The following is a 53,391-nucleotide window of genomic DNA, read 5'->3' on the forward strand; positions in this document are numbered from 1 at the left end:
CCGAAAAATCCATAAGCTCTGCTTCTACCTTATTTTTACTGATCTTTTTACTGATCTTTTTACTGATCTTTTTACTGATCTTTTACTGCTCTGAACTTGATTTTTAACGCAACTTCAAAGAAGACAAACCTATCAACACCAGCAACATCGTGATGATCCAGAAACGCACGACGACCTGGGTTTCTTTCCAACCTTTTTTCTCAAAATGGTGATGCAAGGGCGCCATCAGCAACAGACGACGACCTTCGCCATATTTTTTCTTTGTATATTTGAAGTAGCCGACCTGCAGCATCACAGACAAGGTCTCGGCCACGAAAATACCGCCCATGATGAACAGGACAATTTCCTGTCTGACGATGACAGCTACCGTACCCAACGCACCACCGAGGGCCAGCGCGCCGACATCGCCCATGAACACCTGAGCCGGATGCGCATTGAACCAGAGGAAAGCCAGGCCCGCACCCGCCATCGCACCACAGAAGATCAGTAACTCGCCAGCACCAGGGATATGCGGTATCAACAGGTACTTGGCATAGCCGACGTTACCGGTCAGGTAGGCAAACAGGCCCAGTGCCGAACCGACCATGATGGTTGGCATGATTGCCAGGCCGTCCAGACCATCTGTAAAATTGACGGCATTGCTGGTGCCGACGATGACGCAATACGTCAATGCGATAAAACCCCAAACGCCAAGCGGGTAACTGACCGTCTTGAAGAAAGGCACGATCAAATCAGCCTTGGGCGGCAAATCCATGCTGAAGCCCGATTGTACCCAGGCGATGAACAATTCCAGCACCTTGGAATTGCTTGGAGCAGAAACCGAGAACGCCAGGTAAAAAGCAGCAACCAGACCGACCAGTGATTGCCAGAAATACTTCTCGCGCGAACGCATGCCTTCAGGGTCTTTATAGACCACCTTGCGGTAATCATCGACCCAGCCGACTGCACCATAACCAAGAGTGACGATCATCACCACCCAGACAAAACGATTGCTGAGGTCAGCCCACAGCAAAGTGGAAATACCGATAGAGATCAGTACCAAAACGCCGCCCATGGTCGGAGTGCCGGATTTGACCAGATGGGTTTCCATGCCGTACGTACGCACAGCCTGCCCTACCTTCAGTCTGGTCAACATGCGAATCACCGCAGGACCAGCAAAAATACCAATTGAGATGGCCGTCATCGTGGCAAATACTGCGCGAAAGGTAATAAACCCGAAGACGCGCAGCCAGCCAATATCTTGCTTGAAAAGTTCAGCCAACCAGAGCAACATGCTAGTGATTCCCTATTATTTTTTGTTGTAATGTATTTGTACCGCCCGGTGTGACCAGGTGAGCAACGGCTCTTTCCATCTTCATGAAGCGGGAACCCTTGACCAGCACCGTTGTCTCAGCCTGAACACAACTGTCCAGGGCGTTAAGCAAACTATCAATGTCAGCAAAGTGCCGGGCACCCTCGCCATAACCCAGCGCTGTGTGAGTAACCAGATCACCCAGCAGCAACAATTGTTTGATGCCACGCTGACGTGCATATTCACCAATCTCTTGATGGAATTGTGCACCGTTATCGCCAACCTCCCCCATATCGCCCAACACCAAGATGGTGTCACCGGCTATCTGCGCCAGGACGTCAATCGCGGCACGGACAGAATCAGGGTTGGCGTTGTAACTGTCGTCTATCACCGTAGCACCACATGCCGCCTGCTTGCGCTGCAGCCGGCCGTTGACCGGTGCAAAATTTTCCAGGCCACTGACGATGGCTTCATGGCTGACACCAATTGCGTGACAGCATGCCGCAGCAGCCAGCGCATTCAAGACATTGTGCTGACCCGCCGCCTGCAGGCGAATGGCCAAGTCCCGCCCTGCCAGTTTCACTTGCAAGTCGCTGCCAAACACGCTGGGCTGATAAGTGGCATGCACATCGGCATCGTCAGTCAAACCAAAAGTCAGGGTTTTACGCTGGCCATGCTCAGACGCAAAGGATTGCCACAAGGCGCTGTACTCGTCACCAGCAGGAAATACCGCCACGCCATCGTCAGGCAGGCTTTGTATGGCGACACCATTTTCTCTTGCTACCGCTTCCACGGTCTGCATGAATTCCTGGTGTTCACGCTGGGCATTGTTGACCAGCGCCACAGTCGGCCTGGCGGCAGATGCCAGCAAGGCAATTTCGCCTGGATGGTTCATGCCCATTTCGATGACTGCTGCCTGATGGCCTGAATGCAATTGCATGATGGTCAGCGGTACGCCGATTTCATTATTCAGATTGCCGGTAGTCGCCAGACGGCCATCTGCACCGAATGCTGCTGCCAGGATGGATGCAATCATTTCCTTGACGGTGGTCTTGCCATTGCTGCCAGTCACGCCAATGACAGGCAAGGTAAACTTCTGACGCCAGAAACGTGCAACTTCAGCCAGGGCCATCTTGCTATCCGGCACCAGCAAGGCTGGCAATGTGAACCCTGCCGGAAGCTTTTCTGCAATAACGGCAGCAGCACCGGCAGCGGCTACCTGGGGCAAAAAGTCATGCGCATCAAATTGTTCACCACGCAGGGCGACAAATACATCGCCAGCACCAGCTTTGCGACTGTCGGTAGTTAAGCCGCGCACCTCGGCATTCGCCGTCATTTGTGCGTTGTTGACTGTACCCAGCAAGTCTTGAAGAGTGAATTGCATGGCTCGCATCAGCTGCCCCTCTTCATATTGCCGCTGGTTGCCACGGTGGCCAGCGCCAGGGCCGCATGCTCTTCATCAGAGAAGGGCCATTTCTTGCTCTTGATATCCTGATAGGTCTCGTGACCTTTACCGGCCAGCAGAACCACATCATGATTATCTGCATGCTTGATTGCATACAGGATGGCATTGGCGCGGTCTTCGATGACCTGTGGCGCACCGGTCATTCCAGCCAGAATGTCCTGGATAATCTGTGTCGGGTCTTCAGTACGCGGGTTGTCGCTGGTGACGACCACATGCTGCGCCTGCTCGGCGATCTTGCCCATTTGCGGGCGTTTGCCCGGATCACGGTCACCACCACAGCCAAACACACACCACAACTTGCCGTTGCGCTCTGTCGCCACCTGTTGCAGGGCTTCCAGGGTTTTTTCCAGCGCATCCGGTGTATGGGCATAATCAATGACAACCATCACATGGCCAGCAGTACCCAGTAATTGCATGCGGCCAGGTACGGGCGTCAGTTTTTCTATGATGGACAAGGCTTTGCTCAGCGCGATACCCTTGCTCAGCAACACGGCGAGTACCGCCAAAATATTGCTGACATTGAACTTGCCTATGAGCTGGGTCTTGACCAGGCCGGAACCGAATGGTGAATCAAGATGGAAGCTGGTACCGGCATGATTGGTTTTCAGGTTGCTGGCGACCAGCACATCCAGCCCGGGGAAATCTTTCTTGTCCAGGCTGTAGCCCAGGATTCTTGTGGCTGACTGTTTTACCTGCATGTGCGCGACCAGTTCCAGCCCGTAAGCGTCATCAAGATTGATGACAGCCGTACCCAGATCCTGCCATTCAAACAGTCTGGTCTTGGCAGCAGCATAGTTTGCCATATCGCCATGATAGTCGAGATGATCGCGCGTCAGATTCGTCAACACCGCCACATCAAAATGCAAGCCATTCAAGCGTCCCTGGTGCAGACCTATCGATGAAGCCTCGATCGCCAATGCCTGGGCGCCATCACGATTCAATTCTGCGATTTTCTGCTGCAGGGCGATAGCGTCCGGTGTGGTGTAACCGGTCTCTGCCAGCTGACCTATGACGCCATTGCGGTACTGGCCTATGCCAAGAGTACCGACCACGGCAGATGGCGTGCCATTCAAAGACAGGGCCTTGGCTATCCATTGTGAACAAGATGTCTTGCCATTGGTGCCGGTAATGGCGACATTGAACCAGGCCTGTTCAGCCTGCCCATACCAGGCGTGGGCAACGTGGCCAGCAACTTCCTGCAAATCTGCCACCGCCAGATGAGGCGTACGGAGTGCCTCATCCCAAACAAAATGATCAGCCTCATAGACGACAGCAACTGCGCCATTGACAATTGCATGGGCGATATGTGCACGACCATCGGTATTGGAGGTGCGCAGTGCGAAGAAGACATCTCCGGTTTGTATGGAGCGGGAATCTGAGCGCAGTTGCGCATTCGGCGCATGCTGCTTCAGCCAGTCCAGTATTGCTACTATCATTGTATTTTTCTGTTTCATTACATGCTTTCCTGTACACCTTCTTCAGGAATAATGCTGGTGACGTTGGAATCCGGCGGCACATTGAGTGAGCGCAAAACATTCGCCATAATTGCCGCAAATACCGGTGCTGCTACAGGGCCTGCGAAGTGTCCACCAACCGTTGGTTCGTCCACCATCACCGCCACAATGACACGCGGATTTGAAACGGGAGCAAAACCAATGAAATCAAGCAGATATTTATTCACGTAACGGCCACCCTCATTCTTGTGGGCAGTACCTGTTTTGCCTGCAACACGGTAACCGGCAATACGCGCTTGTGGCGCAGTACCACCAGGCTCGGTCACCGTTTCCATCATCTGGCGCACTTGTTTTGACGTCTTTTCAGAAATCACACGTGAACCATGTGGCATTTCAGCCGACTTTTGGAAAGTCAGCGGAATCATGTCACCATCCCTGGCAAAGATCATATAAGAACGCGCCATCTGTATCAGCGATACCGAGATACCATGGCCATAGCTCATCGTGGCTTGCTCAATCGGACGCCAATTTTTGTAATTACGCAGGCGCCCGGCAACCGCACCAGGGAAACCGAATTTGGGTTGCTGACCAAAGCCCAGGGTAGTGAACATTTCCCACATTTCTTGTGGTGGCATTTGCAAGGCTATTTTTGCAGTGCCGATGTTCGAAGATTTTTGTATGATCTGCGCGACTGTCAGTGAGCCTTGTTTGTGGGCATCATGTATCAGGTTCGGACCTATGGCCATGACGCCGGGCGCGGTCTGGAAAACGGTATCAGGTGTGACGCGGCCAGTTTCCAGTGCCAGGGCTATTGTCACTGGCTTCATGGTGGAACCAGGCTCAAAGGTATCGGTCATGACACGGTTACGCAATTGCGCACCAGTCAGCACCGACCTGTCATTCGGGTTATAGGTAGGCAAATTCACCAGCGCCAGCACTTCACCGGTTTGCACATCCAGCACCACCGCACCGCCGGCCTTGGCCTTGTGTTTTTCCAGCGCTTCTTTCAAGTGAGTGTAGGCGATATACTGGATTTTGCTATCTATCGACAGTGTCAGGTCCTTGCCGTCATGCGGTTCGCGCACGGCCTGTATATCCTCGACGATATGGCCAAGCCTGTCCTTGATGACACGGCGACTCCCGGTCTTGCCCGCCAGGTTTTTTTCCGATGCCAGCTCTATACCTTCCTGTCCTACGTCTTCCACATTGGTGAAGCCAACCACATGGGCCATGACTTCTCCTTCAGGATAGAAACGTTTGTATTCCTTGCGGGTTTCTATGCCTGGTATGGCCAGCGCCACAATTTTGTCAGACACATCGGCTTCAACCTGGCGTTTCAGGTAAACAAACTGACGGTCAGAATCAAGCTTCTTGCGTAACTCCGCTTCACTCATATCCAGCAACCTGGCTAATTGCTGGATTTTTTCTTTTGGCGCTTCCAGCACATCCTCTGGTATCGCCCAGATAGCTTTGACAGGCACAGATGAAGCCAGCACCTGGCCATTGCGGTCAGTGATCTTGCCACGCGTGGCCGGCAGTTCCAGCGTACGTGCGTAACGGTTTTCACCTTGCTTCTTCAGGAAAGGTGTACTAAAGCCTTGCAAATACAGTGCTTTGGCGATCAAGGCCAGGAAAGCGGCAAACAGCAAAAACAGGATGAAGCGGGAACGCCAGGTCGGCAGCTTGACATCGAGTATGGGGTTCGATGAAAAGGCGACGCCGCGTGCAGCGGCTGTACGTGAGGTAGTGGCTGACCTGCTCATTTTGCCTCCACTGCTTTCAGATACTGTGTACGTTCAGGGGTAACGGCGACCATGTTCAATTCACGTGTCGCAGTTGCTTCTATCCTTGCATGCTTGCCATAGGTGGATTGATCAAGTTTCAGCTGTGTCCACTGCAAGTCATACTGCTTGCTCAAACTTTGTTCACGCTCCAGCTCGATGAACAGGCGACGGGCCTGGTACTGCGAATTGATCAGCGACAACGCACAGGCAATCAGCGCCGTCGCCAGGATGATGTTCAGCCGTGTGCTCATGCCGCCACCTCGGGTAAACGTTCTGCCACACGCAAGATGGCTGACCTGGCACGCGGATTGGCATTCACTTCAGCCTCCGAAGGCTTGATGCGATCAAGCAAACGCATTTTTGGCTGCGGCAGGTCAAGATGCCGTATCGGCAAACGCCGGTCGGGCTGCGCCACCTTCACTTTTGAGGCAAAAAACTGTTTGACGATACGGTCTTCCAGCGAATGGAAGCTGATGACCGACATCCGTCCATATGGCGCCAGCGCGTCGTAAGCAGCCGCCAGACCTATTTCGAGATCTTCAAGCTCCTGATTGATGAAAATCCGTATAGCCTGAAAGGTGCGAGTTGCCGGGTCTTTACCCTTCTCGCGAGTTTTGACGGCGTGTGCGACGATTTCTGCGAGCTGTCGTGTTCCACGAATGGCGTCTGTCTTCCTGCGAGCAACAATCGCCTTTGCAATCTGAAAAGCAAACCGTTCTTCCCCATAATCTCTTATAACCTCCGTAATTTGCTCTTCATCGGCAGTCGCCAGCCAGTCGGCCGCCGATATGCCACGCGTGGTATCCATACGCATGTCAAGCGGACCATCAGCCCTGAAGCTAAAGCCCCTGCTGGCATCATCCACTTGTGGTGAAGAAATGCCCAGATCCATCAAAATACCGTCAACCCTGTTCACGCCACAGTCAGGCAGGGCTGCTGCCATCGTTGCAAAGCTGTCATGCACGATATGAAAACGCGGATCACTGATTTCAGCTGCGCTGGCTATCGCCTGCGTGTCCTTGTCAAACGCAATCAGGCGGCCATTGGCAGCCAGTTGCGACAGGATCAGGCGGCTGTGGCCACCGCGTCCAAAGGTACCATCCACATATATCCCGCCAGCACGCTGGCCAGCGATGCCGAGAGCATCTACAGCCTCATGCAACAGCACTGTCTGGTGCGTAAAATCTGCCGCTTGCTGAATACTCATTGCCCGCGATCAGAAAGAAAAATTGTTTAAGACATCAGGAGCGCCGCCAGCAATGGCTTTCGCTTCGTTTTCAGCCAGTTTGGTCGCATCCCAGATTTCGAAATGACTGCCCATGCCCAGCAGCATCACATCGCGCTGCATGCCGACAGCATTGCGCAACTCAGGTGCAACCAGAATGCGGCCGGCACTATCCATGTCAACATCGAAGGCATTGCCAAGAAAGATACGTTTCCAGTCACGTGCCTGAATGGGCCAGGCGGCGATTTGTTCGCGATGGGATTCCCAGGTCGGGCGTGGGAACAGCAAGAGGCAACCATCCGGATGGCGGGTCAGGGTAATCCGGCCTTCGCACTGGACATTGAGCGCGTCACGATGCCGGGCAGGGATGGACATCCTGCCTTTTGCATCGAGATTGAGTGAGGACGCCCCCTGGAACACGCTGTCTACCTTTTTTCCTGAAATTCTGTCTGACTGGCCAAGTATGAAATGTAAGCGAATACTGTTGATTTATTCCACAAAATTACACTTTTTCACACTATTGCCCACTTTAGAGGATGACTTGACCGTGGTCAAGCGTATTCGATGAGTAAATTTGGAAATTATCTAATGAAGTCAATGACTTAGCGCAACTACTTGAGGTTAGTCGCAGACAAATTACCCTGATAAATTAGGCACTTACAGAACTTAGTGAAAGTAGCGTCTCACGTATAACCATGTGTTTGACCAAAAACGATTTGTTGTTGGCGTGGAGACTTGAGGGAAATGCCTGCAGGAAAGAGGAATTTGCTGCTTTTTAACTACTGTAGTGTCAATTGATAAACTATGATGGTCAGACGGTGATGAATCAGGGGCCAGATTATCGCTGAAAATCTGGTAGACGGGGCGGTTTTTCCCTGCCTGCAATCAAATATTGGCTCGCAATATTGACTTCAGATAAAGGCAATACAAGCGAAATTGGCAAGTTTTGCAAGATGTTGACTGTATCTCATCGATACCGGTATTGACGCCGCAACAACTGCTGGAACTCCTTATCGGCGACTGCCCTGCTGAAGTAAAAGCCCTGGAATTCATCGCAGTCGCAATCTCGCAGGGTTTCCAGCTGCACTGCCGAATCCACTCCTTCCGCAATCACCTTGATACCCAGGGTATGGGCCATGGCTACAATAGCCAGCACAATGGCAGTGTCATTCGGATCATCCGGTATATCCTTGATGAAGGAACGGTCGACCTTGACGCTGTCGACAGGGAAGCGCTTCAGGTAAGCAAGCGAAGAATAGCCAGTCCCGAAGTCATCAATGGACAGGGTAAAACCCGCCTCTTTCAGGCCATCCATCAGCAGTATCGCCTGCTCACGGTTGTGCATGACCATGCTCTCCGTGATTTCGAATTCTATGGAGTTGGCAGGAACGCGCCAGAAATCAACCACGCTCTTGACTTCATCAAGCATGTGCGCGTCATTGAACTGTGCGCCGGACAGATTGATGGCAACCCTGCCAAAATCCTTGTCGACATGACGGAAACTGAGAATATCACGGCAAGCAATATCAAGCACCAGCATGCCCAGGCGGGCAATCAGGCCGGCTTCTTCTGCAAGGCCAATGAATTCTACCGGGTAAAGCAAGCCACGTTCGGGATGATTCCAGCGCACCAGTGCTTCGGCACCGACGATACGCTCGGTCATGACATCGAGCTTGGGCTGGTAATGGACGACGAATTCCCGCCTTTCAAGCGCCTTGCGCAGCCTTGCCTCAAAGGCCAGGCGCTCTACGGTGTGGACATTCATTTCCGATGCGTAGAACTGGTAATTGTCCTTGCCCTTGTTCTTGGCCCGGTACATGGCAATATCAGCGTTCTTTAGCAGGGTCTGTGCATCCTTGCCATCAACAGGGAAAGTGGCGATACCGATGCTGGCGCTGAGCTGGCATTCCTGCCCGTCAATTTCAAAAGGCTGGGCCGCAGCAAACAGGAGTTTGTCGGCCACGTCGCCAAGATCACGCGGCTCGTCAAACTGATCAATCAGGAGTATGAATTCATCACCACCTATCCTGGCGATGATGTCAGATTCACGCAGGCAATGGCGAAAACTGCGGGCCACCGTGCGCAAGACATTGTCACCTTCATCATGACCAAAGGTGTCGTTGATATTCTTGAATCTGTCCAGGTCCAGGAAAAGCACGGCCAGCTGGCTGCGGTTGCGCTCTGCCACTGCCAGTGCACGTGCCAGATGCTGGTTATACAGGAAACGGTTTGGCAAACCCGTGAGTTCGTCATAATGCGCCAGTTGCAGGATTTTCTTTTCCGAACGGCGGCCTTCTATGGCTATCCCGGCAATGTCGACTGTTATGCGGATCAGGCCAAGGTCCTTTTCGCTCAACGCCATCCCGCTCCGTGAAAACAGGCAAAAACTGCCGAGCAACTGCCCATTGCGGCCAACAATCGGCCAGGCCCCGCATGAACTGTAGCTTGCCAGAGTCTCAACCCCATTCACGAACTGCATCGCCGGTGCCTGCAAGAACTCGGTCAGCCACACCTGTTGCGCGCTCAGGACTGCCTCAGACCAGATGCCGTTACCATGCGTGACAATCATACCGGGGATTTGCGTACCCAAGACTTCAGGGAAGCGTTCGCCGGCGGCCTGGGCAAAACTGCGCCGGTCTTCTGCCAGTAACTGTATGCCGCAAAACCAGTGCGGACAGAGTTTTTCTGCAAACTGACAGATTGCCTCCAGGATGGACGTCAATTCTTCATCACTGCCAATCAATTTCAACAGACGGTTTTGGCCCGCCATCAGCAGCTCTGTATATTTGCGGGCATTAATGTCGCGCTCCACGCAAAACAGCAGCATTTCACCTTCGACTTCGACACGAACCAGGGAAATTTCGTTGTATTGTATCTGCCCGTTGCGCAGCGTCGCCCATTCGAAGCGCTGTGGCTGGCCCTGAAACGCCTGATCTATCAGGGTGGCCACCAGCACATCCCTGTCCTGGCTTGCATGACCGGCGACCGATTGCACACTGGGGGAGAAACTGCCTACCTTGCGTCCTATCACTTCATCCGCGAACTTGGCGCCATATAAGGCAACGGCTGCAGGATTACAATCGACGTAGGTGTAGTTACGTCCTATCAGCAAAATGGCATCTTGCGCCCCCTGATATAACAGGCGATAGCGGCTCTCGCTGGCCTCCAGCCGGTTTCTGGAATCGCGCAAGTGGCGAATTTGCCATAACAACAATATCGCCAGTATCAATATGAAAGTTGCCGTCATGGCCGTCACCATGATTTTTTGCGTCACCCTGGCATTCCAGTCTGCCAGTATGACGCTGGTCTCTCTCGAATACACCAGTGTCAGGGGGAAGTCGCTGATTCTACGGTAGCTGATCAACCAGTTGCTGCCATTTCTGGGTTCGTCACGAACAACACCCTCGCTGGATTTGCTATGGACCATGGATCCCACCACGGTCGCTGAAAAATCGGCATCACCGGCATCCGTCGCGGCACGGGCGCCGGCCAGTTTTTTACCAGACTCATCATATAAGGCGATGCTTGCGCCGCTGCCGAGTGCAACACGCTCATAGAAATCGTACAGATACCGAAGTTGAATATCGGCCTGGATCAGCGCAACACGCTTGCCATCCTTGTCAAGAATGCTTTTGGCGATGGGTAAAACCCAGCCGCCATTCTCACTGGTCTGGAAAGTTTTCCCAAGCACAAGCTTGTTGTCGGCAGGCTGGTCTAACAGGTATTTGATGTGATTCAGGTCTTGCGCCAAGACATCGGCACTACCAAGCTGACTATACGCCAGCCGCCTGCCTTGCAGATCAAAGATGGAAATGGCGTAAATCGATGCCGATTCCTGTCTCTGCATGCTGAGAATGCGTTCTATTCCCCTGGCCTCGGATGGCAATAGTCGTGTTTCCGAAACGACCTCTTCGGAGGCCACACTCATCACCTGCACGGCACTGCGCATGACTTCGCTGACGTGCTCTTCCAGTATACGTACAGCGAGAAAGTTCTGCTCCTGGGCGGCATTGATGGTCAGTGCCTTGTCCTGTGCAATCGACCACCAACTCTGCCCTATAATCGCCGCTGCGATCAGGCAGATACAAAACACGAATGCCACAATAGGCACATCATGCTCTTTTCTCAAGCCGCCATTCTCCATGCATTTGCACTAGTTAGATAAAGCGTCGGTTTTTTTACCATACGGTACGACATCAGTGTACCACTGGTATTTTCAGAGCAATGACTTGCTTGCGAGGAATGATGCTTGATGGAGACAAATTTGCCAGATGCAACATACACCGGCAGCAGGCCATGCCTTTTTGACAGTGACAAATTATATAAAAATACAAGAAAAATAAAGCAGGCCGGTAGGCCGGATTCTGTTACGGCATAATGCATTGCTGCCGTCTGCTATGACAATCATTCCTCTAGGCGACGGATTGCTCCGCCGCTCAAGCTTTCTACCCGCACGCTCCGCGAGCCACATCAACGCGTGCCTATTTGAAATTGCTCCGGGTGGAGGTTACCGCGTTTCACCGTAACTGAATACGCTCGTCTCTGTGGCCCTATTCCTCGCCTTATACCAAAGCTTGCGCCCTGGCTTTCAACGTACGGCCGTTAGCCGTCACCCTGCTCTATGGAGTCCGGACCTTCCTCCCGTCACCTTGATTGCTCAAGGCAACCAGCGATTGTCTGGCCTGCTTCGGGCGCTATTTTACCCTATCTACCTCCCCCTTAATGATAATTCCGTGCACAAGCCTCAAATACGATGCAAATTAAGCAGGCTTTCTGGTAGCGTACTGCTTTTACTTTTTTATCATTGTCTATCATGCTGAAATCACGTTCTGGCGGCCAGTTGATTGTGGATGCCCTGCAGGTCCACGGTGTCGATACCATCTTTGGTGTACCCGGCGAGAGTTACCTGCCCGTGCTGGACGCCCTGCATGACAGCCCCATACGCTTCATCATCAACCGCCAGGAAGGCGGCGCTGCCTTCATGGCTGACGCCTATGGCAAGATGACCGGCAAACCTGGTATCTGCTTTGTCACCCGCGGGCCGGGGGCCACCAATGCCTCCATCGGTGTACATACGGCTTACCAGGATTCAACGCCCATGATTTTGTTCATCGGCCAGGTAGGCAATGATTTTGTCGAGCGCGAAGCCTTTCAGGAAATAGACTACCGCCGCATGTTTGGCCAGATGGCAAAATGGGTAGCCCAGATAGACCGCGCTGACCGCGTGCCCGAGTACATTGCCCGCGCCTTCCAGGTAGCCACCAGTGGACGCCCTGGCCCGGTCGTGCTGGCCCTGCCGGAAGACATGCTGGCCCAGGTGGCCGAAGTGGCTGACACCCGTCATTACACACCAGTACAGGCGTCAGCCTCACCACAGCAACTGGCGCAACTGCGCAATATGCTGGCTGCATCGCAACGCCCTGTGCTCTTGCTCGGTGGCAGCGGCTGGGACAAGGCCGCCTGCCAGCACATCAGCGAATTTGCTACCAGTAACCACCTGCCAGTGGCTTGCGCCTTCCGCTTCCAGGATTTGATGGACAATGCCCATCCCAATTACGTAGGCGATGTGGGTATAGGCATCAACCCCAAACTGGCGCAAAGACTGAAAGATGCTGACCTGATTATCGCCATAGGTCCACGCCTGGGTGAAATGACCACCAGCGGTTACAGCGTACTGGAAGCCCCCATCCCCAAACAAAAACTGATCCACATCCACAGCGATGCACTGGAACTGGGCCGCGTCTACCAGGCTGACCTGATGATTAATAGCGGCATGAAGGAAATTGCCGAAGCCCTGGCCGAGATGGCAGGCCTGGATGCCGCCACCAAGTGGAAGGCAACAGTCAGTGAAGCACGCGCCGACCTGTTGGCATGGCAAACCGAGCCAGCGATTTTCGCCAGGGAAAACGCCCCGCTGAACCTATGGCAAGTAGTACAGGACATCAAACGCCTGGCCCCCAAAGACACCATCATCACCAATGGCGCAGGTAATTATGCCACCTGGGCACATCGCTATTTCCCTTACGGCGGTATGCGCACGCAGCTGGCCCCGACCTCTGGGGCTATGGGCTATAGCGTGCCGTCTGGTGTCGCTGCCAAAATCATCGACCCGCAACGCACCGTGATCACCTTTGCCGGTGATGGCGAATACCTGATGAACGGCCAGGAACTGGCCACTGCCGTGCAATACAAGGCGGGTGTAGTCATCATTGTTTTCAATAACGGCATGTATGGCACCATACGCATGCATCAGGAAAGAGAGTTCCCGGCGCGCGTATCCGGTACAGAATTGCACAACCCTGATTTTGCCGCACTGGCCCGCGCCTTTGGCGGCAGTGGTGAAGCGGTCAACACGACGGCAGAATTCGCCCCTGCACTCGAGCGTGCACTGGCCTACAGCCGTCAGCACAATCTGCCCGCCCTGATAGAACTACGTTACGATGGCAATCTGATTACGCCGGGTGCAACGCTGGAAAACTTGCGCAAGACAGCGCAGGACGCAGGCAAATAAGGCCTGCACTTCCCTGAACCGGCTTTGGCCTACCCAGAGCCGGTTTGCGCAGCAACAAGCAAGGCAGCATTCCCACAATCCATAAATTAAGGCACACTCCCGTTATTACCTTCCTGGGAAGCTGCCTACATGAGCAAACCTCCACTGCCCAAAAGTATCTGGATACTCGGCTTTGTCAGCATGCTCATGGACATTTCCTCTGAAATGATACATAGCCTGCTGCCCATGTTCATGGTCGGCACACTGGGCATCAGCGTATTTGCTGTTGGCCTGATCGATGGTATCGCCGAATCAACTACCCTGATCGTCAAGGTATTTTCAGGCGCGCTGAGCGACCGCCTCGGCAAACGCAAGGCCCTGGCGGTGTTTGGCTATGGCATGAGTGCCTTCACCAAACCCCTGTTTGCCATCGCGCAAGGCATGGGCACGCTGTTGACAGCACGTATGATGGACAGGATAGGCAAAGGCATACGCGGTGCACCACGTGACGCCCTGATCACCGACATTACCCCGGCAGAGATACGCGGTGCGGCTTTCGGTTTGCGGCAATCGCTCGATACCATCGGTGCGGTGGTTGGCCCCTTGCTGGCTACCGCACTGATGCTGCTATGGATGAATGACTACAGGCGCATCTTCTGGCTGGCCGTCATCCCCGGTCTGGCTGCCATGGTCTTGCTCTTCGTCGGCGTGAAGGAGCCGGACAACAAAACTGCACTGAGACCAGGCAACCCCATCAGCATGCACAATCTGCGCCGCATGGGCGCGGCTTACTGGTGGGTGGTGGCACTGGGCAGCATATTTACCCTGGCCCGCTTCAGCGAAGCGTTTTTGATACTGCGCGCCCAACAAATGCAGATACCCGTGGCTTATGTCCCCCTCATCATGGTCGCCATGAATCTGGTGTATGCGGCAACAGCCTACCCTTTCGGCAAATTGTCTGACCGGGTATCACACCCTCAGTTGCTGGCCTGGGGCTTGCTGGTGCTGGTGGCATCAGATGTGGTACTCGGCTATAGCCAGCACTGGTATGGGCTGGCAACTGGCATCGCCTTATGGGGCATACACATGGGCATGACCCAGGGCTTATTATCCAGCATGGTCGCCGCCAGCGCCCCGGCTGATTTACGGGGCACGGCCTTTGGCTTTTTCAATCTCGCCAGTGGCGTCAGCCTGTTACTGGCAAGTCTTGTTGCCGGACTGCTATGGGAGAAATTTGGATCTGCATTTACTTTTTATGCAGGTGCCATTTTCGCGTGCATCAGCTTGCTGGGACTTATAGTGCATTCATCGACCAGAAAACAAAAAGTACTGCCTTAGGTCGTGCCTGGTGTAGTCACTGCTTGCCGTTTGCGCGCCAACCACAGTTTGGTCAGTCCCCACATCAAAGCCAAAGCAAACAACCAGGCAAGATAGCAAACCACTAGTGAAGCCTCATACGCTGGTGTCGCCTCGGGCTTGCGGAAATCAACGATCTGACCGTAACGCAACTCCATATAAATCCAGCCCAGCGCATGGATGAGTGCAATATGCACCAGATAAAAGAACATCGGTGTCTTGCCAAACAGCATCAGTAGCGGCAGAGGTTTTTGCACATATTTATCCATCAGGGCCAGCGCGCCCAGACCGATACTGAGGGTAACGCAAAGGTATAACAAGGAAGGCGGATATTTATGCACCTTGATGAAAGACATCAAGTCATAGAACCAGCCTTTGCCCTGTGCTGACCAGAAATCAGGGTCTCCATAATAATTGCCGCTGCGCAAAATCACGAAACTCACAAACAAAGCAGCCGCTGCCGAGAACAGAAAACGCTGGCGCTTGTCAGCCTCCCACAACATCACCGGCCCCAGCACATAACCGGCGGCCATCAAACCTATCCAGGGCATGAGCGGATAGGCAAAGACGATGCCCAGATGATCAGTCAGAGGATAAAAGCCACCCTGGTGCCAGGCCATGAACAAGACATGGTTGCCTTTGGCATGCATGCCATCGAGCAGGTTATGCGGCAATATTAAGGCAGCGGCGACCAGGGCAATCGCCCAGCGCGGCAACCAGATCAGCACACCCAGCGCCATCATCGCCATGCCTATCGCCCAGATGACTTGCAGAATAAAGACATTGAAATCAAATTGCCAACTGAAGCTGACCCAGGTCCATTCCAGCAAAACCAGCAAGGCACCACGGCTTAACAGATAGCGTGTCATGTCTTTTTTATCTCGCTGCTGCGATCGCAAAAAAGCCGACATGCCAGCCAGGGTGACAAAAATGGGAGCGCATAAATGGGTAATCCAGCGCGTCCAGAACCAGCCTGGCGAACCTTGTTGCAAATCCAGAGGATCGAATGGAGTGACAGCAAAAAAGTCGCGGGTATGATCAAGTGCCATCAGCACGATGACCAGGCCACGCAAAAGGTCTATTGCCTGTAACCGGTTTTGCCGCATCATGGTTTGTCCCTCATCTGCGATCAGGCGCAGTGTTGTATTTTTATATGCAGCAATTCTATCCAGCAGTAGCGGCCAGCAGCAAATTATTTCCAATCGGCGAAAGAAAAAAACGCCCATTTGTTGCCAAATGAGCGCCCTGATTTAAATAAACTCAACCAAGTTAAAACAAACTGGCTGCTTACTCTTCTTCCTTCAGCCGCCCGCTCTTGAGTTGTTGCAGGCGCTGTTTCTCCTGCCTGCGTTCGGTACGCTTGGGATTGAGTGCACCATGGACACCGGCATTACGCTGTTTTGCAGCAACCGCCAGCGGATTGCGTGGTTTGGGTAATTTGACCGTGATCTTCATGACGTATCCCCTATCCTTTTATACAAACTACCTGCCGCAGGGTATGCACGATCTCAACCAGGTCATGCTGATGCGCCATGACTGCATCGATATCCTTATACGCTGCCGGTATCTCATCAACGACTCCCTTGTCCTTGCGACATTCTATACCTTCAGTCTGTGCGGCCAGATCATCAGCGTTAAAGGTGTCCCTGGCCTCACCACGGCTCATCCTGCGCCCCGCCCCATGCGAACATGAACAGAAAGATTCAGGATTACCCTTGCCCCTGACGATATAACTACGCGCCCCCATGCTGCCTGGAATAATCCCCATTTCACCCAAGCGGGCAGAAATTGCCCCCTTACGGGTAACGAAGAGATTTTCATTATGATGCGTTTCTTTCGACACATAATTGTGATGACAATTGATGGCTTCACCATCAAGCTTGAAGCTGGTGACTTCTCTCGCCAGCACTTCCAGTGCCCTGCGCATCATTTCGCTGCGGTTAGCCAGCGCATAGTCCTGCGCCCACTGTACTGCCTCGACATAGTCATCAAACAATTCCGAGCCCTCAGTGAAATAAGACAAGTCCTTGTCCGGCAAATGTATCTGATGCCGCCACATTTCCTTGCGGGCAGCCCAGATAAAATGCCGTCCTATGACATTGCCCACGCCACGCGAACCAGAATGCAGCATGATCCAGACACGCTGCTCTTCATCAATACACACTTCAATAAAATGATTGCCACCACCGAGCGTACCCAACTGGCATATCCAGGTCTGGTAAAACTTCGGCAGCATTTTCATGATGTTCTTGTGCTTGGCAACGATCTTGTCCAATCTGTCATTCAGAGGCTTGCCTACCCTGACCAGGGCGGACCCGCGCATCCTGTTCCAGGCATGCTGGCGAAAACCGACAGGTATCTCAGCTTCGAGAGCACTGCGCAATTTCGCCAGATTGTCCGGTAACTGGCTGGCCGTCAAGGTCGTGCGCACGGCATTCATGCCACAACCTATATCGACCCCAACCGCACCCGGGATGATGGCAGCGCGTGTAGGTATCACACTACCTACCGTGGCCCCCACACCCGCATGCACATCAGGCATGGCAGCGACGTGAGGATGGACGATGTTTAAATTAGCGATATTGAGCAACTGCTGTATCGCAGTGTGATCAACATCATCGGTAAATATATGCACAGGCACTTTAGCCTTGTGCAAACTTTGAGCTATAGGCATACAATTTTCCTTCTTGTAGTGCCGGTGTTTTTCCAGTCAGTTGCGCACATCACAGCAGCAAATGAAGCTGTAGTAACGATGCATGTCTGTCTGCTTTTTCTTCACCAATCAGGCTGCGCATTTTTTGGCGAACACCATCCCTGCTTGCATGGCGCAAGGCTATGCAAGTTCTGGCGTTCCAACAAAATCAGCGTTTTGAAAAGTAAAAACCCCGACGAGTTTCCTCACCGGGGTTTTCAAAAAACGACCGGCTCGGGTTGGCTGTGCCTTAACCCCGAGCGTCGCGCACGGAGCTAAGTATTTTCTTGATTATTATTAGCCGTATTCCGTGGCATGGCCGTTCCTTTCTTGAATTGGGTGTTGATAAAAAAATCGGAAAAATCTGAAAAATCGAATTGCGGTGAATAATTAATTTACTGCATATCGAAGAGACTCGATTCTGCACGAGAATAAATTACTGTGTCAACAAAATTATTCTTCCAGTTTTATATTTTTTGAGTACATCTCAAAAGACAGGGCTAAAACCAACTGCGGTTAAGTTGCAGCAGTTTCAATTGGCCTTACAGATCATGCCAAATTTTTGAGTAACCAATGCTCATTACTTGACCATCCCAGGAAACGCTTTGCCCCGGTATGTAAACAAATTTCTTCGTTAAGTTCCCGCCCCTCGGCAAGCAAGTGCAGACCAAGCATTGCTGGCATAAACGCTTTCAGCAGCATCGCATCTTGCTTACGAATATGCTCATTTGCCCATGAAGAAAATTGTGACTGATCGCTGATATCAGATAAAGATAAGAAAAACAGCATCTGCCTCCATGCATAAGCAGCGTTCTTTATCTTGATCAATTTGGAATGTCTGTCTGTCGTCTTGACACCCAAACGCTGACATACCCAGGAAAAACACTGCTGCGCCAGCACGAAAGCCTGTTTTTTGAATTCTGCATCAATACCAATCTGCAAACACAGGCTTGCGAGGTTTTGCGTTGTCAATATTTGCTGTTGCTCTATGATCATGCCATTGGCTGCGACACTCCGGCCATAGCTCACCCCAGCCATGGCCTCGCATAGTTCAGCAAATACGTCGCGTTGTGCCACAAATACTCTTTTTCTTCTTGCAGGCAGTGCTTCCTGGTTGGAAATCTCCATTACATCAGCGTAGTTGATGCCATAATATCTGGCATAAGCACTGCCTTGCAAAAGACCTCCTGCCAGCTTTGCCGCCTGCAAAAACTTGCCAGAAAACCTGCCCATAAAAATATCGGATGCCACCTCTTCAACCAGAGGAATGTCCAGTCCAGCAAGCCTGGCCAGAGCCTTAAATTCTTGTAAAAGCTTGTTGGGGACAATCACATGAGGGAAAGCATTGAAATTCAGGCGCGCCATTTCTGCCAAGGCTTGCCCAGCGACGAATCTGTCATTAGCCCGGACTTTCTGCAAACCTGTAAGCGTTTTTATCCAGGGCAATTCATCGAACTGTACCTGTTTTTCCAGGTTGAGCAACAATAAAGAACGACGCCGCCTGAAAGCAATATACGCAGCAGAAAGCAAACCTTGAGATTCCTGATCAGCACTACCTGCAGAGATCATGTCTGCCGTTAACTGCGACAACACTCTGGCCAGCACTTCTCCCGATCCTATGATGCGATGTTGAATGAGCGTGGGTACATTTGCTTCCAGGGCATAGTTAATTTTCCGACGCAAACAAAATGGGAAGCCAACTTCCGCAGCGATTCCCCATTGATTAGCTTCTGCGGCAGAAACCGGGGACAATACCTGTTCCACATTTGCGATGCCACCTGTTGCTGGAAAGGCTTGCAGACGCTCGCACAATAATTTGGCAAGCACATCAAATGCTGGTGACCTTACCTGCAACTCTTGAGCTGCGCGCACTTGTCTGTGCTGAAGTGACCCTGGAGCGCCACGCTTGGTGATGTACCTGGCCAGCAACAAGCGTATGCGGCCGACATCACGACCAACTAAAGACTCAGGCGCAGCGCAACACTTTTCCAGATAATGCCGTAACTGGTAGAAACTATCATCTTTGCGATCAGGCCAGGTGCTTGACCTGTGCGACTTGCGTTTTTCCACCAGATTACGCAGTAACTCACTAGCGCGTTTATACCAGGTTTCCGGGAAGTGCTGACATGGCCAACCACCCGCAATATTAAAGCTGCCTGTATGCTTATTTATCCAGGAACCATCCTCATCAATTTGTATGAATGGCATGTCGCCCTCTACTGTTTCCAGAAAGAGTTTAACCATGTCGTCATAAACAGGACGCCAGATAGCAATGGTTTCTTTTTGAACCATCAATGCCTGGTTAGGCTGAATCGAAAGCAGTTTTTCTTTTGTTATTGCTACATCCTGCACACAAACATTACCCTGGACTCGACCTGCCTGCTGCTTGAACTCAGGATAAAAACGCAAACGAGAAAACCAGGGTGTAATCACATCAAGTAACTCAATCGCCTGCTCCACATATCCATGCTGAATCAACCAGGCTACGACAGGAAGTGCTGCTTCTTCTGGCGTGTCCATTGTATATGACCCAGCATACATTGCGCCCAGCAAGCGGGACATACCCTGCTCGGAAAGAAAGTAATTGTTCAATGCGCTTCTAGCATCACCAACGCTGTCGGCGGCTGCATCAGCGACTTCAGTCAGCAAAAGCTTCTCAAATTCATGCAAGGCTCCGGCTGCTTTGAATTCACCCGTTGCAAATCCACCTGTAATGACATCCAGGGTCACCCAGGCCGGGACCTCGGCAAGAGGCGTTCTGCTGCCCGCGCTAAATACACCATCGAGTGTATTGCGTATCACCGATTTCCATTTTTCTGTTTTTTTGTTTGCGTTTTCACGCACGGCGGCATCGGCATGTGTTTGGCCGGCCCATGCTGCTTTAGCCATCTGGAATTCGGCATAGCCATGAACGTTGACTAGCATCAGGCCTATCTCTCTTTTTTGAATGTCGTCCATGGTCTCGACTGGTTGTATCACGGGGTCCGGAGGCTGGATTTGAACCAGCGCCCTCTCGGTAACAAGCCGAGCATTCCACCACAGAACTTCTCCGGATCAGTCAGGCATGCCAGCAATAAAATGCTGGCAGCTATACTACAATATAAAACAGGAACATAGCCAGCGTGTGGTAGTTAAGTTTGCAGCGTGCAATTTCAACAGTGCGATGTGATGGGCTGAGTTGTCATTTGTTGGCGCTGCCCATCGCGCTCGGTCAGCGATCCCAGTATGTTTTCCACCCCCTGTCATCGGGCCGGGGTTCCACGCTCACCCTATGTTCCAAAAACTTTACAAATATGACTTACGAAAAATTGCCCCAGCAAGGCGCGGCGACGAAGGCAGTACTTTAGTACGGCTAGGCGCTGCAACGCAGCTGGGGCAGTTTTGCGTAAGTCATAACAACACTACCTGCCAGTTGCTTTCCTGGATTTTTGCATTCAATTCGCGCATTTTTTTTGCCAGGTCTTCTGACTGTCTTTGCAATTTTTTCACATCAAATACGGACACCCATTTTATTTCACGTGCGCTATAACGATCAGGCTCTTTATGTGTTGATTCTATCGCTGCCTGCAACAAGGCATGGCGCTGTATCAAGCTATCGCGTTCAGCAATAGCGGCTGTCAGGCTACGGCCATCTGGCAGTTTGTTTGTCATGTTCGCCGCATTAATCGCCAGCACCAGCTTTTCCAGTTCAGTAGTTACCGCATAGGCTTCCAGCAACAAGGCTTCTGGATCCTCCTGTGGCACATTACCTTCCTGCACCAGGCCGTTATGCACTATACGTTCACGCATGGATGCCAGTTTTTTCTGTAAATCGCCTCGCAATAACAAGGCTTCTGCAAGTTTCATCTTGCTCTCCTTTCTAATTTTGTTTCATCGTACAGATAAAGCGTTTATCCTGCAGTTTGAATTCTGTGCTGACTGGCAAAAACCTTGCAATTACATCCGCATTTGTCTTCGCGTGCTGCGACACGACGCTGCACGTAAAACTGCCACCACCCGCCAGTGCAAATGGCAACATGACCTGGTCTGCGAGGTGCTCGCCAAGTGCCGCACCTGATGCAACATAGTCGCGTAATTCCTGCACTGTTCTTTTGGCGACGTTTTCTGCCTTGACGGCTTTTTCACCAAAGCCGCAAAACACTTCAGTGACCTGCTCATGTTCCAGCGTAATCAGTAGTACATTGCCCGGCCCCTGGTCATTACTGAGGCCACGTACCAGCAATTGATCGGCAGTCCAGCCCATGCCAGCACCTACGCATTCAAGCTCACGTTTGGCAACATCAACGGGTACGCCAGCGACAAAGCTTTCTGCATAGCCTTTGAGTCTTTCGCCGCGTTCCAGCAAATCGATCTTCTTCAATTGCTTGCAAGGCTGTACCTGAGCGATGATTTCACCGCCGCCTGCTGGTACAAAGCCATAGCGTTTCAATTCAAAGCTGACATCTGCCCCCATTTGCTGCAATACCCGGCCATAGGCCTTTTGTAAAAACTGTGCTGGCGGTGCCATGTCATTATGCGTGCCGCCTGTAATCTTGACCGTTGATGGTTTGTCGGCATATAGCAAGGCCGGTATCAGGGTCTGCAACACCAGGGTACAACTGCCTGCACTACCTATGGCGAACTGGTAAGTGCCACCATAGATACCAGATGGAATAAATTCCAGTGTGGTCGAGCCCAGTTCTGCACCGGTCACCCGCGCACCGCTGACAGCCGCAGCCGATTGCACGGCCACCAGATGCTGGCGCAACAAACCGGGCTTGGCGCGGCCAGCACGGATATTAATGATGCGAAAAGGCTGACCAGTAATCATGGACAGGCTCAAGGAGCTACGCAATATCTGCCCACCACCCTCACCTACCGAACCATCCAATTCTATAAATTTCTTATTCATTATTCTTATTTTCAATTCAAATCAAGTTCAAGACCTCTGATTACAGAGGTCTTGAACTCGCAAAATCAACCCTTAACACATACTACCTGCTTCAATACGTGCACCACATCTACCAGTGCACTCTGGGCCAGCATCACGGCGTCGATGTCTTTATATGCCATAGGGATTTCATCAATCACGTTGGCATCTTTACGGCATTCCACACCCTCGGTTGCGGCGATCTGATCGGCAACGGTGTACAGCTTCTTGGCTGCGGTACGGCTCATGGTACGGCCTGCGCCGTGGCTGCAGCTATGGAAACTTTCTTCGTTTCCTTTACCACGGACGATGAAGCTTTTCGCCCCCATGGAACCAGGAATAATCCCCAATTCACCGGCACGCGCAGATACTGCACCTTTACGGGTTACCAATACATCCTTACCGAAGTGGTGCTCTTTCTGCACATAGTTATGGTGGCAGTTTACCGCCTCAACGTGTGTCTCAAACGGTTTGCTGATCACGGTACGTACAGCAGCGATCAGGTTTTGCATCATCACTTCACGGTTCAAGCGGGCAAACTTCTGCGCCCAACCCACGGCCTGAATATAGTCCTTGTAATGCTCGGTTCCTTCTGGCAGATAAGACAAGTCCTGATCTGGCAGGTTGATGAAATGGGTACGCATATCCTGCTTGGCCAGTTCGATGAAATGGCTACCGATCGCATTACCTACACCACGTGAACCGGAATGCAGCATGAACCAAACGGCATTAGCTTCATCCAGGCATACTTCGACGAAGTGGTTACCTGTACCAAGAGTCCCCAGGTGACGATAGTTATTGGTGGTTTTCAAACGCGGCGTTTTCAAACAGATTTCATCGAAACCGTCTTTCAATTGCGCCCAGGCAGTATCCACCGCAGATGGAGGGGTTTCCCATGAGCCTTTATCACGACCTTTGAAGCTACGGGTCTTGGGTGACATACCATGCGGTATGGCTTTTTCTATCGCAGCACGCAAAGGGCCGAGGTTATCTGGCAGATCATGAGCGAACAAAGTAGTCTTGGCAGCCATCATCCCGCAACCGATATCTACCCCAACTGCTGCCGGGATCACAGCGCCAAGAGTAGGTATCACGCTACCGATAGTGGAACCTTTACCCAGATGCACGTCCGGCATCACGGCAATATGTTTGTAGATGAAAGGCATACGCGCCGTATTGGCCAGCTGTTTTTTTGCTTCGTCTTCAACAGGAACACCTTTGGTCCACATCTTGATAGGACGACCACCTTCGTGTTGCACTACATCATAATCTTCGTGTTTCATATTTTTCTATTCTCTTTTTTAAATTCAGGGTGGCGACAAGGGGCGATGAAATAAAGTGCTCTGCCACTGAGCTACACGCTGCCAATTGGCCACGTGATGGGGATCGAACCCACGACCACTTCGTACCTAACGATGTAATTTCATCTGTATTCGCCTAAACTTTTTCTACTGTAACTTTACTGACTTCTGCCTTACTTTTATTAATTTACAAGCTGCCATTTTTTGATGGCGACAATAATCGGTGAAATATATGTGGTTACCCACAGGTGCTCTACCAACTGAGCTACACGAAAACCGAAATTTCGTGACGGGATTCGAACCCGCGACAGCCTCATTAACAGTGATGTAATTTCACCAGCATTCGCCTAAACTTTTACTTACCACACAAACTCTTTCATTTCCAATTACTTGCGGCGACAAGGGGCTGTGAAACCGACGGCCGGGAGACTCAATGAAGAGTCAGTACCCAGGCTACACCAGACCATACTCCATCTGTTCACCACCTTAGGACCGTTATGCATGTTCACTGGCATTCGCCTGAAAAATCTATTGCTTGTGCTTTGCCGCCAGGCCATTCAAATGAGCTTCCCTGGCTAATTTCTTTCTTTGCTGCTCTGCTTTCCTGCAAGGGCGGCATCGAATGGCTACACTATTGATATTCCCTTGCATGATTTCATACCACCACTTCTGCTGCTTGCCTGTCCATATCTGCGCACATCCACAATCTCTACAGTTGAAGGCGTAGTCAACATAAAACAAGGGCAACAGGCCATACGTATTGTTGTTTCTAGCTAATGCATCGCGATCAGTTAACACTGCACCTACCGGAACTGGCAAGGAATAAACATCAAAACTTTCTTTCACAGGTATGCGGGCGCGCCGCTTTTCCATGATTTCGGTCCGTCTTTGTTTTCCGCTTTTCATTACGTCTCTGCTTTAAAATCAAACCCCGACAAGTGTTACCAGGATTTCTGCTTCACCCTTGCGGAATGAAGCAGATTGGAGTCGAACCAATTTAACCGATGTAATCCTGATGGCATTCGGGTAAAACCAGATTGAACAAGCCAGGACAAATATTTGAAGTGAAGCTCATTTTCGCAAAATGTAATCACATCAGCATTCCCGACTTATTCAAAACCTTTACAAATCTATTTCCTGAAGCACCCTATGACAAATATTACTGTGAACATTGCAAATGTAGTCACATGAGCATTCATAGGATATTCAAGAAAACTGCAACAATGATATTTATTGAATACGGCATGACAAGAATAGAGGGTGATATTACGTTTCAAATGTAATCACGTCAGCATTCATGCCATATTCAAAACCTGTACTGCGACATCTGATTGCGGCATTGAGAAACACAGTACGACAAGGGTTGCCTGCGATTTTTTCTTGGGATGTAATCGCCCGCGCATTCGTACTGCATTCCAAACTCAAGACCACACTCACATGGTCTTTGAAGCACGGTATGACAAGGTTTAAAGGTGATTTGACAGTTTTCAGTTGTAATCACATTTGCATTCATGCCGCATTCAAAAACTTTTACTACCTGGACTGGAGAAGCAGTTACTGCACTTGCCCCGCCAGCGGTTCTTTAAATATCAATTGCCTTTACTTCACCTACCCAGTGCTCTGCACTTAGCTGACCAGCAGCAAAGGCAGCGATGATTTTAAATACAGCATCAGAAAAACCACCGACATTCAAAATATCATCTCTTTCTGCTGCCTGTGTCGTGCCATAAGGTGCAATATCTATGCATACCAATCTGGCTTGCGGATTGCGTTGTTTGAACACATTCCATTCTGCCATCGTTGCAGTAGTACGGCTACGACCTGCATCCATCCATGATTCATTGTCAGAGACAAAGATCACCAGGTCAGCCTGCGCTTTCTCTTTGTTCAGCTTCACCAGTGGTGCGCTGCAATTGGTACCACCACCGCCTATCGCCGCCAGTTTATGCGCATTAGTCATCACGCTGTCACGTGGGTTCAATTCACATTTGACGACATTATTTTCAAATGGCAGTACCTGTGTTGACGGATTCTTGCGCAACATAGCCGCAGCCACCAGAGCAGCAATATCGATGCAACGTACCGCTGTCGTCGCAGAACCACGGTAGCCTGTGACTGCGGAAGACATGGAACCTGACACGTCAGCACACACCACAACTTTGCCAAATATCTCTGGCACATTGCTCAATGCGATTTCCATCGCATCCTGCAAGGCATTTTTGATCGGCAATGGCACTTCTTCATTTGCAGCCTTGTAAGCAGCCATCAACTGGTAAGGAAACACCTTGGCTTTGGCAATTGCCTCTGCATTACTCAATTTAGCGGCAATCAACTCCACCATGCCCGGCAAGGCATACACACCATGTCGTGCAAAAGTGTTCAGGTTCATACGCAACATCTGCCAACCAGCCTGACGGGCGATTTGTGCCCAGTCTTCGGTCGTCAAGTCCATCGCAGTCAGCATCTGGAAAGGCACGTCCGGCAAGGCCAGGCTACGGTCTTTCTTGTATGCTTCAAACGCTGCAACGATAGGTGGCAAGGCTTCTGTCTTGAATGGCTTGCCTATCAACCAGGCAAAAAAAGCTTCACGCCATGCTTCGACTGGCTTTGGATGAACCATCTTGACGACATCGGCCAGCGATGGCGTAGTACCCACTGCTGCAGCCAGCAATTCTTTCTCACTAGCCGTATTCAGCCATGCCTGCACCAGTTTTTTAGGGCGGCTACCCAGGGACTTACGGCCTATCGCACCTGAACGCAGAATCTGCACAAAGTTACGCAACATCTTGCCATTGTTCATCACGCGCTTGAAAGTACGTGGCAACTCGACCGCATTACGCATAGTCAGCGCTGCCACCAGCAAGGCTGGCATGTCTTTCATATAGCCACGCTCACGGCAGTAGATCGCTGTTTGCGCGACGAACAGAGGTGTGACCTCTTTGGTCAAATCCAGCACTGTTGCCAGTTGCGCTTCTGCGCTGGCATAGTAGGTCGCGTTCAGGCAACCGGTGGCGGCATATTGCGCCAGCTTGTGCTCGGCACCGAACTTGTATGCGGCTACGCCAGAAAAATTTGTTGTATCGGTGACTGGCAAAAATTTGTTTGTCAGTGAGTTTTTTAAACTCTGGAACAATTGCGTATTAACCATTTCATTTCCCTTCTTCTTTTTATTCAGACCCTTTCAGGCATCTTTTACCTGGTGGACACGACGGGATTCGAACCCGCACAATGCAACAACCAGAGCATTACTTCTGGCCACTGCCATGATTGGAAACACGCGCCAGTTGACACCCTTACGGGGAGCGGCAACCTGCATCTGCAACCTTGCTCATGACAATGCTTAGACTGCATCTGGTTTTATCCAGCCCACCCAGTCATCAATCGTTTTCGGTGGTGGCACTCCCTTCCTGCCTGCATGCCCTACGCCATCTCTATTGCAATGGCCGTGCCAGGTCCGTGCCAGCACCTCAAATTAAAAATAAGTAATTGATTTAAAAAGAATAATTTCAATATCAAAGGAAAATAACGATAATCCTTTAAAAATTCATTTCAGATATAATTATCCAAATAGATAAATTTTTATCCAAATATGAAAAACAAACGCAAAGTTGTCATCGGCTTTATAGGTACCCAACTGGATAGCGGCCGCGGCAGTGGTCGCTGGGAAAAATGGCGCCCTACGGTGGCGATCACCCAGCATGAAGATATTGCGATTGACCGCATAGACCTGCTTTACAGCGGCCAGCATGAGCAACTGCTTGATCAGCTACAGAAAGACATCGCCTCCACCTCGCCGGACACCGAGGTATGCCCACATCAACTGCCTATCCAAGATCCATGGGATTTTGAAGATGTCTATGGCTGCCTGTTTGACTTTGCCAGGTCTTATGCCTTCGATACGGATCACGAAGAGTATTGGGTTCATATCACCACTGGCACGCATGTAGCACAAATCTGCCTGTTCCTGATGACCGAGGCCAATTACCTGCCGGGCAAACTCTTGCAGACCTCACCACCAAGACGCCAGATCAAGGGCAACCACGGCGAGATGGCACTGATTGACCTGGACCTGTCACGCTATGACCAGATCGCCCAGCGCTTCAGTCGTGAGCAGGAAGAAGGTGTAGCCTTCCTCAAGTCTGGCATTGCCACGCGCAATGCGCGCTTCAATACCATGATCGATGAAATAGAGCGTGTCGCCATCAAGTCCAAGGCAGCGATTCTGTTGATGGGGCCGACGGGCGCGGGCAAGTCATTCCTGGCGCGGCGTATTTTTGAATTAAAAAAAGCCAGGCACAGGCTGGAGGGCAAATTTGTCGAAGTCAACTGTGCGACTCTGCGCGGTGATGGTTCGGGTTCTACCCTGTTTGGCCATATCAAGGGATCGTTCACCGGTGCCATGTCTGACCGCCCCGGTTTGCTGAGGACGGCGCACAAGGGTTTGCTGTTTCTCGATGAAATTGGTGAGCTGGGTCTGGATGAGCAGGCCATGTTGCTCAAGGCTGTGGAAGAAAAACGCTTCTTCCCGGTTGGTGGCGATCATGAAGTACAAAGCGATTTCCAGCTGGTTGCGGGTACCAATCGTGATCTGGGCAAGGAAGTGGCGGCAGGTCGCTTCCGCGAAGACTTGTATGCACGTATCAATCTATGGTCGTATGAATTGCCTGGCCTGAGTGGCCGGGTAGAGGACATTGCGCCGAATATCGATTACCTGTTGTCGCAATACAGTGCCGAGAATGGACAGATGGTGCGCTTTAACAAAGAAGCGAAAGACAGTTACATGGAGTTTGCCACCTCTGCCCAGGCGGTGTGGGCAGGCAATTTCCGCGATTTATCAGCCTCAGTCACGCGCATGGCCACATTGGCAGACGCTGGGCGCATCAATGACCAGAATGCAAGTGATGAAATCACGCGCCTGCAACGCCTGTGGTCACATGCGCATGAGAGCAGCGGAACACATGACGTAGATTTGCATGACTACTTCGATGCAGAACAAGTAGCGCAACTGGATCTGTTTGATGAAGTACAACTGCGTGCTGTACTGGCAGTTTGCCTGCGCTCCAAAAACCTGTCAGAGGCAGGCCGCAAACTGTTTGCAGTCTCACGCAGCAGCAAGACCAATCCCAATGATGCAGACAGACTCAAAAAATACCTGGGCAGGTTTGGTCTGAGCTGGGATAGCTTAAGCAGAAACCAGTAAAGCTTCAATTATGCCGCTCTATGATGACATATTCATTTTCTGTCACACAAAAGTGACTGAAGCCGCGACGTGTCAGCATCTTCATCATGGTCGAACCGGTCTTGCATGCTGCAAACAGACGACGGTTTTTAAAGTGCATGCAAAAGAAATCCGCCATGGCAGCACCAATCCCCAGGCCACGGTATTCGTCAGCGACCACCATGGCATGCAGCTCACGTTCTGAACCCTGCTGATTGTCGACACCATACAGCATGAAAAATCCGGCCATACGATCATTGATGATGGAAACCCAGAATTCGACCGGCACTTTTTGCTGACCACCGGCCCAGATGTGCCTGACGGTCTGCCCTTCAACGATGCCCTGCCTGAATGCGGTAGCGAGTGTGCGCTGCAAAACTGCATTGGTGATATCTTCAGACAAGTCACCATTCTGTGCACCGCTGACAGCCAGTCGCACAATGTCATCGGCGTCATCCGGCAAAGCCCGGCGTATGCTGGCCCTGTTGCGTCTTTGCTGGCGCAGTTGCCGGATGTTGGCCCGCAGATATTCTGAGTATCTGAGCAAACGGTTATGCATGCTCTGGACTGCCATCACCAGCACGGCTATCGAGCCATACAGCAGCATGCTCTGAGCAATATCAAATGCCAGCAGCACCAGATTGCCAGCCTGAAAAACCTGGCTGAATACCTGTGCCCTGGCCAGGCTGGATAACAGAACAAAGAAAAAAGTCAGGTACCGTGGCAGCAATGCCGCACTCAGGGCGACAGGGAAAATATAGAAAGGTGCATAGAAACTATAAGGCCCTGTAAATTCGTCGAGACAATAGAGCAACGCCTCTACCATAAGCAGGCTCGTCAGCACCCAACGCTTTTCCAGCTTGAGCAATCTGTTTCTGGCGGCAATAAGAGTGGCTGGAGACAGCATCAGGGACTATATTCATTTTTCAAACCAGCCGCATAGTCTGCCAGACGGGCAAAATATGCAAGTATATTATTGTCAAAATAGTCTCCATTTGTTACTGACCTGATACAGGTAAATACAAGCATTTATTTACCATCAAAATGCATTTGGGAAATTCATATAGAATCGCGTGCTTTCGATAGTGATGCCCTGCATTTGACCAGCACCACATCCATGATGAGCATGACAAAGCATTTTTCATCTCGTGTTGATGTTCTGCTGGCCGGTTCCTGACCCATCATGTTCATCTGCCATCCTCATGCTAAAAAAACTCACCAGACTTAGCCCAGTACTTGTTATTGCAGTCCTTAGTCTTTCGTTTGTAGATTTATCGTTTTTTGATTTCCCCGCCTTCAACTTCCCGGTCAGGAATACTGGTGACTTTGCCGGTTGCCGTCAATTCTTCGCAGAGCAAAAGATACCCGTCCTGCAGCATTCCACTGACATGCGTCCACGCGCCCTGTGCTTTTCTGCATTTGCCGTACTGCATTCAGGCAGGAGCCACACTCCCATTTATGTTGCTGAGAGATTGAATCGCAAGATCATCAATCAGGCAAAAGAGAATGAACGCAGCAATCAGTTCTATGCAGATACACGGCTGCCGCGCGCAGAGCGGGCCGAACTTGATGACTACAAGGGTTCAGGCTATGACCGTGGCCATATGGCGCCTGCTGCCGACATGGCGGACAGTTCTGCCATGGCACAAAGTTTTTCACTGGCAAACATGGTGCCGCAAGCCCCGATCAATAACAGGAAAATCTGGGCCAACATAGAGAAGGCAACACGTCAGTATGTATTGCACGCGCAAGGGGATATCTATGTCATTACCGGCCCGGTTTATGACCTGCACCCGACAACAGTAGGAAACAATAAGGTTTGGGTCCCCAAATTCCTGTTCAAGCTGGTGTATGACCCTGGCAATGGCCGCACCTGGGCATATTGGGTAGAAAATTCAGATAATCCACATGTCAGCAAATCCATAAGCTACAAGGAGTTGGTCCGCAAAACGGGGATACGCTTCCTGTCCTTGCCTGAAAGTGATGATATGTAGCAAGGCAGGCGATTCATTGCGTGAAAAACTGCCAGAAACCGTTTAATTTTGTCCCACTTGCAAGAATCTGTAATAAACTTTGCCAGTTAGTGAATAGCTAAGTAGCCTGTTTTCTCGTTTTTCTGTTTTTTTGGCCGCAGATGCGGCCTTACCCTTTGCTGAAGGAAAAACCTATGAATCTCGTTGAACGTGCGAAAAATATTACCTTGAGCCCTAAAACCGAGTGGCCAGTCATTGCTGAAGAAAGCACCAATACGGCCGATCTGTTCAAGAATTATGTCGCGCCACTGGCTGCCATTCCCGCCATTGCAGGTTTTGTCGGCATGAGCCTCATTGGTTTCAGCGTAGCCATGCTGGGCACCATACGCCTGCCCATAGGTGTAGGTATCACCGCCATGGTGATGAACTTCGTATTTGCCCTGGCAGGGGTATACCTGATATCGCTGATTATCGATGCCCTGGCGCCACAATTCGGTGCGCAAAAGAATTCCATGCAGGCATTGAAGCTGGCCGCTTATTCGTTCACGCCGGCATGGCTGGCAGGCATTCTGTCCCTGCTACCGTCACTGAGCATGCTGAGTCTGCTCGCGGGTCTCTACAGTATCTACGTGCTCTACCTCGGCGTGCCTGTACTGATGAAAGCGCCTGAAGAAAAAGCCGGCGCATATACAGCGGCTTCTGTTGTCTGCTCTATAGTGATCATGGTTGTGTTTGGACTGGTCATCGGTGCTATCACTGGCAGCTCCATGCACGGTATAAGCGGCTTACATGGCGCACACAATTCCTCTGAAGTCAGCGGCGCCCTTGGAGACCTCGAAAAAATGGGCAAGAAGATGGAAGAGGTGAACAAGAAAATGGAGGCTGCCAAGCAGTCCGGCGATCCACAGGCAGAAATGCAGGCAGCCACGGCAGCCCTGGGCACAGTATTGGGTGCAGGCGGCACTGCAGAAGTTGTCGACAAAGACAAATTGAAAGCCCTGTTGCCTGAGACCATCGCCAACCTGAAACGTACCAGCATCGAAGGCGAAAAATCTGCCATGGGAGAATTCAAGATATCCAAGGCTGATGCCCGTTATAGTGATGAAAATGGCCATCAGATCCATGTCACTATCACCGATACCGGCGGCAGCAAAATGTTTGCTTCCATGTTTGCCTGGGGAATGATGGAACAGGACAAGGAAACAGATAGTGGCTACGAAAAAATGGGCAAAGTAAATGGCCGCCCCACGATGGAACGCTTCCAGAAGAATGGCCCTTCCGGTGAATACAGCCTGCTGGTTGGTGGCCGTTTTCTCGTGGAGACCAAGGGTGACAATGTAGACATGACCACCATCAAGACTGCCTCGGCTGCCGTTGGCTACGACAAGCTTGAAGGCATGAAGAATGAAGGCGTCAAACAGTAACAAAGAGTTAATAACCCTCGGCATCATTCCCTACTGTTGACACATCTCATGCCGGGGCCAGGTTCGCGATTAAGCTTCCTCTCCATCCTGGCAACAGACTCAGGCACATTCCTCCTGGCAATGCCAGTCTGGTGCCATCAGCAAGGCCAACTCCTGCGAATTGAAGGCCCTGTCTTGCCACCCCCATGTCTGTTGCCTGATGCAAATATGTTCGTTAAAACACACTATTTTGTTTCCAAATGTGTTTTCTGTTGCAAAGTTTATCCATCGACAAGCAATGCAGGCAAACAAGACAAAACCATCAATTGCCAGGTGATCTCCAGCACTTTCCACTCTAGATAGCCTGCTTGACTACATACAGCCTGAAATTACATAAATGATAATTTAATTGCAATTATATATAAGTTTCCTCATATAAATTATCCAAAAATAAAGTTGTGCATTTGCACAATTACTTTACAATATTTGGTAATCCCCCTCTTATCAATCATTTTTTGGGTTACCAGAAATGTTACTCCTGCGTGTTTCAATCTTGGCTTTTTTTATGCTTCTGGCACAGGCATGTGGTGCACAGGAATTTGTGCTGGCTGTCAATGAAGGTGTGACCTATCAAGACGGCAGCTCTATGTCTGAGCGTTACAAGGCACTGGCAGATTTGCTGGAGAAAGAACTCAAGCACCCCATCAAAGTACAGGGCGTTGATCGTTACAGCAACTTTGAGACTGGCCTCGATGCCGAGCGCTATGACCTGGTGTTTATCCATCCGGCGCATATTGGTTTGCGAGCCGTAAAAAGTGGCAAATATTTTGGACTGGTCAGCGCCAAAGACTTTACCGAATACCGTGCGCGCGTATTCGTCAAGAAAGATTCGGCAGTCAAAACCATCGCTGACCTGCGTGACAAAAAAATTGGTGTGCCATCGATGGAATCCATTACCACCGTCATGTTTGCCGCCAGCCTCAACGAACTGGGCTTTCGCGATCCGGCAACACGCTTCACTGCGACACGTTACCAGGATGCCGTACCCTTTATGGTAGAAAATGGCTTTGTTGAAGCCGGTGTTACCGGTTCTGCTGCTGTTGCGAAAGACTGGGTAGCCAAAGGCGGGCGCGTGATAGGTGAAACCAAACCTGTCCCGGTCAAGCAGTTTCTGGTTTCCCGAAAACTGAGTCCGGAACAACGTGATAAGGTACAAAACCTGCTGATCAAACTCAGTGAAAATGAAGCTGGCAAGACAGCATTGAAAGGCATCAACATGAAGGGCTTTGTCCCCTGGGATGCAGCAGTCATGGCAGATGCAACCAAACGACTGGGCATCTGACTAGTCAGAAAGCGGTGTAGATATAGAAGAATGGGCGCAGATCAGTCTGCGCCCATTTTTGTTTTGTCAGCTTACCAGGGCGATTGCCCTGTCTGCCTTTGATTTACAAACCCAGCTTCGCCGCCAATCCTATGCGCTGCAGTTTCCCGGTAGCTCCCTTGGGTATCTCTTCCAGGAACAGTATCTTGCGCGGTATCTTGAAATCGGCCAGACGTATTGCGGCAAACTCACGCAATTCTTTCTCTGTTGCCGTCACGCCTTCGCGCAATACCACGGCTGCGCCAACTTCCTCCCCCAGCTTGTCATGGGGAATGCCGAAGGTAACCACCTGCTGCACAGCCGGATGATCCATCAGGATTTCATCCACCTCACGCGGCGAAATTTTCTCACCGCCACGGCTGATGATTTCTTTCAGGCGACCTGTGATGCTCAGGTAACCATCTGCATCCATCACCCCCTGGTCGCCGGTACGAAACCAGCCGTTGGTGTAGGCTTCTGCATTGGCTTTGGGATTGCTCTCATAACCGGCTGTCACGTTCGGGCCGCGGATGACGATCTCGCCTGTCATGCCACGCTCCAGCAACTTGCCATCGACATCCATGATCGCTACTTCAGGGCCGGCAGCAATGCCAACCGTGCCAGGTATGCGTTTGGCTGGCGGCAATGGATTGCTGGCCATCTGGTGTGCCGCCTCGGTCATGCCATAGGCTTCAATCAGGGGGGTGTTAAACGTCGCTTCCAGCTCGGCGATGACCTGTGGCGGCATGGAAGAAGACGATGAACGTATGAAGCGCAAAGGGTTTGCGGCAATCACATCCTGGTTTTGTGCAGCGCGCGCAACGATGGTCTGGTGCATGGTAGGTACGGCGGTATACCAGCTCGGTCTGGCTTCAGCCATCCAGGCAAAGAATTTCAGTGCATTAAAACCTGGCGTGCAAAAGATGGCGCTGCCGGCAGACAAGGGGGCCAGCAAACCCGCAACCAATCCATGGATGTGGAACAGCGGCATGATATTGAGGCCACGGTCACTTGCAGTCAACTGCAGGTTGTCGCGCACATTACATGCGGAAGCGCAGATATTGATATTGGATAGCGGCACAATCTTGGGGCGTGAGGTGGTGCCCGAGGTATGCAGGATCAGACCGATATCTTCCGGCGCTGCCATGCCGGCCATCGCTGGCGCACTGGTCGGCTGTGGACTCGCCTGTGTCAACGTAAAAGCACCTGCCCCTTCTTCACCTGGTGTTAATTCCAGTACCTGTATCTTGAGCTTGTCAGCAATTGCCAGCGCTGGCGAAGTACTGCCCTTTTCCACAACCAGCGCCTTGGCCTGCAGGTCGGATAGATAAAATTCAAACTCATCGGCACGATACACCGGATTAAGCGGCGCAGCTGTCGCGCCGGCCGCGATACAGACAAAAGCGCTGGCCATGTCAGGACCATTCGGTAAAACGATGGCGACCCTGTCCTGGCGACCGATGCCAAAGCTGTTCAGTGTGGCCACCGTTTTTTGCTGGTTGGTGCGCAGGTCACGATAAGTCAGCGGCCTGGCGCCCGGCGCTTGCAGTGCGATGGCATCGTCAGCACCAACAGAGAGTAATTCAACGAGCGAAGAATATCTTTGCATGATAGCTTTCCAAGGTAAAAATGAATTCTTTACTTCCTCTAAATCCATACAAGCAAGCACCGTTGCATGAGCAACAATGTCGCTTATGCCTGTATGCGCAGCTTGCCGTGCTGTTCTTGCACGGTGCGTGCGAGCAAGGCAGCCAGTGCGTACACAGCCTCTATATTTGGCGTAGGCGTATCGGTGATCCTGCCCATTTCGATAACTGTACCAACCAGGGCCTCAAGCTCTATCGGCCTGCCAGCTTCGATGTCCTGCAACATCGATGTCTTGTGTTTGCCGACTGCGGCCGCACCGGCAATGCGTCGGTCCAGTGTCACCTTGAAATTGACACCAAGTTTTTCGCCTATGGTCTGGCCTTCACGCATCATGCGCGCCACCAGTTCACGTGTCGGTGAAAATTCGCAGATATCGACCAGGGTTGCATGAGTCAGCGCGCTGATGGGATTAAAACTCAGGTTACCCCAAAGCTTGACCCAGAGTTCTGAACGGATGTCAGAAGAAACCGGCGCCTTGAATCCCGCCTGGCGCAAGACGTCGGCCAGCATGTGTATGCGCGGCGTATCACTGCCGTCAATCTCACCCAGTGAAAAACGGTTACCCTCTATATGCTGTATCACGCCGGGAGCAACAATCTCACAAGCCGGGTACACAATGCAACCAATAACCCTGGCAACGTCTATATGCGCCGATATAGCACCGCCAGGGTCCACCGCTTCCACACGGCGCCCTTCGTATGCACCACCATGTTTGTGAAAATACCACCAGGGCACGCCGTTTTGCGCTGTCACGACGATGGACTCTGGTCCCAGCAGAGCAGGTATGTCGGCAGCCACTGCGGCGACCTGATGTGCTTTCATGCCGAGGATGACGATATCCTGTACAGGCAAATCCGCGACACGGTCAGTGGCGTATAGTTGCGCGACATGTTCGCTGCCATCGTCCATGATCAGCTTCATGCCGTTTTCGCGCACGGCCTGTAAATTGGCGCCACGTATGACAACGCTGACCTCGTGCCCTATCTGGGCCAGCTTGACTGCCAGATAACCACCAATCGCGCCTGCACCTACTACCGCTATTTTCATCATGTCCCTTCCTCAAAAGTATTACGCAGGCTGCCTATGCCTTCTATCACAACTTCGACCACCTGGCCGTTACGCATGGGGCCGGCGCCCAGCGAGGTGCCGCAGGCAATCACATCGCCAGGGTATAAAGTCATCTCGCGTGAAATTATGCTGACTATCTGCGCCGGAGCAAAGATCATATCGCGACAGGCATAATTTTGTCGCTCCCTGCCGTTTAAAAAAGTTTTCACCGTCAAGGTTTGCGGGTCCAGCCCGGTAGTGATTACCGGACCGAATACACCAAAGCTGTCACAGCTCTTGGCTCTGGTCCATTGAGCGAATGAAGCATCACGTTGCAGCAACTCCAATGCTGTCACATCGTTGACACAGGTATAGCCGAAAATGCAGTCCGTCGCAGCAGCAACGTCAACATGATGACAAGTCTTGCCGATCACGATACCCAGTTCACCTTCATACAGGATTTTGCCGTCGTAAGCAGGCGGGCGTTTGATGATGCCGTCGTGCGGCAGGTAAGAATTGGATGTCTTGACGAAATACAGAGGTTCAGCGGGAATTGCCTGTCCAAGCTTTTCAGCGAGTTCATGATAGTTGTTCCACAGACCTATCATTTTTGAAGCCTGGCTGGGTAGCAACAAGCTCACTTCACTCAGGGTCAGCGTATGTCCCGCCGGTTTGGGATTGTTAAAAATATCACCTTCAAAAACAGTGATGATGTCTGCATCCAGTCGGCCAAAGCCGACTTGTTTGTCATGTTCAAAGCGTAACCAATGTGTCATATATACAAGCAAATACGAGCAGTTATGTGGAGTTGTAGAAACAACAACAACGGCACTCTGTCGAGTAAATAAACATATGCCAAATGCAAAATTGTTAAATTACATTAAATGAATTATTATAGTCTGGCCAGTTCGGCATGCAAATTCGGCAAAGGAACTTACACCAATATTCGCATAGATTTGACAAGTATTGCCACAAATTAATACCGCTGCACTATTTCCATTCAACCTAAAGATTTTGATAAAAAGGACAGGCGCATGACAACGGAAATATCACTCACGCCAGAACTTCCCGCCGTAAAAACTGCCTCGCAGTATCGCTGGTTGCAACTGTTGCTTGGCATAATTTGTATGGCGATGATCGCCAATCTTCAATATGGCTGGACCTTGTTTGTCGATCCCCTCGATCAAAAATATCACTGGGGCCGCAAGGCCATTCAAGTTGCCTTTTTTATTTTCGTTTTTACTGAAACCTGGCTAGTACCTGTAGAAGGCTACCTGGTTGACCGCTTCGGTCCCAGGCCTGTGGTGCTGGTTGGCGGCCTGCTGATCGGTCTGGCCTGGTTCATGAATGCCCATGCAGATTCACTGACCATGCTGTACATCGCCGCAGCGATTGGCGGTATCGGTGCTGGCGCCGTATACGGCACCTGTGTGGGTAATGCGCTTAAATGGTTTCCGGATCGCCGCGGCCTGGCGGCAGGCCTGACAGCTGCCGGATTTGGCATGGGGTCGGCACTGACCATCATCCCGATATCAGCCATGATCAAGAGCAGCGGCTATGAAACGGCTTTCCTGTATTTTGGTCTGGGCCAGGGACTGGTCGTGTTTTTACTGTCATTCTTGCTGAGCACACCAAAGAATGCGCCGGCTGCGCCAGCGCCACGCATCAGTCAGACCAAGGTGGACTTTACATGGAAACAGATGATCAAGACACCCGTGTTCTGGGTCATGTACCTGATGTTTGTCATGATGGCAGCCGGTGGTCTGGTCGCCACAGCACAACTGGCCCCTATCGCCAAGGATTTCAAGATTGCTGAAATCCCTGTATCGCTGATCGGTTTCACCTTGCCAGCGCTGACGTTTGCGCTGTCACTGGACCGCATTTTCAATGGCATTACCCGCCCCTTCTTTGGCTGGGTGTCTGACAATATAGGCCGTGAAAACACCATGTTCATCGCCTTCAGCATGGAAGCCGTGGGCATACTGGCGCTGAGCATCTTTGGCAAAGACCCTGTCTATTTCGTCTTGTTGACCGGCCTGGTATTTTTTGGCTGGGGTGAAATCTACAGCCTTTTCCCATCCACTTGCGGTGACACCTTCGGCAGCAAGTTTGCCACGACCAATGCCGGTTTGCTGTATACCGCCAAAGGCACGGCATCCCTGCTGGTACCGCTGTCAGTCTATGTTGTGGAAGCCTATAAAGGCTGGCATGAAGTGTTCTACATCGCTGCTGGCATGAATGCCCTGGCTGCCATCATGGCATTGGCCGTTCTCAAACCCATGCGCGCACGCATGCGTAATTTGCAGTGAAGCAGCGCAAAGCTGCCTGAAACAAAGCAACCAAGCAAAACGCAGTAAACAGTGGTGAAAGCAAGCCACTTTTACTGCGTTTATTATTGGATGATTTCAGATAATCCGTTGCAACGTGCCAGCCTCTGATTAGAAGTGAGGCGGGCTTCCTTCAGCTACCATGCTGCATCTCGGCCATGACTGCATTTTGTATGCCTTCAATGGTTTTTTCCCTCTGCATTTTTTGCAAAATCTCAGTAAGGGCAGGCACCAATGCTGCATGCTTCTTGTTGAGATAATGAAATACAGGGAAAGTTGCCAACGGCGGTGTCAGTACCGAAATGTTGGTCTGCTTCATTTCGTCCAGCGCAGCCTGACCAGAGATACGGTTTGAGACAACCACATCAGAACGCCCGAGCAGCATTTTCTGAAACGCCTGGCGCACAGTGGGAGCAGACTCCAACTTCATCCCTACGGTGTTTTGTTCAATGATTTTGATGCCTTTGACAAAACCTATGGTGTACGGACGCAAGCTCTCCCAGCCATTGACGACAAAATTGGTACCATTCGTAAAAATAACGATTTCATAAGTAAGCAAGGGCACGGGAACAATAACCAGATTGGGATAATCCCTGTCCATGCCCAGCCTGCGGTAGAGCTCGCCATCCATTTCGCCGTTGTTCGAACTGCGCAGAGAACGCTCACCGGGCAAATAATTGATATTGATGCTCCACCCCAGCTTGCGGTAGGCGATTTCCATGATTTTTTCCGCTATTTTTGTCGCTGGGTCTTTTTCTATCAAGGTAGAAATTTGCAGCACCTTGCTTTCCTGCGAGAGGACAACAGACGGTGCCAATCCTGACAGGCAGGCAAGCTTTAATAAAGTTCTTCGTTGCATGGCCTACTCCCTGTACACAAGCGAATATGACTTTCACATGCACAGGATAGAACGAATTCTGATTAAAAAATACAGCTCGCCTGAGTGATTTATCGTCATGAAACAGAAAATGACAAATGTTTGCAAACAAGCCTTATTGAAAATTCAACTCGTTCATGCCCCCATAACGATAAATAAAAAAGCCTGCCTGCAAGCAAGACTGAAATTTTGAAAGGATTTTAACAACCAGGCGTGTCAGAAAAATTCAGAATACTTCATTCACCTTTCTGGTCAACTTGCACTTTTTTCTCGAAGCGATGCTTCAATATCGACATGCAGAGCCACAGCATTTTCGACACCAATAATCATCGGCGGTCCGAAGCGTTTGATAACAAGACCTGCGCGGCGCAGCATGCGCTCGATTGCTGTCGTAGTGACGGTGACATAGTATTTTATTCCAACGCGATGCCCGTAACGGATAATCTCTTCTATCGAATGTAAGGCAACGTGTGAGAATCCAAAAGAATGCTGGCCTTCGGTTTCGATTGCGAAGCGACTCAGTTCCCATACTTCTGCGTCGTCAGGTGCATCGGCCCCATGGAGCAGTTGGGGAAACGTATCTTTCAACATGTAAGGGCCGACTGTCGGCAAGAGACGCCAGCAGCCACGAATGATGCCGTTGGGTTCGCGCATCAGCATGTAGTAGGGATCAACCGCATCGTATCCGTCGATTTCCATACCGCTGATTATTGGTACATCCCATCCCATTCGATCGTGAAATACTTTGGCTCGCAATTTATGCATGGCACAAAGATCTCCATGTTTGAATTCTCTTCTGGCACCAATCTCGATCAATAGTGACATTTCTGCTCCAAAATGAAAGGGTGGGATTCCATGTTTAAGCAGATTACATAATTTGGTAACTAGCAGAGTTGCTAGGTTTCCTGTTTTGTCTCTTTATAAAAAATTTCAGGCTGATATGTCATCCCAATGCTGCAAGGAGCGACGTGCAATTGCGTCACTCTAAAACTTCGGTGAGGGTATTTTTCATGCAATCTGTGACCATGACGAACCATCCGCTCAAAGACTGAGCAAGCCTTGCTGAATGGCTTTCACAACAGCCTGCTGGCGCGTCATGACTTTGAATTTTTTCTTCGAATTTTCGATATGAAAATTAATCGTAGCTTCTGAGCATGAGAGTATCTGTCCAACCTCCCAGGAAGATTTTCCGCACATGACCCATTTCAGACATTCCAGTTCACGTCTGGTCAGGTTCACTTTTGGCAAATCCTCTGTCTTTTCCTGATTCTGAAAGCGGCGTGATGATTCCAAAGCATAATCCCGAATAAGAGAGATGGCAGCAAGCAGCTCTCCTGAAGTACGCAAGGCATCCGCATTTTTTTCACTGCTGGCAAAACTGAGAACACCAAATTCACCTGTAGCGCCATGCACAGGTAAGCTGATGCCATTCTGGAGTCCATAGTATTTTGCTTCTTCGTAAAACTCATTTTGCTCTTTGCTTCTGAATGTATTGCCATCCCATACAATTGGTAGAGCACTTCCCAGACAATGAGTGACGACCGGATCTACAGTATGCAATTGCAGGATATCGTACTTGCTCCGCCATTCTTTGGAATAATTACTTTGAAGAAAAGCCTGTTCGAAAGGGATTTTTTTTTCAGGGACAACGCCAAAAAGTGCATGATCATAGCCGCAAATTTCGGCAATGGCACAGAGCGCTGCCCCCCATTTTTCTGATGTGTCGCATTCCAGCAATTTCATGAGTTGTTCCAGTCGAACCATGTTCTCCCACCTCGTCCAAATATATTTGTTCGAATTGATATGACATACGTTTCATTTATGAGCTCCGACACCGCTTTGAAATGTGCTGTGTCTTTTCAATACATTGATACTTCTCGAGCAGACATAAAAATGCTCTGCTGTCCGCGCCGGGCAGGAATTGGAAAATGGAGGAATATCGACGATTCCGTTTGATGCTTATTTCTGTTCTTTTCCAAATACACCAAGCTATTGAGGCAATCAGCAAGTAGTTGACAAAAACATTTTTACAATAACCAAAACAAGCAATAAAACACTGCATTTATTACATATAGGCAATTTTCAGCTTCATCTGTTCACTTTTCTGGGAATTAACACTATTTACTCTTATAGGATTGGGTTCCACTGTAGCAAAAAAAATGTTAAATTAGTTAAAATACTTGCAAAAATATATTTATTTGGCATCAATATAGTATTTTCACTAAATCAGTGCATTCTGGTATTGCAGAGTTGCGTGTAAATTTTTCTTCATGGCAATGATGTGGGGTGACTGTTCTGTATCAGGATTGCGATCACTGTCGCAAAGGGAAAACCACGGAGTGAAATATCAGTATCTGGCAATAATCTGCAGACCACGTAACACTGGTTGCATGTCTACAAGATGGTGGCGAGAGTTTGGCAGGGCATGTCTGGAGAATTCGCCTTGAGACATACTGGAATGTGCCGTCAGTGCAGCATAGGAGGTGTTACGTAGGGTCAGCCAACTTGCATAGAGCTCCGTTATCGACGGATAAATTTGCGCAAGTTCTGGAACAGCTCCATTGGGCGAGTCAAAGGGAAATGCGGCTTGTATGTACTCGTCCTGCGTAATATCGCACAGCCGTTCTGATTCAATTTATGCGGCTCTTCAAGAATAAGCACTTCAAGATCCCCATGAACTTGACGTTGTGCCTTCATCCAAGTGATGGCATCGTACAAGTCGCGTTCACCGGTCACATTGTGAAATACCATAATGCCACCGGAGGGATTGAGATGCTCCCAGAATTCCTGGAAGAACTCACGGTATCTGTCGTCATCATTCCAGCACCAGTCAATGGGAACCGCACTTTTTGGCAAGGCAGCACGGCTAAAGCTCTGACCGCAGAGATGCGTGAAAATGGATTCATGCCCGATCGCCGAGACTGCACCTTTCATCCGCTTGGTGTAATCATGCTCAGCCCCCAGTTTTTCGAAACTGTAGAGATGCGCATGATAGGGAAAAAGGTAAAAGTGTGGATTGACCTGGCAAGCCTTTTCTCCGGCATCATACCAAGTCAGAAGATGCTGGTTCAGCGCTTTGTCGATGCGAATATCATCTTGCTCATGCAATTTGCCGTACAAGCCGGAAGAATGTGTCTTGGCAGTAAGCCCCAATGTCTCTTCACGCACGTCTTCGATATTATCTGCCAGAGCTCGAAGTACGAACAATGTACTATAGCCCGAACCATATTCGACCACAGTTTTCGGGCGTGTCATCCGGATCAGAGAATACAGCAAATGTGCAATATGCTCCGTTCCTGAACCTGGCCGGAATGGACTGAAATGCGATTGTGCCGTAGCGAAGAAATGAGCGTCGAGTGACATAATGAATCACAGGAAATAGCAAGAGTATGTCTATCAATGACGCGCAGACTATCAGCTATGGGTCATGCGCGACATCAAGACAGTGTATCAGCAGCGAGATTTCCTGCGGCCATAAAAAATACGCATTCAGGCTTCGCTTGATGCAGTACTCATTGCAGCGATCAGACTCTTGGGACGCATGTCAGTCCAGTTGTCCTCCACATATTTCAGGCAAGCCTGGCGTAATGCAGGGCCAAAACTGAGTGCCCATCCTGCTGGTACCTCACCAAAATGCGGCCACAGCGAATGCTGACCTTCTGCATTCACGAGGACGCGATACTCGAGTTCGTCATGTTCAAATGGATTGCTCATCATGAATCTCCTGATTATGTTGAAAAGGTATGCGCTCGTTGCTCGAGCATTTTTTGTAAAACGTCACTTTCAATTGGGTGCTGCGCCAAGGCGCGCAACCGTCACCGAGCCCGTCGATGAGTTACCTATTTGGGGGTCGCCATAGTAACTGACACTTCCGGAGCCTGCCAGGCTCATGCGCAGCATGTCTTTTGCCCAGACAACGGCATTGCCGGAACCACCAAGACTCAAGCTGACCTCGCGGGCATCAAGCCGACCTATTTTCAAAGCCCCATCGCCACCAATTGCGGCAGAGACTGAATTGGTGACACCGGCGGCCTCAAATGTACCGCTGCCCCCCAGTTGCACGCGGAGCATGCTGCTCTTTAATGAACTGATCCTGACGGCGCCGCCTCCACCGAGGCTGACATTGAGATCCGGGCTATTGAGCTGGTTTGCCCAGATGTGTCCCGAGTCGCTGATGGTAAGGGCATCTATTTGCCTGGCTTCGACGATGATCTTCAAAGAAGTCGGCTTCAAGCGGTAAGATTTCTTTTTTGACTTGATTGTCAGTGTGCCCCTATCGACCGATGCATCTATCAGTCCGATCAGGTTATCGTCACCGTCAATCGTAACGCGTTCAACGTTACCTATGCGCAGCTCCAGCTCTGCTGGAACGCCAAGGTTAATGGCGTTGTAAGCTGTTACGGGTCTGATCTGGTGTTCAATCTTGCCAGATCCGACGACGTCTTCACCCAGAAACCAGCCAAAGGTGGATGCCAGGGAAGAACTGGTCATGAAAGCAAGGCTAAGCGCTCCCAGCGTTTTGACAGTGAAGCGACGTGGTGCAATTTTAAGGGTCATGGACATCGGAATTCTCCTGGGTACTTCATATTGGTCAGTGCCAGCGAACGCGCCACCTTATCCCATCCTGGGGCAATTCGAAGCTGAGCATAAAAGTACTGCGATAGTACGGTCAAGCTATCAGATTTACTAGGTTGACGGTGCCAGTCCGGGTGCGCACACTTTGCTCCAGTTTCACTGTACTGCATCAATGTACTGCGTCAATGCAATGCGTTAAAAGTCATGGAACCAGCGTTTGCGTGTAACGGGTTTCTAATTCACTTCCTGGATAAGAATGCACTCAGCCAAATCGTCATTTCAAATAGAAGTTCCCTTGTCATTGCGGCAAAGAGAAATCTATCTGGAGCACAGTCTTGAACCAGATGCACCCATCCATAACATCGGCGGGTACTACTGGTTCAATGGTCCATTTATTCAGGATGCATTTGAACAGGCAGTTCGCGACCTGATCAGTTGCAACGATGCACTACGTCTTGTGCTGCGGGAACAGGCTAATGATCCGTTCCCGCAACAATGCATACTCCCGGAGGTCGATTCGAATCTGACAGTATCGCAGGCAGACTCTGATGCAGATGCCCTCTTCCAGATGCAGCAGAATCTGCAGTCGCCATTTGCCATGTTTGACCAACCTTTGTACCGGTTTGGCGTGATTGTCGTATCAGAACACCGGTGGGTTTTCTTCATGGCATTCCACCATCTGATCATGGACTCTGCAGGCATCACTCTCACCATGGCAAGGTTAGCGGAAATCTATCAACTTGGTTCGCCTTCCGGTGCGGGGTATCCGCAATTTCGTGATCTGCTGGAGGACGACAAAAATTATACTGATAGCGCAGCTTATCTTCGGGCTGGAGCCTATTGGAAAGGACGTGAGGGAAAACTGACTCCGTCCTTATTCGATAGAAGCAGGTCGACGCAGCATGGCAAAAATGCGGCATTTGTCCACGAATTCGATTTATCACAAGAGCTTCATGACTCTCTGAGTAAAACGGCAGATGATATTGGAACCCAGCGTTTTCACCTGCTTGTCGGAGCAATATCCGGATATTTTTCACGTCTGCAGGGGCGTGACGAAATCACACTCGGCATATCATTGCTCAATCGTGGAAATGCGCAACGCAAGAATACGATAGGCCTGGCTGCAAGCGTGGCGCCTATTCAAATAACCTGTGACCCGGACGCGACTTTATTGTCAGCAACATCGATCGTTTCAACACAATTAAAGCAGGCATACCGGTTTCATCGCTATCCGCTTAGTTCCATCAATCGTGATATCGGCTTGCACCGGTCTGGCCGGACCAGGCTGTTTGACTTGACGATCAGCTATCTGGTGAGTGACTTTGATCATGTCATGATCGGTGATGCGACGTCAGAGGGTTTTCTGCAGATTCCGCTACCCTTCGAATCAAAACCGCTTCAGATATATATCAATGACATGGACCTGACACGCCCGCTAAGAATCAGCATGGTTTGTAACGGGACGTATTTCAACCGCTCATCAGCTGCGACCATCAGCGAGGGGCTGATCGCCTTCCTTGAACATGCAGTTCGTCATCCGACCTCTTCTCTTTTTAATATACCGTCAGCAACTATCCAGGCAAAGCAAATTGCAGCTGATGTCAATAATGTTTCCATTCCAGAAGTGGGGGCACATGGTGCGCACGAAATCATTGAGCAGGTAGCACATACCTGCCCAGACAATACAGCTGTCGAGTGCGATGGCACTACCTTGAGCTATCAAGCCTTGATTACAAGAGCAAACCAGTTGGCGCATTTCCTGCAAAGTAATGGTGTCGAGAGCAACGCCGTTGTTGCCATATTCTCTGAACGTTCAATCGACATGGTGGTGGCAATTCTGGGAATCTGGAAAGCCGGCGCCGCTTACCTGCCGCTTGATCCGGCAGCACCAGCCTATCGACTGGAAGGCGTGTTGCAAGATGCACAGGCTGATCTCGTTCTGACAGGAACAGTGAGTGACGTTGCACTGGAAAAAATACCTGCCAGCGTAACAAAGTTATCGATTTCTGGCGCTGATGTCGATGCAATGCCTGCTTTTCCCCTTGATAAACCATGTCATGCGGACCAGCTTGCTTACATCATCCATACATCTGGCTCCAGCGGAAAACCTAAAGGTGTCATGGTAAGCCACCGTGGTTTGAGCAGTTTGATCAGTGCTCAAAAACACCTGTTCGGGTTGAGTTCAGGAGAAAGCATTCTTCAATTTGCACGCCTGAGTTTTGATGCATCGATCTGGGAAATAGTCATGGCGCTTAGCGTGGGCGCCCGTCTCGTGCTGACAGCAAGTGAGCAACTGATGCCAGGAGCAGCCTTGGCCAAAACGCTCAAGGACAATTACATCAACGTCGCGACCTTGCCACCGTCGTCCCTGCCATTTTTGAACGAATATGACTTGCCTTCGCTCCGTACTGTGATTTCAGCCGGAGAAGCATGTCCACTACCAGTGGCCAAACACTGGTCAGAACACACTGCCTTCTTCAATGCCTATGGCCCGACAGAAACCACGGTCTGCGCCAGTGCAGGCAGATACCATGGCGAAGACCGGGTCAGCATAGGACGTGCGCTCTCGAATTCCAGGCTATATGTACTTGATCAACGCCTGATGCCAGTTCCGGCAGGTGTGGCGGGTGAACTCTATATCGCCGGTCCGGGCCTGGCTCGCGGATATATCAAGCAACAGGCGACGACGTCCGAACGCTTTGTCGCCAACCCGTTTGAAGTTGGCACCCGTATGTATCGTTCCGGCGACTTTGTTCGCATGCAGGAAGATGGCAGCCTCGAATTCATCGGGCGAGTTGATCATCAGGTAAAACGGAATGGATTTCGTATTGAACCAGGTGAAATTGAAAATGCCTTGTTGTCACACCCTGGTATCCAGCAAGCGACCGTGATTGCCCGGGACGGCGCAGACCAAAGTTGCGAACTGGTCGCCTATCTTGTTCCATTCGAAACTGCGACGCCAGATACCTTAGCGCGAATCGACACTAGTCAGATCAGGGCACATCTGTCGAGACATCTGCCGGACTACATGCTGCCAAACCACATCGTCTTTCTGACGCATATGCCATTGAATGCAAACGGGAAAGTCGAGAGATCAGATCTGCCTTTACCACCAATCAAGGTCGGAACAATGGTAGGCAGTGAAATCGCCTACGGATCAAATGAAGAAATCATAGCGAAAATCTGGTCCGAAGTACTGGCTATTCCCCATATTGACCGCCGTGCAAATTTCTTCGATCTGGGTGGTGATTCTTTGCGGCTGGCCCGTGTTTTGCAATTACTCAATGCAAAGCTCTCGCTCAAACTCGCCTTTGTCGATCTTTTGCGAAATCCGACCATCAGCAGCCTTAATGATTACATCCTTTTGAATTCATCGCTGGTCAAAACCGGATCTGGCTCCGGTACGAAGAAATCGGGTGTATTGCGCAATGTACTCAATCGCCTGACAGGTCAGTCCAGAAACAACGGAAGGGACTTGCAATGATACGTTCACCAGAGAACAGGATCGCCATTATCGGTATGGCCGGGCGCTTTCCCGGTGCTGAAAACATAGATCAGTTATGGCATCTATTAAAAGATGGAAAAGAAGGAATCAGCCATTTCTCTGAGCACGACCTTCTGGCTGCTGGCGTACCCCAAAGTCTGCTGCAAGACGAAAATTATGTCCGCGCTTCAGGTTCTTTAAAGAATGTCGACCAGTTCGATGCTGGTTTCTTTGGCTTCACAAACAAGCAGGCAGCCGATCTTGATCCACAGCAACGGCTATTTCTTGAATGTGCTTGGGAAGCACTGGAAGATGCCGGTTGTGATCCTGAAAGTGAAGCTGGTGCAATTGGTGTTTTCGCCGGCGCCGGGGCAAATCGATATGGCTTGCAAAATTTGCTTGATGAAATTCGCCAGCATCGTGTTATCGAGGTCATGCAACGCACTTTGGCCAGCGATAAGGATTTTTTGTCCACCCGCACCTCATACAAACTGAATCTGCGCGGACCTAGTGCGACATATCAAACTGCCTGTTCTACAGCTCTGTATGCAGTTCATGCAGCTTGCCAGAGTCTGATGAATGGTGAGTCAGATATTGCCATTGCAGGTGGTGTCAACGTCCACCTGCCTCAAGGTACAGGTTATCTTTACACAAACGGTGGAATTCTCTCGCGAGACGGGCACTGCCGGGCGTTCGACGCCCACGCAAGCGGCACAGTCCCGGCTAGCGGCGCAGGCATAGTCGTATTACGTCGACTTGATCATGCTCTTGCCCATGGTAACCGCATTGATGCGACTATCCTGAATTCTGCTGTCAATAACGATGGATCATCGAAAGTTGGTTATACCGCTCCTAGCGTTGATGGGCAGCGCAGAGTCATTGAAGCAGCATTGAACGGTATAGACCCTGGCAGTATCGCTATGCTGGAAGCCCACGGCACTGGCACGGTACTGGGTGATGCTGTTGAATTGACGGCACTGTCTGAGGCATATGGAGTGCGCGCACCCGGACAGGCTGCATGTTCGATAGGTTCGATCAAGTCAAATCTGGGGCATCTGGATGCAGCAGCAGGCATTGCCGGATTGATCAAGACAGTCCTATGCCTCAAGCATCGTCAGTTTGTACCGACTCTTCATGTAGAGAATGTCCATGAACTGCTTGCCGAGAATTCAGGCGCATTTGTGCCGGATACCCGCTTGCGCCATTGGCCCCTTGGCTTGAGCGCACGCCGTGCCGGCGTGAGTTCTTTTGGCATGGGTGGCACCAATGTCCATATGATCCTGGAAGAGGCTCCTGTTACCAAAGCGCAACCGGAAAAAATCAGTGACGAACATCTCTTCGTCCTGTCGGCAAAAACGCCAACGGCTTTAGGTCTGGTCCGCGAACGTCTTGCAAAGCACCTCAGAGAACAGCCGGATGCTGCACTCAATGATGTTGCGCATACCTTGACGGCCGGGCGCAGTCGATTTGCATATCGCCAGGCAATTATTTCATCTAATCGTGACAAGCTGCTGGAGACCCTGGAGCGTGATATTGCACCATGGGCAGGCAAGGGTTCAGATATCTCCGTGGTGTTTTCGCTTGAGCATGCCGGGCATGAAGATGTGGCAGTTCTGGAAAGCCTCTACTATCGGGACAGAGACTGGCAAGACAGATTCAATGACTGCACCGCCTTGATACGCAGGCTTACAGAAATAAATATCGACATACACGTGTTAACCGGGGCCAGCAATCTTGCGAATGACCCGGTGTTGACAATGTGGCTGAGTTTCATTTCACAGTATTGCTCCGTAAGCATTTTGAAAATGAAAGGTGTATTGCCTGGCGTATTGGCTGGCGTTGGCATAGGGGAACTGGTTGCGGCAAATGTCGCAGGCGTATTTTCACTGGAAGATTGCATACGTATGCTGGACGCCGGTTTGCGCGAAGATGTCAGTGCATTGACAAAGGTACTTGCATCGTCGATCGCTTCCCAGGCAGATATTCCATTGGTTTCTTTGACGACAGGACTTGAGCCTGCTCAGGCAGATCTTTCAGATGCCAGTTATTGGAGCAAGCGTCTTCAATATACACGGCCTCATTGCAGAACCAACGATCTGCAGGAAGATGAGGGCATCATCATTGTTCCTTGCGGGAGTAAGGACCTGGCTGATTTCTGCTCAAACATGCAAGACAGTCTGAGTGTCGACGGCGATCACAATCTGTTGCTTGCAGTCACAGGCTTACTATGGCTGCATGGCGCCAGGCTGGCATATGGCAAATCGCCTGCCAAAGGCGGTGTCTTGATTTCTTTGCCAACTTATCCGTTCGAGCGTGAGACCTGTTGGTTGACGGACGTAGCGCCATCGATGTCACATGCAAGCACGCCACAAATATATTTTCCGGTCTGGCAGCATTCCCCCATCTCTTCGTCTGTTTCGACTACGGGTACCTGGCTCATTCTCGGTCTGAACGAGACAATCGGTGACACGCTGGCTGATCAGTTGCTGCAAAATGGCTGCACAGTTATCCGCGCATCGTGGGGAAGAGAAAATGCACAACTGGCCACGGACAGGTTTTCCATAGCACCAGATGAAACCTGCGGCTTCGATTCTCTGATGCGCACTCTGGCATCAAGGGACATTGAATTTATCACGCTGTCCCCCCCCTCCTTCATCGGAAGTACTCGGACAACAGAAAAAACACCGTCCGCAGAAATGGATGCTGCTTATCTCGCTATCGTACGGCTTGTCAGTGCATTGATGCGTGACAAGTCTCAGACATCACTACACATGGCAGTCGTCGGCAAGAATTTTTCCCCTGATTTGCAATCAATGAGTAATATTGATCATGCAGCAATCCATGTGTTACCGCGCTTGCTTGTACAAGAATGGCCAGGGCTGAGCAGCAAAGTCATCGACTTGCCACCATTGGACATCGATACCGACAATGCGGATGAAGCACAGAAATATGCGAAGTGGATCAGCGCCGAACTGGCAGGCACGACATCCGATCTATCCATTGCCTACAGGAGTAACCTGCGCCTGGTACGCAGGTTTATTGCCAGCACTGACGAGGAAGAAGTTGCTTCCGCCATCCGTCACTCTGGTGTCTACCTGATTACGGGTGGTCTGGGTGACATTGGTACAGAACTGGCACTTTTCCTGGCTCGCCACTATCAGGCACGTCTTATATTGTTGTCCAGACATGGCTTACCCTCAAGACATGAATGGGATGCCGCCCTCACTGACAATCGATTGACAGATTCCGTCAGACGCCGCATAGAAACCATACGTGAGATTGAGACATTGGGCGGGAAAGCTTGCGTGGTAGCAGCAGATACGGCTGACACGAAGACACTGGCAGCCGCCCTGGTAAAAGGGGAGCAAGAGTTGGGCGCAATTTCCGGCGTGTTCCATCTTGCGGCTGATCTGGACGACGCATCGGTACAAACACCGCTTGCAACTTTAAAACACGAACACCTGGAACGCCAATATCACCCGAAAGTACTTGGTGCACTGGCTCTGGAACAGGTTCTAAAAGGACGCTTACTGGATTTCGCCGTTCTCTTCTCTTCTACTTCAGCAATACTGGGCGGTACCGGTTTTGGTGCATACGCTGCAGCCAATGCCACGCTGGATGCACTTGCATATGCACAGCGACTATGCGGGGACAAGCCATGGCTCACCATCAATTGGGACGGATGGAATACGCATGGCCTTGGTGTTGCTGCGTCAACAGCGATAGGCGTCGAGGAAGGAATGAAAATTTTGCTGCGCGCACTGAGTTGTGTGGGTATACCACAATTAATTGTATCCAAATCCGACTTTCCGGCACTTGCAGCAAAGGCACTTCTACGTGCGACAACGCAGGCTTCCACGGCTAACTCGGTCAAGACAACTGATTCAGCAAGCATTGCCCCTCAGGTAAGCGAGCTGGAACGCCTGATTATCGACATTTGGGAAAAAAATCTCGGGATTGCCGGTATTGGCTTGCACGATGATTTCTTCGCAGTCGGCGGCGACTCCCTGGCCTTGCTGGGAGTGACTTCAGGTATCACCCAGGTGTTGCATGTTGACGTACCGATGCGTGATTACTCTCGTCATGGCATGACGGTAGCCGGATTTGCCAGCGCTATCGTCGCTTATTTTGAACAACTCAAGGCACGACAGACGGAGAACACCGTTTGAAAAGCAATAACCGGGATTAGCTACACCGTCAGCAATGAATGATTAATTCAATTTGGTATTTCTTTTTCTATCTGTGTAATTCGGAAGGTATTGAAGAATGATTGACTTCTCTGCGCAAATCGGCGCCATGTCTTCGGATGAATTGAGCGCACTTGGCAAGCGTCTGTCAAATGCACAAAATTCTGCAAATGATGCAAGGTTGTCTGTCCGCGACCCGGGAACTCTTGTCCCGTTGTCATACGGCCAGGAGCGCTTATGGTTCGTCGAACAAATGGGGCTTGCAAAAGGGGCATTTGACCTGTCCGCTGTTCTTCATCTGGATGGAGAGATTGACGTCAGTATTCTTCAGAGAAGCCTGGACGAATTAGTACGGCGCCATGAAGCCTTGCGCACTTGCTTTGAAACCGTCGAGGGACGCGGTATCCAGGTGATCACTCAGAATATGGAATGCCCGCTGGATTTGCAGGAATGCGAGAATCTGGATACCACCCTGGATCAATGGGTTGAGTCCCAGGCGAAAAAACCATACGACCTCGCAGCGGGCCCGATGTTCCGCACCGCATTGCTGCGTGCTGGCACACGTAAGTCGGCGCTGATGCTGATGATGCATCACATTATTTCGGACGGGTGGTCCATCGACTTGTTGCTCAAAGAGCTCAGCATTATTTATACAGCGTTTGTGCAGGGCCAGCCTTCACCATTACCTGCATTGTCCATACAGTACGGTGACTATGCGCTGTGGCAAAGGCAATGGTTGCAAGGTGAAGAATTAAATCGGCAACTGGAATACTGGACATCCAAACTCGGCAGCGCGTCTGAAGCGCTTGATCTGCCAACCGACAAACCACGACCATCTACCGCCAGTTACCATGCGGCTTCGTGGCATTTCACTATTCCGCAAGCACTTTCATCTGCACTTGTTCAGTTTTCTCGTCAGGAGGGTGCAAGCCTGTTCATGGTATTGATGGCCGCCTACCAAACCCTGCTCTCACGCTGGAGCGGCCAGGACGATATCCTGGTCGGCACCCCCATCGCCGGACGCCGCCAGCGCGAACTCGAAGAGTTGATCGGTTTCTTCGTCAATACCCTGGTCATCCGCTCTGAATTATCAGAGACAATGAGTTTTCGCGACTTGCTGGCCAATGTACGTGCAACTGCGCTAGATGCTTATGCAAACCAGGACTTGCCGTTTGAAAAAATTGTCGAAGCTTTGCGACCAGTTCGCGACCTGAGTCGGCATGCCATTTTCCAGGTTTGGTTTGTGCTGGAAAAAATGGGTCAGGCTACGCTGGATTTCCCAAACATCAAAAGCAGCCAGGCACCGGTTGACCTTGCTGCAACATT

General features: G+C 50.8%; 38 protein-coding genes, 1 tRNA gene and 1 other RNA gene (1 of these 40 cut by a window edge). 10 read left to right on the plus strand and 30 right to left on the minus strand.

Translation table 11 applies throughout. From position 1 onward, the window contains the following. From murD to rnpB, 10 genes are all read right to left on the minus strand, one after another. On the minus strand, positions 1 to 13 hold the 5' end (the start) of the coding sequence (murD, locus tag LZ463_RS14025; protein ID WP_241456428.1) for a UDP-N-acetylmuramoyl-L-alanine--D-glutamate ligase. 1,502 nt of this gene lie to the left of the window's left edge; 13 of the gene's 1,515 nt are visible here — the first part of the coding sequence; the start codon lies at positions 11 to 13; the stop codon falls past the left edge of the window. A gap of 90 nt (positions 14 to 103) precedes the next feature. Beyond that, positions 104 to 1,273, minus strand: a complete 1,170-nt coding sequence (gene mraY / locus LZ463_RS14030) for a phospho-N-acetylmuramoyl-pentapeptide-transferase (protein ID WP_241456429.1) — start codon at positions 1,271 to 1,273, stop codon at positions 104 to 106. Position 1,274: 1 nt separating this feature from the next. After that, positions 1,275 to 2,675: a UDP-N-acetylmuramoyl-tripeptide--D-alanyl-D-alanine ligase gene (locus tag LZ463_RS14035; RefSeq protein WP_241456430.1), complete on the minus strand. Its 1,401-nt coding sequence runs from the start codon at positions 2,673 to 2,675 to the stop codon at positions 1,275 to 1,277. Positions 2,676 to 2,683: 8 nt separating this feature from the next. Further along, on the minus strand, positions 2,684 to 4,210 hold the full coding sequence (locus LZ463_RS14040) for a UDP-N-acetylmuramoyl-L-alanyl-D-glutamate--2,6-diaminopimelate ligase (RefSeq protein WP_241456431.1): 1,527 nt from the start codon (positions 4,208 to 4,210) through the stop codon (positions 2,684 to 2,686). After that, on the minus strand, positions 4,210 to 5,973 hold the full coding sequence (locus tag LZ463_RS14045) for a peptidoglycan D,D-transpeptidase FtsI family protein (RefSeq protein WP_241456432.1): 1,764 nt from the start codon (positions 5,971 to 5,973) through the stop codon (positions 4,210 to 4,212). The genes LZ463_RS14040 and LZ463_RS14045 overlap by 1 nt, the downstream gene beginning before the upstream one ends. Continuing rightward, positions 5,970 to 6,245 (minus strand): cell division protein FtsL, encoded by a 276-nt coding sequence (gene ftsL, locus LZ463_RS14050; protein WP_241456433.1) that lies wholly within the window; start codon positions 6,243 to 6,245, stop codon positions 5,970 to 5,972. The genes LZ463_RS14045 and ftsL overlap by 4 nt, the downstream gene beginning before the upstream one ends. Beyond that, on the minus strand, positions 6,242 to 7,201 hold the full coding sequence (gene rsmH, locus LZ463_RS14055) for a 16S rRNA (cytosine(1402)-N(4))-methyltransferase RsmH (RefSeq protein WP_241456434.1): 960 nt from the start codon (positions 7,199 to 7,201) through the stop codon (positions 6,242 to 6,244). The genes ftsL and rsmH overlap by 4 nt, the downstream gene beginning before the upstream one ends. A gap of 9 nt (positions 7,202 to 7,210) precedes the next feature. Continuing rightward, positions 7,211 to 7,639, minus strand: a complete 429-nt coding sequence (gene mraZ, locus LZ463_RS14060) for a division/cell wall cluster transcriptional repressor MraZ (RefSeq protein WP_241456435.1) — start codon at positions 7,637 to 7,639, stop codon at positions 7,211 to 7,213. A gap of 547 nt (positions 7,640 to 8,186) precedes the next feature. Further along, a complete protein-coding gene (locus LZ463_RS14065) occupies positions 8,187 to 11,348 on the minus strand; it encodes a bifunctional diguanylate cyclase/phosphodiesterase (protein ID WP_241456436.1) in 3,162 nt (1,053 codons plus the stop codon). 208 nt (positions 11,349 to 11,556) lie between these two features. Beyond that, an RNA gene (gene rnpB, locus LZ463_RS14070) (RNase P RNA component class A) lies at positions 11,557 to 11,908 on the minus strand. A 124-nt stretch (positions 11,909 to 12,032) separates the two neighbouring features. On the opposite strand from rnpB, the gene LZ463_RS14075 reads away from it, so the two are divergent. Both LZ463_RS14075 and LZ463_RS14080 read left to right on the plus strand, forming a co-directional pair. After that, a complete protein-coding gene (locus tag LZ463_RS14075; RefSeq protein ID WP_241456437.1) occupies positions 12,033 to 13,730 on the plus strand; it encodes a thiamine pyrophosphate-binding protein in 1,698 nt (565 codons plus the stop codon). Positions 13,731 to 13,859: 129 nt separating this feature from the next. Further along, positions 13,860 to 15,047 (plus strand): MFS transporter, encoded by a 1,188-nt coding sequence (locus LZ463_RS14080; protein ID WP_241456438.1) that lies wholly within the window; start codon positions 13,860 to 13,862, stop codon positions 15,045 to 15,047. On the opposite strand, the gene LZ463_RS14085 is transcribed toward LZ463_RS14080, so the two are convergent. From LZ463_RS14085 to LZ463_RS14130, 10 genes are all read right to left on the minus strand, one after another. Beyond that, entirely contained in the window at positions 15,044 to 16,174 is a 1,131-nt protein-coding gene (locus LZ463_RS14085) for an acetyltransferase domain-containing protein (protein WP_241456439.1), read from the minus strand. The genes LZ463_RS14080 and LZ463_RS14085 overlap by 4 nt on opposite strands. A 178-nt stretch (positions 16,175 to 16,352) precedes the next feature. Continuing rightward, positions 16,353 to 16,520 (minus strand): hypothetical protein, encoded by a 168-nt coding sequence (locus LZ463_RS14090; protein ID WP_241456440.1) that lies wholly within the window; start codon positions 16,518 to 16,520, stop codon positions 16,353 to 16,355. A gap of 10 nt (positions 16,521 to 16,530) precedes the next feature. Next, positions 16,531 to 17,739, minus strand: coding sequence for an RtcB family protein (locus LZ463_RS14095; protein WP_241456441.1), 1,209 nt, complete (start codon positions 17,737 to 17,739; stop codon positions 16,531 to 16,533). Positions 17,740 to 18,306: 567 nt separating this feature from the next. Further along, a complete protein-coding gene (locus LZ463_RS14100; RefSeq protein WP_241456442.1) occupies positions 18,307 to 20,715 on the minus strand; it encodes a hypothetical protein in 2,409 nt (802 codons plus the stop codon). Between the two features lie 24 nt (positions 20,716 to 20,739). Next, positions 20,740 to 20,811 (minus strand) — tRNA-Thr (locus tag LZ463_RS14105). A gap of 336 nt (positions 20,812 to 21,147) precedes the next feature. After that, positions 21,148 to 21,603 (minus strand): DIP1984 family protein, encoded by a 456-nt coding sequence (locus tag LZ463_RS14110; protein ID WP_241456443.1) that lies wholly within the window; start codon positions 21,601 to 21,603, stop codon positions 21,148 to 21,150. A 13-nt stretch (positions 21,604 to 21,616) separates the two neighbouring features. Further along, entirely contained in the window at positions 21,617 to 22,648 is a 1,032-nt protein-coding gene (rtcA, locus tag LZ463_RS14115) for an RNA 3'-terminal phosphate cyclase (RefSeq protein ID WP_241456444.1), read from the minus strand. A gap of 65 nt (positions 22,649 to 22,713) precedes the next feature. After that, positions 22,714 to 23,949, minus strand: a complete 1,236-nt coding sequence (locus LZ463_RS14120; RefSeq protein WP_241456445.1) for an RtcB family protein — start codon at positions 23,947 to 23,949, stop codon at positions 22,714 to 22,716. Between the two features lie 546 nt (positions 23,950 to 24,495). Then, positions 24,496 to 24,873, minus strand: coding sequence for a zinc-ribbon domain containing protein (locus tag LZ463_RS14125; protein WP_241456446.1), 378 nt, complete (start codon positions 24,871 to 24,873; stop codon positions 24,496 to 24,498). Between the two features lie 676 nt (positions 24,874 to 25,549). Further along, positions 25,550 to 27,115 carry a vWA domain-containing protein gene (locus LZ463_RS14130; RefSeq protein ID WP_241456447.1) on the minus strand — a complete coding sequence of 522 codons (1,566 nt, stop codon included), beginning with the start codon at positions 27,113 to 27,115 and terminating at the stop codon, positions 25,550 to 25,552. Positions 27,116 to 27,556: 441 nt separating this feature from the next. Between LZ463_RS14130 and rtcR the strand changes: the two genes are divergently transcribed. After that, positions 27,557 to 29,167 (plus strand): RNA repair transcriptional activator RtcR, encoded by a 1,611-nt coding sequence (rtcR, locus tag LZ463_RS14135; protein ID WP_241456448.1) that lies wholly within the window; start codon positions 27,557 to 27,559, stop codon positions 29,165 to 29,167. A gap of 4 nt (positions 29,168 to 29,171) precedes the next feature. On the opposite strand, the gene LZ463_RS14140 is transcribed toward rtcR, so the two are convergent. Next, a complete protein-coding gene (locus LZ463_RS14140) occupies positions 29,172 to 30,092 on the minus strand; it encodes a GNAT family N-acetyltransferase (protein ID WP_241456449.1) in 921 nt (306 codons plus the stop codon). A 295-nt stretch (positions 30,093 to 30,387) separates the two neighbouring features. On the opposite strand from LZ463_RS14140, the gene LZ463_RS14145 reads away from it, so the two are divergent. The 3 genes from LZ463_RS14145 (at position 30,388) to LZ463_RS14155 (ending at position 33,903) form a co-directional block, all read left to right on the plus strand. After that, positions 30,388 to 31,179, plus strand: a complete 792-nt coding sequence (locus tag LZ463_RS14145; protein ID WP_241456450.1) for a DNA/RNA non-specific endonuclease — start codon at positions 30,388 to 30,390, stop codon at positions 31,177 to 31,179. A gap of 173 nt (positions 31,180 to 31,352) precedes the next feature. Next, entirely contained in the window at positions 31,353 to 32,582 is a 1,230-nt protein-coding gene (locus LZ463_RS14150; RefSeq protein ID WP_241456451.1) for a Yip1 family protein, read from the plus strand. A gap of 544 nt (positions 32,583 to 33,126) precedes the next feature. Beyond that, a complete protein-coding gene (locus LZ463_RS14155; RefSeq protein WP_241456452.1) occupies positions 33,127 to 33,903 on the plus strand; it encodes a phosphate/phosphite/phosphonate ABC transporter substrate-binding protein in 777 nt (258 codons plus the stop codon). Between the two features lie 103 nt (positions 33,904 to 34,006). Here LZ463_RS14155 and LZ463_RS14160 read toward each other — a convergent pair whose 3' ends face one another. From LZ463_RS14160 to LZ463_RS14170, 3 genes are all read right to left on the minus strand, one after another. Continuing rightward, on the minus strand, positions 34,007 to 35,530 hold the full coding sequence (locus LZ463_RS14160; RefSeq protein WP_241456453.1) for an acyl--CoA ligase: 1,524 nt from the start codon (positions 35,528 to 35,530) through the stop codon (positions 34,007 to 34,009). A gap of 83 nt (positions 35,531 to 35,613) precedes the next feature. Next, positions 35,614 to 36,615: a 2-dehydropantoate 2-reductase gene (locus tag LZ463_RS14165; protein ID WP_241456481.1), complete on the minus strand. Its 1,002-nt coding sequence runs from the start codon at positions 36,613 to 36,615 to the stop codon at positions 35,614 to 35,616. Next, positions 36,615 to 37,391, minus strand: a complete 777-nt coding sequence (locus tag LZ463_RS14170) for a fumarylacetoacetate hydrolase family protein (protein WP_241456454.1) — start codon at positions 37,389 to 37,391, stop codon at positions 36,615 to 36,617. The genes LZ463_RS14165 and LZ463_RS14170 overlap by 1 nt, the downstream gene beginning before the upstream one ends. A gap of 258 nt (positions 37,392 to 37,649) precedes the next feature. Between LZ463_RS14170 and oxlT the strand changes: the two genes are divergently transcribed. Further along, positions 37,650 to 38,924 carry an oxalate/formate MFS antiporter gene (oxlT, locus tag LZ463_RS14175; RefSeq protein ID WP_241456455.1) on the plus strand — a complete coding sequence of 425 codons (1,275 nt, stop codon included), beginning with the start codon at positions 37,650 to 37,652 and terminating at the stop codon, positions 38,922 to 38,924. Between the two features lie 151 nt (positions 38,925 to 39,075). Here the strand turns inward: oxlT and LZ463_RS14180 are convergent, their stop codons facing one another. The 6 genes from LZ463_RS14180 to LZ463_RS14205 form a co-directional block, all read right to left on the minus strand. Then, entirely contained in the window at positions 39,076 to 39,801 is a 726-nt protein-coding gene (locus LZ463_RS14180) for a substrate-binding periplasmic protein (protein ID WP_241456456.1), read from the minus strand. Positions 39,802 to 40,071: 270 nt separating this feature from the next. After that, on the minus strand, positions 40,072 to 40,644 hold the full coding sequence (locus tag LZ463_RS14185; RefSeq protein WP_241456457.1) for an acyl-homoserine-lactone synthase: 573 nt from the start codon (positions 40,642 to 40,644) through the stop codon (positions 40,072 to 40,074). A 216-nt stretch (positions 40,645 to 40,860) separates the two neighbouring features. Next, a complete protein-coding gene (locus tag LZ463_RS14190; protein ID WP_241456458.1) occupies positions 40,861 to 41,562 on the minus strand; it encodes a helix-turn-helix transcriptional regulator in 702 nt (233 codons plus the stop codon). 777 nt (positions 41,563 to 42,339) lie between these two features. Further along, positions 42,340 to 43,182: a class I SAM-dependent methyltransferase gene (locus tag LZ463_RS14195; protein WP_241456459.1), complete on the minus strand. Its 843-nt coding sequence runs from the start codon at positions 43,180 to 43,182 to the stop codon at positions 42,340 to 42,342. Between the two features lie 126 nt (positions 43,183 to 43,308). After that, positions 43,309 to 43,533: an MbtH family protein gene (locus LZ463_RS14200; RefSeq protein ID WP_489686119.1), complete on the minus strand. Its 225-nt coding sequence runs from the start codon at positions 43,531 to 43,533 to the stop codon at positions 43,309 to 43,311. A gap of 69 nt (positions 43,534 to 43,602) precedes the next feature. Next, entirely contained in the window at positions 43,603 to 44,382 is a 780-nt protein-coding gene (locus tag LZ463_RS14205; protein WP_241456461.1) for a head GIN domain-containing protein, read from the minus strand. A 268-nt stretch (positions 44,383 to 44,650) separates the two neighbouring features. On the opposite strand from LZ463_RS14205, the gene LZ463_RS14210 reads away from it, so the two are divergent. From LZ463_RS14210 to LZ463_RS14220, 3 genes are all read left to right on the plus strand, one after another. Beyond that, positions 44,651 to 47,878: a non-ribosomal peptide synthetase gene (locus tag LZ463_RS14210; RefSeq protein ID WP_241456462.1), complete on the plus strand. Its 3,228-nt coding sequence runs from the start codon at positions 44,651 to 44,653 to the stop codon at positions 47,876 to 47,878. After that, positions 47,875 to 52,047, plus strand: coding sequence for a type I polyketide synthase (locus tag LZ463_RS14215; RefSeq protein ID WP_241456463.1), 4,173 nt, complete (start codon positions 47,875 to 47,877; stop codon positions 52,045 to 52,047). The genes LZ463_RS14210 and LZ463_RS14215 overlap by 4 nt, the downstream gene beginning before the upstream one ends. Before the next feature lie 97 nt (positions 52,048 to 52,144). Further along, positions 52,145 to 53,391 (plus strand): condensation domain-containing protein (locus LZ463_RS14220; RefSeq protein WP_241456464.1); only part of this gene is annotated, 1,247 nt, incomplete at its 3' end.

This window comes from Undibacterium paludis, from assembly GCF_022568815.1.
In the GTDB taxonomy this organism is placed as follows: Bacteria; Pseudomonadota; Gammaproteobacteria; order Burkholderiales; family Burkholderiaceae_D; genus Undibacterium.

Coding starts and splice junctions, on each gene's coding strand:
- mraY (WP_241456429.1), bottom strand. CDS start 1,273: ATGTTGCTCTGGTTGGCTGAACTTTTCAAGCAAGATATTGGCTGGCTG.
- LZ463_RS14035 (WP_241456430.1), bottom strand. CDS start 2,675: ATGCAATTCACTCTTCAAGACTTGCTGGGTACAGTCAACAACGCACAA.
- LZ463_RS14040 (WP_241456431.1), bottom strand. CDS start 4,210: ATGAAACAGAAAAATACAATGATAGTAGCAATACTGGACTGGCTGAAG.
- LZ463_RS14045 (WP_241456432.1), bottom strand. CDS start 5,973: ATGAGCAGGTCAGCCACTACCTCACGTACAGCCGCTGCACGCGGCGTC.
- ftsL (WP_241456433.1), bottom strand. CDS start 6,245: ATGAGCACACGGCTGAACATCATCCTGGCGACGGCGCTGATTGCCTGT.
- rsmH (WP_241456434.1), bottom strand. CDS start 7,201: ATGAGTATTCAGCAAGCGGCAGATTTTACGCACCAGACAGTGCTGTTG.
- LZ463_RS14075 (WP_241456437.1), top strand. CDS start 12,033: ATGCTGAAATCACGTTCTGGCGGCCAGTTGATTGTGGATGCCCTGCAG.
- LZ463_RS14080 (WP_241456438.1), top strand. CDS start 13,860: ATGAGCAAACCTCCACTGCCCAAAAGTATCTGGATACTCGGCTTTGTC.
- LZ463_RS14085 (WP_241456439.1), bottom strand. CDS start 16,174: ATGATGCGGCAAAACCGGTTACAGGCAATAGACCTTTTGCGTGGCCTG.
- LZ463_RS14090 (WP_241456440.1), bottom strand. CDS start 16,520: ATGAAGATCACGGTCAAATTACCCAAACCACGCAATCCGCTGGCGGTT.
- LZ463_RS14095 (WP_241456441.1), bottom strand. CDS start 17,739: ATGCCTATAGCTCAAAGTTTGCACAAGGCTAAAGTGCCTGTGCATATA.
- LZ463_RS14100 (WP_241456442.1), bottom strand. CDS start 20,715: ATGGACGACATTCAAAAAAGAGAGATAGGCCTGATGCTAGTCAACGTT.
- LZ463_RS14110 (WP_241456443.1), bottom strand. CDS start 21,603: ATGAAACTTGCAGAAGCCTTGTTATTGCGAGGCGATTTACAGAAAAAA.
- rtcA (WP_241456444.1), bottom strand. CDS start 22,648: ATGAATAAGAAATTTATAGAATTGGATGGTTCGGTAGGTGAGGGTGGT.
- LZ463_RS14120 (WP_241456445.1), bottom strand. CDS start 23,949: ATGAAACACGAAGATTATGATGTAGTGCAACACGAAGGTGGTCGTCCT.
- LZ463_RS14125 (WP_241456446.1), bottom strand. CDS start 24,873: ATGAAAAGCGGAAAACAAAGACGGACCGAAATCATGGAAAAGCGGCGC.
- LZ463_RS14130 (WP_241456447.1), bottom strand. CDS start 27,115: ATGGTTAATACGCAATTGTTCCAGAGTTTAAAAAACTCACTGACAAAC.
- rtcR (WP_241456448.1), top strand. CDS start 27,557: ATGAAAAACAAACGCAAAGTTGTCATCGGCTTTATAGGTACCCAACTG.
- LZ463_RS14140 (WP_241456449.1), bottom strand. CDS start 30,092: ATGCTGTCTCCAGCCACTCTTATTGCCGCCAGAAACAGATTGCTCAAG.
- LZ463_RS14145 (WP_241456450.1), top strand. CDS start 30,388: ATGCTAAAAAAACTCACCAGACTTAGCCCAGTACTTGTTATTGCAGTC.
- LZ463_RS14150 (WP_241456451.1), top strand. CDS start 31,353: ATGAATCTCGTTGAACGTGCGAAAAATATTACCTTGAGCCCTAAAACC.
- LZ463_RS14155 (WP_241456452.1), top strand. CDS start 33,127: ATGCTTCTGGCACAGGCATGTGGTGCACAGGAATTTGTGCTGGCTGTC.
- LZ463_RS14160 (WP_241456453.1), bottom strand. CDS start 35,530: ATGCAAAGATATTCTTCGCTCGTTGAATTACTCTCTGTTGGTGCTGAC.
- LZ463_RS14165 (WP_241456481.1), bottom strand. CDS start 36,615: ATGAAAATAGCGGTAGTAGGTGCAGGCGCGATTGGTGGTTATCTGGCA.
- LZ463_RS14170 (WP_241456454.1), bottom strand. CDS start 37,391: ATGACACATTGGTTACGCTTTGAACATGACAAACAAGTCGGCTTTGGC.
- oxlT (WP_241456455.1), top strand. CDS start 37,650: ATGACAACGGAAATATCACTCACGCCAGAACTTCCCGCCGTAAAAACT.
- LZ463_RS14180 (WP_241456456.1), bottom strand. CDS start 39,801: ATGCAACGAAGAACTTTATTAAAGCTTGCCTGCCTGTCAGGATTGGCA.
- LZ463_RS14185 (WP_241456457.1), bottom strand. CDS start 40,644: ATGTCACTATTGATCGAGATTGGTGCCAGAAGAGAATTCAAACATGGA.
- LZ463_RS14190 (WP_241456458.1), bottom strand. CDS start 41,562: ATGAAATTGCTGGAATGCGACACATCAGAAAAATGGGGGGCAGCGCTC.
- LZ463_RS14195 (WP_241456459.1), bottom strand. CDS start 43,182: ATGTCACTCGACGCTCATTTCTTCGCTACGGCACAATCGCATTTCAGT.
- LZ463_RS14200 (WP_489686119.1), bottom strand. CDS start 43,533: ATGAGCAATCCATTTGAACATGACGAACTCGAGTATCGCGTCCTCGTG.
- LZ463_RS14205 (WP_241456461.1), bottom strand. CDS start 44,382: ATGTCCATGACCCTTAAAATTGCACCACGTCGCTTCACTGTCAAAACG.
- LZ463_RS14210 (WP_241456462.1), top strand. CDS start 44,651: ATGCACTCAGCCAAATCGTCATTTCAAATAGAAGTTCCCTTGTCATTG.
- LZ463_RS14215 (WP_241456463.1), top strand. CDS start 47,875: ATGATACGTTCACCAGAGAACAGGATCGCCATTATCGGTATGGCCGGG.